44 protein-coding genes (2 of these 44 running past the window's edge) are annotated in these 57,671 nt (G+C 46.4%); 41 read left to right on the forward strand and 3 right to left on the reverse strand.

Features of this window, described 5'->3' with window-relative positions; genetic code table 11:
- On the forward strand, positions 1 to 1,278 hold the end of the coding sequence (locus MEALZ_RS09365; protein WP_014148387.1) for an ATP-binding protein. The gene continues 1,305 nt to the left of window position 1, outside the view; the window shows 1,278 of its 2,583 coding nt (coding positions 1,306–2,583); its start codon lies off the left edge, out of view; the stop codon is at positions 1,276 to 1,278.
- The gene (locus MEALZ_RS09370) at positions 1,271 to 2,065 is read left to right on the forward strand and encodes a c-type cytochrome (protein WP_014148388.1); all 795 of its coding nucleotides are present in this window, start codon (positions 1,271 to 1,273) and stop codon (positions 2,063 to 2,065) included. Before MEALZ_RS09365 ends, MEALZ_RS09370 begins: the two co-directional genes overlap by 8 nt.
- A gap of 520 nt (positions 2,066 to 2,585) precedes the next feature.
- Here MEALZ_RS09370 and MEALZ_RS20980 read toward each other — a convergent pair.
- On the reverse strand, positions 2,586 to 5,780 hold the full coding sequence (locus MEALZ_RS20980; protein ID WP_014148389.1) for a bifunctional diguanylate cyclase/phosphodiesterase: 3,195 nt from the start codon (positions 5,778 to 5,780) through the stop codon (positions 2,586 to 2,588).
- 146 nt (positions 5,781 to 5,926) lie between these two features.
- Between MEALZ_RS20980 and MEALZ_RS09380 the strand changes: the two genes are divergently transcribed.
- The 13 genes from MEALZ_RS09380 (at position 5,927) to MEALZ_RS09445 (ending at position 21,126) form a co-directional block, all read left to right on the forward strand.
- Positions 5,927 to 7,636, forward strand: a complete 1,710-nt coding sequence (locus MEALZ_RS09380; protein ID WP_014148390.1) for a proline--tRNA ligase — start codon at positions 5,927 to 5,929, stop codon at positions 7,634 to 7,636.
- Positions 7,637 to 7,908: 272 nt separating this feature from the next.
- Positions 7,909 to 8,097, forward strand: a complete 189-nt coding sequence (locus MEALZ_RS09385; protein WP_017839390.1) for a hypothetical protein — start codon at positions 7,909 to 7,911, stop codon at positions 8,095 to 8,097.
- Positions 8,098 to 8,348: 251 nt separating this feature from the next.
- A complete protein-coding gene (hxlAB, locus tag MEALZ_RS09395; RefSeq protein ID WP_014148391.1) occupies positions 8,349 to 9,524 on the forward strand; it encodes a bifunctional 3-hexulose-6-phosphate synthase/6-phospho-3-hexuloisomerase in 1,176 nt (391 codons plus the stop codon).
- 899 nt (positions 9,525 to 10,423) lie between these two features.
- Positions 10,424 to 11,803 (forward strand): MFS transporter, encoded by a 1,380-nt coding sequence (locus MEALZ_RS09400; protein ID WP_046061080.1) that lies wholly within the window; start codon positions 10,424 to 10,426, stop codon positions 11,801 to 11,803.
- A 254-nt stretch (positions 11,804 to 12,057) separates the two neighbouring features.
- On the forward strand, positions 12,058 to 12,540 hold the full coding sequence (gene ssb, locus MEALZ_RS09405; protein ID WP_014148393.1) for a single-stranded DNA-binding protein: 483 nt from the start codon (positions 12,058 to 12,060) through the stop codon (positions 12,538 to 12,540).
- Between the two features lie 150 nt (positions 12,541 to 12,690).
- The gene (locus tag MEALZ_RS09410) at positions 12,691 to 13,449 is read left to right on the forward strand and encodes a MotA/TolQ/ExbB proton channel family protein (RefSeq protein ID WP_014148394.1); all 759 of its coding nucleotides are present in this window, start codon (positions 12,691 to 12,693) and stop codon (positions 13,447 to 13,449) included.
- A gap of 7 nt (positions 13,450 to 13,456) precedes the next feature.
- Complete coding sequence (locus MEALZ_RS09415; RefSeq protein WP_014148395.1) at positions 13,457 to 14,287, forward strand: flagellar motor protein MotB; 831 nt, start codon at positions 13,457 to 13,459, stop codon at positions 14,285 to 14,287.
- A gap of 59 nt (positions 14,288 to 14,346) precedes the next feature.
- The gene (locus MEALZ_RS09420; RefSeq protein ID WP_014148396.1) at positions 14,347 to 14,928 is read left to right on the forward strand and encodes a PilZ domain-containing protein; all 582 of its coding nucleotides are present in this window, start codon (positions 14,347 to 14,349) and stop codon (positions 14,926 to 14,928) included.
- A gap of 75 nt (positions 14,929 to 15,003) precedes the next feature.
- Positions 15,004 to 15,993, forward strand: a complete 990-nt coding sequence (gene birA / locus MEALZ_RS09425; RefSeq protein WP_014148397.1) for a bifunctional biotin--[acetyl-CoA-carboxylase] ligase/biotin operon repressor BirA — start codon at positions 15,004 to 15,006, stop codon at positions 15,991 to 15,993.
- 4 nt (positions 15,994 to 15,997) lie between these two features.
- Positions 15,998 to 16,909 carry a type III pantothenate kinase gene (locus MEALZ_RS09430; RefSeq protein WP_014148398.1) on the forward strand — a complete coding sequence of 304 codons (912 nt, stop codon included), beginning with the start codon at positions 15,998 to 16,000 and terminating at the stop codon, positions 16,907 to 16,909.
- 3 nt (positions 16,910 to 16,912) lie between these two features.
- Positions 16,913 to 17,935 (forward strand): hypothetical protein, encoded by a 1,023-nt coding sequence (locus tag MEALZ_RS09435; protein ID WP_014148399.1) that lies wholly within the window; start codon positions 16,913 to 16,915, stop codon positions 17,933 to 17,935.
- A 292-nt stretch (positions 17,936 to 18,227) separates the two neighbouring features.
- On the forward strand, positions 18,228 to 19,067 hold the full coding sequence (locus MEALZ_RS09440) for a serine hydrolase (protein WP_223842383.1): 840 nt from the start codon (positions 18,228 to 18,230) through the stop codon (positions 19,065 to 19,067).
- A gap of 778 nt (positions 19,068 to 19,845) precedes the next feature.
- The gene (locus MEALZ_RS09445; protein WP_046061492.1) at positions 19,846 to 21,126 is read left to right on the forward strand and encodes a L,D-transpeptidase family protein; all 1,281 of its coding nucleotides are present in this window, start codon (positions 19,846 to 19,848) and stop codon (positions 21,124 to 21,126) included.
- A 271-nt stretch (positions 21,127 to 21,397) separates the two neighbouring features.
- On the opposite strand, the gene MEALZ_RS09450 is transcribed toward MEALZ_RS09445, so the two are convergent.
- Together MEALZ_RS09450 and MEALZ_RS09455 are read right to left on the reverse strand one after the other, a co-directional pair.
- Positions 21,398 to 22,111, reverse strand: coding sequence for a DUF2490 domain-containing protein (locus MEALZ_RS09450; protein WP_014148402.1), 714 nt, complete (start codon positions 22,109 to 22,111; stop codon positions 21,398 to 21,400).
- Between the two features lie 461 nt (positions 22,112 to 22,572).
- A complete protein-coding gene (locus MEALZ_RS09455) occupies positions 22,573 to 23,292 on the reverse strand; it encodes an SIMPL domain-containing protein (RefSeq protein WP_014148403.1) in 720 nt (239 codons plus the stop codon).
- A 542-nt stretch (positions 23,293 to 23,834) separates the two neighbouring features.
- On the opposite strand from MEALZ_RS09455, the gene tagH reads away from it, so the two are divergent.
- The 26 genes from tagH to MEALZ_RS09590 all read left to right on the forward strand — a co-directional run.
- Positions 23,835 to 25,304, forward strand: coding sequence for a type VI secretion system-associated FHA domain protein TagH (gene tagH, locus MEALZ_RS09460; protein WP_014148404.1), 1,470 nt, complete (start codon positions 23,835 to 23,837; stop codon positions 25,302 to 25,304).
- A gap of 382 nt (positions 25,305 to 25,686) precedes the next feature.
- The gene (tssK, locus tag MEALZ_RS09465; RefSeq protein ID WP_014148405.1) at positions 25,687 to 27,024 is read left to right on the forward strand and encodes a type VI secretion system baseplate subunit TssK; all 1,338 of its coding nucleotides are present in this window, start codon (positions 25,687 to 25,689) and stop codon (positions 27,022 to 27,024) included.
- Between the two features lie 5 nt (positions 27,025 to 27,029).
- Positions 27,030 to 28,391, forward strand: a complete 1,362-nt coding sequence (icmH, locus tag MEALZ_RS09470) for a type IVB secretion system protein IcmH/DotU (protein WP_014148406.1) — start codon at positions 27,030 to 27,032, stop codon at positions 28,389 to 28,391.
- The gene (gene tssM / locus MEALZ_RS09475; protein WP_014148407.1) at positions 28,388 to 31,951 is read left to right on the forward strand and encodes a type VI secretion system membrane subunit TssM; all 3,564 of its coding nucleotides are present in this window, start codon (positions 28,388 to 28,390) and stop codon (positions 31,949 to 31,951) included. The genes icmH and tssM overlap by 4 nt, the downstream gene beginning before the upstream one ends.
- Positions 31,951 to 33,549, forward strand: a complete 1,599-nt coding sequence (tagF, locus tag MEALZ_RS21825; protein WP_014148408.1) for a type VI secretion system-associated protein TagF — start codon at positions 31,951 to 31,953, stop codon at positions 33,547 to 33,549. The genes tssM and tagF overlap by 1 nt, the downstream gene beginning before the upstream one ends.
- A gap of 27 nt (positions 33,550 to 33,576) precedes the next feature.
- A complete protein-coding gene (gene tssA, locus MEALZ_RS09490) occupies positions 33,577 to 34,629 on the forward strand; it encodes a type VI secretion system protein TssA (RefSeq protein WP_014148409.1) in 1,053 nt (350 codons plus the stop codon).
- A 47-nt stretch (positions 34,630 to 34,676) separates the two neighbouring features.
- Positions 34,677 to 35,207 carry a type VI secretion system contractile sheath small subunit gene (tssB, locus tag MEALZ_RS09495; protein WP_014148410.1) on the forward strand — a complete coding sequence of 177 codons (531 nt, stop codon included), beginning with the start codon at positions 34,677 to 34,679 and terminating at the stop codon, positions 35,205 to 35,207.
- A 3-nt stretch (positions 35,208 to 35,210) separates the two neighbouring features.
- Positions 35,211 to 36,710, forward strand: a complete 1,500-nt coding sequence (gene tssC, locus MEALZ_RS09500; protein ID WP_014148411.1) for a type VI secretion system contractile sheath large subunit — start codon at positions 35,211 to 35,213, stop codon at positions 36,708 to 36,710.
- Positions 36,711 to 36,830: 120 nt separating this feature from the next.
- Complete coding sequence (locus MEALZ_RS09505; protein WP_014148412.1) at positions 36,831 to 37,322, forward strand: Hcp family type VI secretion system effector; 492 nt, start codon at positions 36,831 to 36,833, stop codon at positions 37,320 to 37,322.
- Between the two features lie 369 nt (positions 37,323 to 37,691).
- A complete protein-coding gene (locus tag MEALZ_RS09510; protein ID WP_026130017.1) occupies positions 37,692 to 38,495 on the forward strand; it encodes a type VI secretion system accessory protein TagJ in 804 nt (267 codons plus the stop codon).
- A gap of 3 nt (positions 38,496 to 38,498) precedes the next feature.
- Entirely contained in the window at positions 38,499 to 38,999 is a 501-nt protein-coding gene (gene tssE / locus MEALZ_RS09515) for a type VI secretion system baseplate subunit TssE (RefSeq protein ID WP_014148414.1), read from the forward strand.
- Between the two features lie 3 nt (positions 39,000 to 39,002).
- Positions 39,003 to 40,883 carry a type VI secretion system baseplate subunit TssF gene (tssF, locus tag MEALZ_RS09520; protein WP_014148415.1) on the forward strand — a complete coding sequence of 627 codons (1,881 nt, stop codon included), beginning with the start codon at positions 39,003 to 39,005 and terminating at the stop codon, positions 40,881 to 40,883.
- Positions 40,847 to 41,863 (forward strand): type VI secretion system baseplate subunit TssG, encoded by a 1,017-nt coding sequence (gene tssG, locus MEALZ_RS09525; RefSeq protein WP_046061495.1) that lies wholly within the window; start codon positions 40,847 to 40,849, stop codon positions 41,861 to 41,863. The genes tssF and tssG overlap by 37 nt, the downstream gene beginning before the upstream one ends.
- Before the next feature lie 334 nt (positions 41,864 to 42,197).
- Positions 42,198 to 44,915 carry a type VI secretion system ATPase TssH gene (gene tssH / locus MEALZ_RS09530; protein ID WP_014148417.1) on the forward strand — a complete coding sequence of 906 codons (2,718 nt, stop codon included), beginning with the start codon at positions 42,198 to 42,200 and terminating at the stop codon, positions 44,913 to 44,915.
- A 69-nt stretch (positions 44,916 to 44,984) separates the two neighbouring features.
- Positions 44,985 to 45,515 carry a papain-like cysteine protease family protein gene (locus MEALZ_RS09535; RefSeq protein WP_014148418.1) on the forward strand — a complete coding sequence of 177 codons (531 nt, stop codon included), beginning with the start codon at positions 44,985 to 44,987 and terminating at the stop codon, positions 45,513 to 45,515.
- A gap of 113 nt (positions 45,516 to 45,628) precedes the next feature.
- Positions 45,629 to 46,243: a hypothetical protein gene (locus tag MEALZ_RS09540; RefSeq protein WP_014148419.1), complete on the forward strand. Its 615-nt coding sequence runs from the start codon at positions 45,629 to 45,631 to the stop codon at positions 46,241 to 46,243.
- Positions 46,244 to 46,527: 284 nt separating this feature from the next.
- Positions 46,528 to 48,471 carry a type VI secretion system Vgr family protein gene (locus tag MEALZ_RS09545; RefSeq protein ID WP_014148420.1) on the forward strand — a complete coding sequence of 648 codons (1,944 nt, stop codon included), beginning with the start codon at positions 46,528 to 46,530 and terminating at the stop codon, positions 48,469 to 48,471.
- A gap of 10 nt (positions 48,472 to 48,481) precedes the next feature.
- Positions 48,482 to 49,069 carry a DUF6931 family protein gene (locus MEALZ_RS09550; protein WP_014148421.1) on the forward strand — a complete coding sequence of 196 codons (588 nt, stop codon included), beginning with the start codon at positions 48,482 to 48,484 and terminating at the stop codon, positions 49,067 to 49,069.
- A gap of 332 nt (positions 49,070 to 49,401) precedes the next feature.
- Entirely contained in the window at positions 49,402 to 49,695 is a 294-nt protein-coding gene (locus MEALZ_RS09555; RefSeq protein ID WP_014148422.1) for a PAAR domain-containing protein, read from the forward strand.
- Positions 49,696 to 50,477: 782 nt separating this feature from the next.
- Positions 50,478 to 52,610 (forward strand): type VI secretion system Vgr family protein, encoded by a 2,133-nt coding sequence (locus MEALZ_RS09560; RefSeq protein WP_014148423.1) that lies wholly within the window; start codon positions 50,478 to 50,480, stop codon positions 52,608 to 52,610.
- 232 nt (positions 52,611 to 52,842) lie between these two features.
- Complete coding sequence (locus MEALZ_RS09565; RefSeq protein WP_014148424.1) at positions 52,843 to 53,328, forward strand: DUF6484 domain-containing protein; 486 nt, start codon at positions 52,843 to 52,845, stop codon at positions 53,326 to 53,328.
- Between the two features lies 1 nt (position 53,329).
- The gene (locus MEALZ_RS09570; protein ID WP_014148425.1) at positions 53,330 to 54,445 is read left to right on the forward strand and encodes a DUF2169 family type VI secretion system accessory protein; all 1,116 of its coding nucleotides are present in this window, start codon (positions 53,330 to 53,332) and stop codon (positions 54,443 to 54,445) included.
- 39 nt (positions 54,446 to 54,484) lie between these two features.
- The gene (locus MEALZ_RS09575; protein ID WP_014148426.1) at positions 54,485 to 54,697 is read left to right on the forward strand and encodes a hypothetical protein; all 213 of its coding nucleotides are present in this window, start codon (positions 54,485 to 54,487) and stop codon (positions 54,695 to 54,697) included.
- A 41-nt stretch (positions 54,698 to 54,738) separates the two neighbouring features.
- Positions 54,739 to 55,776, forward strand: a complete 1,038-nt coding sequence (locus tag MEALZ_RS09580; protein WP_014148427.1) for a 3-oxoacyl-ACP synthase — start codon at positions 54,739 to 54,741, stop codon at positions 55,774 to 55,776.
- Positions 55,776 to 56,906, forward strand: a complete 1,131-nt coding sequence (locus MEALZ_RS09585; RefSeq protein ID WP_014148428.1) for an HNH/endonuclease VII fold toxin-2 domain-containing protein — start codon at positions 55,776 to 55,778, stop codon at positions 56,904 to 56,906. Before MEALZ_RS09580 ends, MEALZ_RS09585 begins: the two co-directional genes overlap by 1 nt.
- Positions 56,907 to 56,924: 18 nt before the next feature.
- Positions 56,925 to 57,671: the 5' portion of a hypothetical protein gene (locus MEALZ_RS09590; protein ID WP_014148429.1), read on the forward strand. It continues 93 nt past the right edge of the window; 747 of the gene's 840 nt are visible here — the first part of the coding sequence; the start codon lies at positions 56,925 to 56,927; the stop codon falls past the right edge of the window.

A 57,671-nucleotide genomic window follows, 5' to 3' on the forward strand; every position in this document is an offset into this window, starting at 1 on the left:
CATAGCTCGATTTACGCCCATTTTCATTGGCCGATGTGGTGGTTTTTGATAAGCGGTCTGTTATTTACCAGTTTGCTTGGTGCCGGGTTGTTAATGCTAACCGGTCGGCATGTCAAAACAGAATTGGTCGTCAGTGAAAGGACTGCGGAATTGTTGAGTGCCAAACAGGCGGCTGAAACCGCTAATGAAGCGAAGAATCAGTTTTTGGCAAAAATTAGTCATGAGCTGCGCACGCCGTTGAACGGTATCATGGGTTTCGCACAATTATTGCAAAAATCGCCGGAAATTCCTGAAGCACAAAAACAGCAAGTCAATATCATTAGTCATTGTAGCGAAGATTTATTAACGCTGATTAACGACATTCTCGATATTGCCGCAATTGAAAGTAATAAAACTAAGTTTGTAATAGAGCGTTTCGATTTTGTAAGTCTTATTAATGACATTGTCGAGTTGTTTAGGTTAAAGGCCGCTGAAAAACAATTAGCGTTTGTTCATAATCAACATAATTTGCCGCAATTTCTTCATGGCGATCAAAAACGCTTGCGTCAAATAATTGCTAATTTATTGGATAACGCAATTAAATACACCGATCGCGGACGCGTTACATTAACGACGGATTATCAAAACGACCAGTTGATTATTACGGTAGCGGATACCGGATGCGGCATAGCTAACGAGCATCTCAACTTGATTTTTTCCCCTTTTATTCAATTAAGAGGAAAGGGGCTTTACAAGGAAGGTATTGGCATTGGTTTGGCTATATGCAAGGAGTTGATTAAGCTCATGCAAGGCAGTATTTCGGTGCAAAGCGAGCAGGGGAGCGGCAGTGTTTTTACAGTGAATTTACCGCTGAAAACCGATTCTACAAAAGCCTCTAAAACTTCCGGTTTAGTTATTCCTTACAATAAGCATTTCGGTAAATTACAGATTTTAATTGCGGATGATAATGAAATTAATTTAATACTGCTGAAACAGTTACTGTTGAAGCAAGATTGTGCAGTCGACTGCGTTGACAACGGAGTCGACGCCTTGAATATGATTCACAAATATCATTACAAAGTTGCTTTTATTGATCTGAATATGCCTGTTATGAACGGAATCGAACTGGTAAGATTGCTCAGACAAGAAAACAATGATATTCAACTGATCGCAATTAGTGCCTATGCCGATCGACGGACAATCAGAGAAGCACTCGATGCCGGTTTCGATCATTATCTAACGAAGCCTATCGATACCAAACAATTAAACCAACTAATCCACTTTTTCGATTATGACTAGATTAAAGTTTTTTTTATTTTTACTGATCGCAATTTTTAAGTCGCATTCCGTATCTGCGGAGGGGTGGCCGACAATTGAGCTCTCCGGTATCGATCTGACTACGGTAAAACGCATTCAAATCAAGGAAGATCCGGTTTATAAAACTTCTAAAGAATACGAAGCGATTCCATTAGCGCAAGTTTTGAGTCGTTTTCCTGAAGCCGATCGAGCAGCTAAGGATAGGGTAGTCGTGTTTACTGCCAAAGATGGATACAGCGTTTCTATGGCGTTGGCGGACGCAATGTCGGAGCATGGCTATATTGCGTTTCGCGATACCGAAGCGCCTTCGGGGCAAAAATGGCTGACTTTCAAATTCGGCAAAGAAACCATAACGCCGGCGCCGTTTTATTTAGTTTGGCCTAAGCAAGGGCTAGACAAATGGCGCTATCCATGGCCATTCCAATTGGCATCGATTTCGCTGCAACCGGCATCAACTTATTTCGGTGCAGCGGCCCCGGCCAAAATAACAGATGATATTCGTACCGGGTTCAATTTGTTTTCGACTTATTGCATTCGTTGCCATTCGGTTAATTTGTCCGGCGGTCAAGTCGGGCCGGAGCTCAATGTTCCGAAAAACATTACCGAATATTTTATCGAGGCGGAGTTGGCCGGTTTTATTCTTAATGCGCCTGCTTACCGGTCGGGTACTAAAATGCCGTCTTTTGAAAAGATTCTTGATCGGCAACAAGCAAAGGCGATCGTTACTTATCTAAAACAAATGAAAAATGAAAAAGCCGGTACAAAATGAGTCACAACCAAGTCTATTCACCATGAGATTCATGGTAAAAAATCGTAATTATTCAGCATAAGTCATGTATGAGAAGGTGTCAGGCATTGATTTATAAGGCTGTCTGCAACAGGACGTTGCAGTCAGAGCTTACAGGGATGTATTCACGCGTCCTTAGAAATCAATGCCTGACACCAACCTACCGCATGCGCTGAATAGTTACAAAAAATCATTGATTATGGTTTATACCTTTCGCACTTCAAAATTCGGCAGTGCCTGAGGAGGCGCCTGGGTGTCCGGTCGATTAGTGCTCCTCGGCAATTGCTCCTGCATTGCCCTAATACACGCCATCCATGGCGTAATGCAAAATCGACATTCACGCCATCCATGGCGCTCCGCAAAGGCTTTGCCAGCATGGAGCTGGCATAGAGCCTACATGGACGTATTCACGGCGTCCTTTGACGGGCATCCCGGCGCCGAATGTATGCCCTATTTATCAAAGCATCTAGTAAAAAACGCGTATTTCTTGCCGAATTTTTTATCATATTACTTGCGGAGATTGTTCCGACAAGAGTTCGGCAAATTGGTCTGCCGTTACCGGATGACTAAAATAGTAGCCTTGGAACCCGGTACAGCCTTTACTCTTCAGAAATGCCAATTGCTCGGCCGTTTCCACACCTTCGGCAATCATCGTCAAGCCTAAATGTTTAGCCATGTCGATCATTGTTTCGACGATGATCGCATCGTTCGGGTCGGTTGAAATGTCGCGAACAAAACTTTTGTCTATCTTCAATTGATTCAACGGAAGTTGTTTTAAGTATGCAAGCGAGGAATAACCGGTGCCGAAGTCGTCGATCGAAATCGATAGGCCCAGCGCTTTCAAGGCTTTCATTTTTTCAATGGTATCTTCGATATTATCGATAACAACGTGTTCTGTTAATTCTATCTCTAAACAATCGGGCGTAATGCCGCTAACCTTCAGAGAATGTTCTATTTGATCGACAAAGTTGCTTTGTCTGAATTGATTCGAACTTACATTGATTGCAATACGCGGCACAATTAAACCATTTTGTTGCCATGATTGGATTTGCAGGCACGCCTCCATGATTACCCAGCGCCCTAACTGTAAAATCAAGCGAGATTCTTCGGCAATTTTGATGAACTCAACGGGTGGGATCAGGCCTTTTTGGGGATGTTGCCATCTAATTAAAGCTTCGGCTCCTATAATCTCGTTTTTGGCGCCAAACTGCGCTTGGTAATTTAAAACGAAATGACCTTGATCGATCGCTTCTCGAAGCTCGTTTTCCATTTTAATGCGCAGATCGGCAGCTTCTTGCATGCTCGGATGAAAAAAGCTGATGCTATTACGGCCGGAAGCTTTAGATCGATACATCGCCGTATCGGCTTGTTGCAGAATCCGGTCGGGATTATCGTCATTATCCGGAAATAAGGTAATACCCATACTGGGCGAGAGTTGATGTTGGAATGCATTAAGTAGAAACGGTTCGTTGATTTTAGCATTAATTTTTTCTGCGACCGTTAGTGCGTGATCGGCGGCTTCCGATAGGTTTTTGGCATTACAATTAATAAGTACGATAAACTCGTCGCCGCCTAATCGGGCAGCAGTATCTTCATCTCGTACGACCGATTGCAAGCGATTGGCTACTTGAATGAGTAATTCGTCGCCGACATGGTGGCCTAGCGAGTCATTCAGAAATTTAAAATGATCCAGATCCATGAATATCACGGCGCCGAAATGGCCATGTCGTTTGGCGATAGCAATTTCTTTTTCGAGACGATTGATTAACAAGCGTCGATTGGGCAAGTTGGTTAAGGGATCGTAGAAAGCCAGATTGTGTATGCGTGATTCATTTTCTTTTTTTTCTGTGATATCTGAAAAAATTGACACAAAATGGGTGATTTCGCCGGCTTCGTTTTTAACGGCGGTAACGGTCTGCCATTCCGGATAGACTTCTCCATTCTTTCGCCGATTCCAGATCTCGCCTTCATACTGTCCTTGACTAGCTAATTGCTTCCAAAATTCATCGAAACAATCACGATTATGATGTATGGAGCTTAAAACCGAGGGAATTTTACCAATCACTTCCTCGCTGGAATAACCGGTGATTTCAGTGTGAGCGTTATTGACCCTTAAAATCCTGCCTTTTTTATCGGTAATCATAATCCCTTCTTGGGTTTCGAAGGCTGTTGCTGCCAAGCGTAATTGCTCTTCGCTAAGTCGTAGTTTTCGATTGCTTTGATTAAGATCATGCGTGCGCTTTTCTACTTCGACTAGGATTAACTCGGTTTGTCCGGTGACAATCAAAAAACCGATACCCATTAAACTGGTCAGCAACATACCGCCGGCCAAAATACCCCAAACCGGCCAGGAATAATAATTTCCAAGAAAACCTAAATCTGGCGAAACTTGAATGAACCAGGATTGCCCGCCGATATTGAGCGGTTTTAACGTGGTGATGGCAAACGGATCCGGTATGGCGCGCTTAGGCTCTAACGGAAACAACCATTGTTGTTCTCCATCGGATGTTTTTTGGAAAAGCCTAATGTCGATATATTCAATACTTTTTCGAACTAAGGCATCGTCAATAAACCGCTCAATATCGAAAGCCTCGATAATATAGCCCTTCAAGGTCTGTTCGGTCTCGAAAAAAGGCGTATAGATAAAAAACTGCCTGGAACTGTTTCCAAATGCCAATATTTTAGAGCTTCGATCGGTTGTTGCTTGAGGCTCCAGTGCAAACACGATCTCTTGGTGGCGTTTTTCCGAGATAGGATGGAAGTCATCGAAATATTTTTTAGCCGAATACTTGATCGTCCATGCCGTTTTATCTTGACTTGCTTTCGAAGCCTCTAACCATTCAATATAAGGAACGCCTGGGTAGGTGTTGAAAACCCAGTCCGAAAAAATTTGTAACGATTGATAGTCAATCGTATCGTTCGAACCGATTAATGAGTGGTAAAGCGACAAGGTATTTGCATGTGCCTTGTAATTGTCTTCTAAAGCGTATTGTATCGTTTCCGCCTTGTTTTCGATGATTTCCTGTAGGCGTAAGCCTTCTCGTTGATGAGCCAATAAGTAAGAAATTGCGACTAAGGCTAAACCTACTATCAAGGCGGTGCATAACGGTAACCAGCGTTTCGTGCGGCTTTGTAAGGAAGGTTCAAAAATAGTCAAGAACAAAGGTGTGAAAACCACGATACCTATGCAATCTCCGAGCCACCAGGTCAAGAATCCGAATCCGAAATCCGATTCGACGATGACACCGGTTTCAACCAATGCATAAACGCTTAATAAGGCCGGTATCAATGTGGCGACCGGACCGGATAAGAGAAAAAACAGCATGATTTCTTTGGCTGAAATCAAAGGGTTCGGGTAGCCTACGATTTTTTTTACCAAGACGGCTCCGGTCCAAGCCCTGAGTACACTGTTGACCGGTGAGCTGAGAAAAATTAAGAGTTGGCGGGGTGATTGCCATAAGGTCATGAAATCGTAGACTTCATAATGGATGGCTAATTCAGCCAAAAAAATAGCCGGTAATACTTTGTTTCCCCAGAGCAACGTTGCCGCGAAGCCGATACCGGCCGGCGGCCAGATTGCTGTTGCGTAACTGGGCGGCAAGGATAGCGGTAATGCTAATTGTCCCGCAAAATAAAACAGTAAAGCCGTTAATGCAATCCGACTTAAAGTCGAGTTAACGGAGGTTCTATAATTCAAGGTGAGTTGTCCTTCGCTTTAGTGTTATTCGATCACCGGTAAACAATCCATGCGGAATGATATCAGAAAACCGGATGTCGATGATGTGATGACTTTGGCGGTGTTTAATCGGTAGAATAAGCATTTTAACATTTTAACCATAGACAATGCGCACCTCTCAATTTCCTCTCAATACTGTCAAAGAAACGCCTTCGGATGCCGAAATCGCCAGTCATAAACTCATGATTCGTGCGGGCTTAATTCGCAAATTAGCCGCCGGTCTTTATACCTGGTTACCGCTAGGGCTTAGGGTCATGCGGAAAGTCGAAAAGATTACCCGCGAGGAGATGGAAAAAGCCGGTGCACTAGAAGTTTTGATGCCGGCCCTGCAACCCGCCGAGTTGTGGCAGGAGACGGGGCGCTGGGAACAGTATGGACCCGAACTGGCTCGCTTACAAGACCGTCACCAACGCGACTTTTGTTTGGGACCCACGCATGAGGAAATCATTACCGATTTAGCCAGGCATGAGATTAAAAGTTATAAGCAGTTGCCGATCATCTATTATCAAATCCAAACCAAATTCCGCGACGAAATTCGTCCTCGATTCGGCGTGATGCGTTCTCGGGAATTCGTTATGAAGGACGCTTATTCTTTTCATCTCGATCAAGAATCCCTTCAAGAAACCTATCAAGTCATGTATCAGGCCTACAGCAATATCTTCAACCGCTTCGGTTTGCAATATAGGGCTGTGATCGCCGATTCAGGATCGATCGGCGGCGCGGTATCGCACGAATTTCATGTATTGGCCGAATCCGGAGAGGATGCGATTGCCTTTTCGACGAAAAGCGATTATGCCGCAAACATCGAAAAAGCCGAGGCGTTAATGCCCGAAGGCGACAGGGGGTCGGCTACCGAATCGCTCAATCTAGTGGACACTCCGGATCAACATTCGATCGACGAAGTCAGTGCTTTTTTCGGGATTGCCAAATCTAGTTGCCTAAAAACCTTGATCGTCAAAGGCGAAGAAGACGAGTTAGTCGCTTTGTTATTACGAGGCGATCATGAATTGAATGCGATCAAGGCCGAAAAAATTTCCGGTATCGCAGCTCCGTTGCAATTAGCCGACGAAGAGCAAGTGCTGTCCGCTTGCAATGCAAAACCCGGCTCGGTCGGTCCTTTCGGTCTGAAAATTAAAATCATTGCGGATCGTAGTGTCGTATTGATGTCCGATTTTGTATGCGGAGCCAATCAAGACGACAAGCATTACCGTGGCGTAAATTGGCAGCGGGATATTCCTTTGCCCGATCAAATCGAGGACTTACGCCTCGTGGTCGAAGGCGATCCGAGTCCGGACGGGGAGGGCACGATTACTATTGCTCGAGGTATCGAGGTAGGTCATATTTTTCAACTGGGTACGAAATACAGTTCAGCGATGAAAGCCGACATCATTAATGAAGGCGGTAAGAATCAGACAATGATCATGGGTTGTTACGGCATCGGCATTTCGCGCATTGTTGCGGCGGCGATCGAGCAGAACCACGATGACAACGGCATTATCTGGCCGGCTCAATTGGCGCCTTTCCAAGTGGCTTTGTGCCCGATGAATATGCATAAGTCGGAACGTTTGCGCGTTGCTGCCGAAAAACTGTATCGAGAACTACTTGATGCCGGAATCGAGGTGTTATTCGATGATCGAAAAGTCCGAGCCGGATTCATGTTTTCCGATATGGAATTGATCGGTATTCCGCATCGTGTCGTAATCGGCGATCGCAGTCTCGATTCCGGCATGATCGAATACCGGGCTCGAACCGCTAATGAAAGCCTAGAATTGCCGATGGCGGAATTAATACCTTTTTTGTTGCAACAATTGAGTTGATCATCGCTACGAATAGCGGTGATTCTAAAATTGAGCATTTTCGCTGTATTTTGAGAATGCGGTGTGCTTGCTGCCGAAATTTTCGTCCAGTACTCCCCAATTAGGAATTGCAGCTACGATAGTCGCTTGTAAGCAACAATGATCGAAATGTGAATTGATTAACATAAATTAAACGTTTTGGTAAATATCGCATCCAAAGTGTGAATTCGTCACAAAAAAACAGCATGGACTCAGGTTAGTCTGTGCTCAACATTTTTTAAGGATGAGTTCAAATGAAATTTTTACCAAGACCGATCATTTGCGAACGCTGTGGCGATGAGATTTTACCATCGGAACAAAGCCGGCCCGACGATAGAATTTGTCCTTGGTGCCGGCATATGATGATGGAGGCAAGCGAAATTTATCAAAAAACCAAAAGAAAGCGTTCTCCCCATTTAATCTTGCTTAATCATCGCAACTGAGTCTGTTATAAAGTTGTCTTGTGGACTCTTATTGGTCCAGTACCTTCCTTAGAAGGATTCATTTACGAGTAGCATTGGAATATTAATGCAGGCCTCAATCCGCTGTATCAATGCTATATCTCCTTCATTCTTGGCTTTTTCGATGCCGGAGTCTTTCGAAAATTGACAGATATCCTTTTTCTGCTTTAGAGTGCCGCTCTGACCGAATGCTATTGTGTGATAAATAATATAACTAATCAGGAGCGCATAAAATGGCAAAACCATTGATTCAATTGGCACTAGATTCTTTGGATTTCGACAAAACCCTGGAACTTGCTTCGCAAGCGGCGCCTTATGTCGATATCATTGAAATCGGTACACCCTGTATCAAGTTTAACGGGCTTGAATTGGTCAAGGAAATTAAACGCAGATTTCCTGATAAATTGCTGCTGGTCGATCTTAAAACGATGGATGCCGGTGAATACGAAGCCAGCCCATTCTACGAAGCCGGTGCCGATATCTGCACGGTACTTGGAACATCCGGAATTTCAACTATCAAAGGCGTTATCAATGCGGCTAAAAAATATAATGCCGAAGTTCAAGTCGATTTGATTAACGTCGAGGATAAAGCGAGTTGCGCTGAGGAAGCTGTGGCGGCCGGCGCACAAATTATCGGCATTCATACCGGCATCGACGCCCAGGCGGCCGGACAGACCCCCTTTGCGGATTTACAAGATTTATTGCGCTTGGGGTTAAACACTCGAGTATCAGTTGCCGGCGGTATCAAGCCCGAAACTGTACGCGATGTTGTTGAGGCCGGAGTTGACATAATTGTCGTAGGCGGCGCGATTACCGGCGCGCCATCTCCAGTCAATGCCGCTCGAAAAATTCAACGCTTGGTCAATAGCAAGGGCACGCATCGTGAATTTGTCGTCGATAAGATTTCGGATGTCTTATATGCGACCGATGACTCTTATGATAGAAAACTGACGAACATGCTCGATCAAGCTCGCCGAATTTTTGTCTCAGGCGCGGGACGGTCGGGCTTGATTGGCCGCTTTTTCGCGATGCGATTGATGCATAGCGGTTACGATACCAGTGTAGTAGGTGAAATTGTTACACCCAGCATCAAACAAGGCGATTTGCTCATTATAATTTCCGGCTCCGGCGAAACCGAGCAGTTGGTCGCATTCACTAAACGTGCTCGCGAGATTGGCGCAAAAATCGTGCTGATTTCAGCGAAAAGCGAGTCGACAATCGGCGACATGGCCGATGCCGTGTTTAGAGTCGGCAGCCCCGAACAGTATGGCAAGGTTGTCGGTATGCCGATGGGTACGGTTTTCGAGCTTTCCACATTGGCATTTTTGGAAGCGACCATCTCTCATGTCATCCACGAAAAAGGCATTCCGGAGGAAGAAATGAGATCGAGACATGCGAACCTGGAATAAATCTCGCGACAGTAACGACTGCCGAGATCGCGGCACACGGAAGTGCCTGTCATGCAATATCCGAATCCGGGCTCTCGATTAGGCAATTAACCGTGTTTGTCAATTCCGGTGCTTTCTCTACAGCAATTGCCAATTTGGAGATCAAAAAGGGTGTGGGGTATGCTTGGCGAGGATGTCGGCAGCAGGGCAGATTTTTGCTCCTGCAAAATCTGCATTCACACCATCCTTGGCGCTTAGCTGCCGCCAAGCCCCCATGGATGGGTTTACGGCGTTCCTCGACAGGCATACCCCACACCCTAAAATCGGCGAAACTGCTCAAGCTGGGAATTGCTGCTTTCTCTATGAAGCACATTAATTTCATGACGCCTTAATAGTGATCGCTCGATCTAAAAACGGCGGTAAGCTCACGAAAGGCACGAAATTAGGAATATGCACAAAATAACTTTTACAAGTATACGCTTTGCGGCGGTTCGGTGACTCGCTTGACAGGACGCCGTGAATACGTCCATGTAGGCTCTGTGACAGCATCCCTGCTGTCAAAGCCTTTGCCGAACACCCCAGCGCCTCCATGCGTCAATGCCGAAATTTGAAGTGCGATGGGTATACTGCCGAAAGACGCCCCAAACTCTCCTTACTTTTCGATTTCCTAGGAATCGTTTATTTCTTTTATCCCCTGTTATGAGAGTCGCTTTAACGCGCCCCTTCCTTACCTTTGATTTCTCAAGTCTAATTTCAAACAGACTGCTCAAGCAACCGTTGTTATAATAGCCGGCATTCTGTGTCGGTCAACGATGTTAATTGGTACTTCGCAGTGTAAGGCTGTTGAATTTCGATTGGCCATTCATATTTTATAGTGTTCGATAGCGTACTTTATTCAGGAGATAAGTGTTTTGGCACAAATGCAGGATATTACCAGCCCAATGACATTGCTGGAAAAACGGGCAACCGGTTCATTGGCGAGCATTTACGCATTAAGGATGTTGGGTTTGTTTATGATTATGCCGGTGTTGCCGTTATTTGCCGAGCATTTGGAAGGTTCCACGCCGCTTTTAATCGGGTTATCGGTCAGTATTTATGGATTAAGTCAGGCGTTATTACAAATCCCTTTCGGGCTAATGTCCGACCGCTTTGGACGAAAAAAATTAATTATCCTGGGCTTATTATTGTTTGCAGCCGGCAGCGTGGTTTCGGCGATGTCAACGACGATTTACGGTGTGTTATTCGGTCGGGCTTTGCAAGGGTCTGGAGCCATCGCCGCAGTCATTATGGCCTTGGTCGCCGATTTGACCCAGGAGGTCCATAGGACGAAAGCGATGGCCTTGATCGGTATCAGTATCGGCGTTTCGTTCGGCATCGCGATATCTATAGGGCCTGTCCTTGCCGGTTATGTCGGTGTTGAAGGTATTTTCTGGTTGACGGCGCTACTCTCATTAGCGGCAATAGTCGTCATCGTTTATGTCGTTCCGGATCCGATACAATCAAAAGTACACCGCGATGCCGAACTGATTCCGAGCCAGATAAAGCATGTGTTAAAAAATACCGAGCTGCTAAGATTTAATTACGGTATCTTTATTCTGCATTTGATATTAACAGCCAGTTTTATTGCCATTCCACTATTGATGAGGGATGCCGGATTAGGCGGCAGTCAACACGGACAAGTTTATTTGCCTGTGTTTATCGTATCTTTATTAGCCGCAATACCTTTTATTATTCTGGCTGAAAAAAAGCGTAAAATGAAACCCGTTTTTATCGGTGCGATTGCTGTTATCGTTGTATCTGAATTAGGTTTACAGTACTTTCATCAAAGTTTGACCGGGATTATTGTTTTTCTTTGGTTGTTTTTTTGCGGTTTCAATTTGCTCGAAGCCACGTTACCTTCATTGGTTTCTAAAACCGCACCGGGCGACATGAAAGGAACGGCCATGGGTTTTTACTCAACATCTCAATTTTTAGGGGCTTTTTTAGGCGGTGCGCTTGGAGGCTGGAGTTATGGCGAATTCGGAGGTAGCGCTGTTTTTATCATGAGTGCTGTGGCGGGAGCGAGTTGGTTGGTAGTATCTTTTACAATGAAACCACCCCGTTATCTTGCCAATATGTTGATTTCCATTAATAATCTTACCAGAATTCAAGCCGAGCAACTCACCGAAGAGATCCTCAAGGTTACTGGAGTCGAGGAAGTGAAGTTGCATTTCGGCGAAGGGGTGGTTTATCTAAAAGTCGATAATCGGTTATTGGATAAGGAACGTTTACAGTATTCGATAACTCAGTTCGATTCCTGATAATTCAACTGATTTTTGCTATTTATTTTAAGATTTAATCTAAATTTTTACCATCGTAGATCAAAATTCGGCACAAGGGGCACCCTGTAAAGGGAGTTACCGAACCCGCTACAAAAACTCATAGCTCCAGGAAGTTATTTTCCACGAAACCCTTAAGAATTTAGTGGAAAATACTCAGGCTGGTATCGGTGTTCCAAATGTAAAGTTTCCCTTGAGAATCTATATTTTTTGCTCAATCGTTTTTCGGAGAAAACATGCTAAACAAAGTAACATTAATCGGCAACCTCGGGGCCGACCCCGAAGTTCGCTATATGCCTAGTGGCGAAGCGGTAACAAATATCAGTCTAGCCACGACGATGCGCTGGAAAGATAGACAAACCGGCGAGCGTAAAGAGTCTACCGAATGGCATCGTGTGGTTTTTTTTAGAAGACTCGCCGAAGTTGCCGGCGAATATTTAAAAAAAGGCAGTCAGGTCTATGTTGAAGGCCGCTTGCAAACGCGAAAATGGCAAGGACAAGACGGACAAGACCGTTACACGACAGAAATTGTTGCTAACGAAATGCACATGCTGGGAAGCCGAAGCGGCGGCACCGCCAATTATTCCGATAATCAAGGTGCTTATTCGTCACAGAACTCAGCACAGAACTCAGCTCCAGCTCAATCTAGACCTCAATCAACACCCTCAAACTCAACGCCCCCGCCTTACGACGATTTTGACGACGATATCCCGTTTTGAATCATTTAGGACAAACTTTTGTATTCAATCTCGTGACTTTCGCGGACACCCCTGTGTCGAATTTTGATCTGCGATGGTATAAAAGCGGGCGACTCGAATGAGTTTGCTCAATGTTCTGATTGATTATCCATTATCACGAAGAGGTTAAATGTGGATATAGCGTCGTTAATCGGCTTTTTATTGGGCATAGGGATTATTACCGCCGCCATTGCTACCGGCGGCGATGTTATGTTGTTTGTAAATTTGCCTTCCATATTAATCGTCATAGGCGGTACCTTCGGCGTATCGTTGATGCGTATCCCGATTTCCGATTTTTTACGGTCCTTCGGTGTTTTAGGGAAAGCTTTTTTAAACAAAAGGGAAGACCCGGCTGTGTTGATCGAAGAAGCCGTAAGACTCTCCGATGTGGCTCGAAAAAACGGTCTACTAGCCTTAGAAAATGAGACCATTGAAAACGAATTTATGAGAAAGGGGATCAATCTATGTGTCGATGGGCATGATCCTGCTTTTGTAAAAAAAATGCTGTCTCAAGAAATTAACCAAATGATATCGCGCAACGAAGTAGGGCAAGATATGTGGAAAGGGGTTGGCGATTTAGCGCCGGCAATGGGTATGATCGGAACGTTGGTCGGTTTGGTGCAAATGCTTGCAAATATGTCCGATCCGTCGAGTATCGGTCCTGCGATGGCCGTTGCCTTGCTGACGACACTTTATGGTGCATTAATAGCAAACTGTTTTGCACTTCCGATCGTCGACAAATTATCTAAAGTTATGCTTTATGAAAAAACCAACAAAGAACTTATTTTAGAAACGATATCCGGTATTCAAGAGGGCATGAACCCTAAGGTTCTAGAGTCTTTATTGAATTCCTATATTTCTGATAAAAAGCGAAAAACCGACAATGAATAGGTGAAAAATGGCTGATGAATGCCCTAAATGCCCCCCGGTCGGAGCCCCCGCATGGTTGGCGACCTTTGCCGACTTAATGTCGCTGCTGATGTGTTTCTTTGTGTTGTTGTTATCATTTGCGACCATGGATACCATCAAGTTTAAAAAAATGGCCGATTCGATGATCAATGCTTTTGGCGTACAGAAGGATGTTCCGGCATACGATATTCCAATGGGGACCAGTATTATCGCCCAGCATTTTTCGCCGGCACCCACCGAGCCCACTCCGCTAGAGGAAGTCAAGCAGACGACTATGCAAGACTCGCCGAACTTGGAAGCGGCAAAAAAACAGTTAATGGAATTGACTCAGGCTGAAATTGAGGAACAGGCAGAAAAAATCAGAGAGGATTTAAAAGAGGAAATCAAGATGGGTTTGGTTTCGGTGGAAACGGAAAATCTGAAAATCATTATTCGCATTAGCGAAAAAGGATCGTTTCCATCCGGTAGTGCGGTGCTCAATACCGGATTTGAACCCGTATTGACGAAAATTACCGCATCGGTTAACGAATCGCCCGGAAAAGTCCTGGTGTCGGGACATTCGGATGATAGACCGATTAGAACGCAGATGTTCCGATCGAATTGGGAGTTGTCTGCTTCTCGTGCCGTAACCGTTTCTCATTTCATGCTAGACCAACCGGGAGCCGATCCTTCGCGATTCGTCATTCAAGGTTATGCCGATACCCGACCATTAGTTCCTAACGATTCTCCTGTAAACCGGGCGCTTAATCGAAGAGTCGAGATCGTTATCGTGCAAGTAGAACCAGGCGCCGACGAAGCAGGCCAAGAGTTTGTCGAGTAATATTGGGGGTGGCGAAAGCGATGCATCCAAAAAATATATTTCATTTCCAGGAAATTTAAATGAATCGGGATAAAGATAGACGGCGTTTTTTTCGCATTGATGATCAAGTGAATCTTTACTATAAAAAAGTAGATGAAGCGACTGTCACGCCAGCTAGTCATATGAGCGATAACGTACTGGGTAACTGTTCGTTGTCCGCCGCTTTGGAATTGATTTCACAAGAATCTCGTATCATGATGCATCGGCTCGATCGGACTATGCCGGATGTGGCCGATTATTTGAAATTAATTGAAAGTAAAATTGATTTGATTGCGCAGGCGATCATGATGCAAGGCACAGATTTTAAAGAGAAGGATACTCGCAATGCTAATCTAAGCGCATCCGGATTAGCTTTCGAAAGCGCGGAGGCCTTAGCGGTCGGTGATTATCTGGAAATTAAAATGTTATTGGTTTCGTGTATGGCTGTCATTGTGACATATGGAAGAGTTATTTATTGCAAGCCCAAAAAGAATCCTGAAGGCATTTATTCTCATATTATCGGTGTCGACTACGTTAATATGAAGGAACAAGATCGGGAATTGTTGATTAGGCATGTCGTGAAAAGACAAATGCAAAAACTCCGCGAGAATAAAGAGCCTTAGTGTTGACTTTAGGAGCTTTCACGAAGTCCTTAATTATTTTGGCAGATAAAACAATAATTCTATTTTTACTGTGCAGTGACAATTACCGATCAACAAAAAAAAATTCTGGGACTCCTTGCCGACGGCGAATTTCATTCGGGTTCTGTTTTAGCCGATACTCTCGGTGTGAGCAGATCGGCTGTTTGGAAACAGTTACACAGTTTAACCGAACTAGGTTTGGAACCCATCGCAGTGAGCGGCAAGGGCTACCGCCTGGAACGGCCGATCGAATTTTTAAGCGGCGAAAAAATCGAATCCGTGTTAATGGAGAATGTTCGTTTAAATATTTCGGATTTAAACATCCATGACCGGCTTGACTCAACGAATAACCATTTGATCAATCTTGCTAAAAGCGCCGCCCGGTCCGGAACGGTTTGTTTGGCTGAGTTTCAAACTGCAGGTAAAGGCCGGCGAGGTAGGTCCTGGGTATCGCCGTTCGGTTCAAATATTTACCTATCGCTCTTGTGGCACTTTCACAACGGCCCCTCCGCTATTTCAGGCTTGAGTCTTGCTGTCGGCGTTTCCGTGATTAGGGCCTTGGCATCCTTAGGTTTATCCGGTATCGGTTTAAAATGGCCGAACGATATTTATTGGCAGGGACATAAATTAGGCGGGATACTCATCGAAGTGACCGGTGAGACTCACGGGCCTTGCGCGGCTGTGATCGGTATCGGGTTGAATGTGTATATACCTGATCGGGAAGCGGCAATGATCGATCAAGCTTGGATCGATTTAACTCGGATTATGGGAGGGGTATCCATTTCGAGAAATCGTTTAATCGGAATGCTGTTGAATGAATTATTACCTATACTTGCCGATTACGAAAACCATGGCTTAGCACCTTATTTAGATGAATGGCGATCTTATGATTGCCTGGAAGGGCATCCTGTCGTTATCTATCATGGCGATTCCGCAATAACAGGCAATGCTGGAGGAATCGACGATAATGGCTTGTTTCGTTTAATGACTACCGATGGCAGAGCCTGTTGTTTTGCATCCGGCGAAGTTAGTTTTAGCAAGAAGTGACCGAATGGATTTATTGGTCGATATCGGTAACTCTCGTATAAAGTGGGGTTATAACGATAATCGTTTAGAACCGGGAGTGCCGGTTATTCATCAAGATAGTAATTTTGAAGCCCGGTTGTTTTCCACTTGGCGAGCCTTGCCGAAATCGCCGCAGCGTATGGCTATTTCCTGTGTGGCTTCGAATGCCGTATTAGATCAAGTCAAGACAATTGCTGTGGACTTGTGGCCCTCGTTGTCCATAATCCAAGCTCATTCCGTAGCCGAAGCGTATGGTGTTCGGAATGCTTATGAATATCCGGAAAAACTGGGCGTGGATCGTTGGTTGTGCCTGATAGCGGCTAGGCATTATTGGTCGGAACCGGTATGTATTGTCGATTGCGGGACCGCTATTACTATTGATGCGATGGACCGAAACGGTTGTCATTTGGGAGGGCTCATTTGTCCTGGTTTAACCCTAATGAAGCATTCGCTGTCAAATGGCACGGCCAATTTACAGTTTTCCGCACAAAGCGGTTTGCCGAACTTGGCTCGAAATACGAGCGATGCTATTGATAATGGCGCTCTTTATGCCGTTATCGGTTTGATCAAGAGTGTGATAGCAGATTTAAACAAGCCTGTTAAGGATTTAGCCGTAAATAAATTCCCCATTTTACAGAGGGATCGGTTGCTCGATTGGCAGGTGTCGGCGGCAAAGAAAGCCGCCGCCAAGCCTACACGGACGTATTCACGGCGTCCTGTCAAGCGAGTTCCTGAATCCTTAAAAAAGCTCATAGTTCCAGGACGTTATTTATCACGAAATCCTAAGTTAGTTTTAACCGGTGGAGACGCGGGCGATATTGCCCCTCATCTTGATAATGTATCTTGTGTTGTACCGGACTTGGTCTTAAAAGGCTTGTCATTGATTTCCGCGGAATAAGCTATGAAACTATTGGCCTTATTGCTAATAATACTCAATATCACGTTTTTTTTATGGCAATATCATTCCGGCGCTATTTCATTGGAGCGTGATGTTCTCATCGATACAACGGACACTGGACAGCAAATTACCTTAATTTCGGAACTAAACGACTCATCGAGCCTTAAGCAAGCGCAATCCGGTTTATTATGGTGTGCCGCCGGCACGGCGATTGAACAATCGATTCGCGGTGCTATATTCGTTTCGGATTTCAGTTTAGCGCCTTCTTCGGGGGCAAGGTCCGGTTTGCTACTGGCCGAATGGCTCGATATGCATTTCGTTTCACATCAGACGTCTTTAACGCGGCCAAAAGAATCACCCTCCATTCTCGCTTTTAACGATGACTCGACGGCTTTGACTAAGGCAACCCCAACACCTGCTAAAACCAGTATTCCGGACGAAATCCACCGCCATGCCAGCCAAGAACTTGAACGGGCTGAATTTGACACCGTAAACGAACTGCTTATTAAAAAACAAGCAATGGTGCCGAAAAAAAACAGGGTCGAGTCAAGTATGTGTTATGAAGCCGGGCCGTTTGATACGATGCAACAATTTTACAGTTGGCGAAAACAGACGGGCATCAATTCCGCTTCGATCAAATCGGTGAGCCGGGAAGAGCAAAAGATTAGCGACTACATGGTGTACTTGCCGGCCGGCGAAACTTATGAGCAATCATTGGCAAATGTTGAATTATTGAAACAAAAAGGAATTACCGATTATTGGTTGTTCCGGAAAGGCGAAGCCAAAGGGGATATTTCATTAGGTGTTTTTTCTAGCGAAATTAGAGCGGAGACTTTTAAAAAACAATTGGCAATCAAAAAGCTGGACGCTTTAATCAGGCCTCGTTATAAAAAAGCTCAACGAATTTACGCTCATATTCATATCAAACAGGAATACGAAGACAATTTGATTATCAGCCGCGACCGATGGCAGAAAACGCACCCTGACTTTGCCATCAAGGTTAATAATAGCTGTGTCTTTAATTGAAAAACGCGCTTTAGATTCTGCTTTTACCTTGGGCAATTGTAAAAGATTCAATATTCCTTCTAGCAATAAGCGCAGGATCATAGGGCCGTAAAAGGTAAGAGATTAAGGCTTCTTTAAAAACCAAGCTTTAACTGAGCTTGATACAGCGTTAGAATGCCCCTTCTAAAATTATTGTGATAGTTAAGGTAAAGTTAAGAAATTAATTTATTGACTTTAATCATTACGAATAATACCTATAATTAAATCGTACCGATTTATTCTCCTGATTAATCATCGCTTGCACATGAAAAAAATGTTTAAAAATTTGTTCGCTGTAATCGCCATTGTTACGTTAATATTCACGGTATTTTCCGTAAACGCGTCAGGAAAAAACTTATCCCTAAAGTCATCGGCAGCGATTGTCATGGATCAAGAAACGGGAATGATTCTTTACGAAAAAAAATCGCAAAATGTCATGCCTATCGCTTCTATTACCAAATTGATGACGGCAATGGTGTTGCTTGATTCTAAGCCTAACTTAAATAAATCCATTACGATTTCGAAACAGGATATCGACACATTGCGTCACAGTCGTTCGCGTTTACCTGTCGGAACAAAATTAACACTAAAGGAAATGATGAGGTTGGCGCTAATGTCGTCCGACAACCGTGCGGCTTCCGCTTTATCCCGCTCCTATCCCGGCGGCAAACCCGCTTTCGTCAAGGCCATGAACCGTAAGGCGCGGGCTCTCGGATTAAAAAACACTCGTTTTCGCGATCCTACCGGTTTGTATACTGAGAATAAGTCAACAGCGAGGGATTTAGCCAAGCTTGTCGCCTACGCGACTAAATACCCATTGATCAGAACGATGACGACCACCGAAAGTCATACCCAAAAAGTCGGTAAGCAAATGCTTAAATATAACAATACCAACATTTTGACTAAAAATCCTAATTGGAAAATCGGTCTATCGAAAACCGGTTTTATTAATGAGTCCGGCAAGTGCCTCGTCATGCAAACCTGGATAAATAACAGGCCAACGATCGTTGTATTACTCAACTCATGGGGGCAATTGACACCGGTTGGCGATTCTAATCGAATCAAAGAATGGATGAGCGGTATTTCGGTGGCCGAGTTACAAAAAAGAGGATGATTTATCCCCTTTGCTATACGTCTTGCCGTCCAAGATTCAGCACTAAGGATATACGCAATAACTTCTACAAGCATTAAGCTTTGCGGCGGCTTGGTAAGGAACGAACATGAAATAACTTCGACAACTTCTGGGAGGGGATTCGGTGGCTCGATTGACAGGTGTCGGCGGCAGGGCAGATTTATGCTCCTGCAAAATCTGCATTCATGCCATCCTTGGCAATCAGTCGCCGCCGTCAAGCCTACATGGAAGTATTCACGGCATCCTGTCAAGCGAGTCACCGAACCTCCGCAAAGCCTACTACTTGTAGCAGTTATTTTGTGCATATTCCTAACTCGCTTGAACGAGCCCAGCACCTTAATTCCATAGCCTATTTGCCACGGTTAATTGTCTTGGATAATGAAGGTGCTGGGCCTTTGACGGGCAGTCCAGCGCCGGATTTTAGTCTAGAAAGGATATGGGGATAATCATCATGATAGCATCACGCTATCGTGATCTTTGCAAGATATAAAATCCGCCAAAACTTCGATTTCTTCTCGATATAATATCGAAATATTAAGCTTGATAAGTAACATTGAGATAAGCTTAATTTCATATTTATCATTCATACTCTCGCGAATTCAACAATACTATCAAGCCCTGCGCATTCACTTAGGAACAAATAATCAAGGTGGCTGGCTTATCCACTGTGATTTTTAAAATGCCTAATTCGAGAGAGGCTTAATTCCAATAATTGTATCTATCGATGAACTTTATCCTATTCAAGCGCCTTTTTATAGGCATGTCATTCTGTTTATTGTGTTCTTGTCAGCTTTTGCGCGGGCCGGATACGGTATCCTCAGTCGAATTTTCACCGATCAGGGAATTTCCTTTATTCGATAGTCAAGAAATTATTGGTGTTGCTGCGCAAATAGAAACTGATGAACAAGACTCGTTGCTGGTAATCGGTCGTCATTTCGGTTTGGGTTATGACGAAATAACCCGAGCCAATTCTAACGTAGACCCATGGTTGCCGGAGCCGGGCAGTACAGTTCGTTTGCCATTGCGATTCATTATCCCCGAAGCGCCTCGAAAAGGCGTTGTGTTGAATTTGGCAGCTAAGCGGCTTTTTTTATACGACCAAAAAAACACTAATAAAGTATTTACTTATCCGGTTGGTATCGGCCGGGAAGGATGGGAAACGCCGCAAGGCTTGACCCGAATTACTGCGAAAACTGCAAATCCTAGTTGGACGGTTCCCGAGTCGATCAGGCGCGAGCATGCTAAAAAAGGCGATCCTTTGCCGAGAGTCGTCCCCGCCGGCCCGAACAATCCGCTTGGAGACTATGCTTTAAGATTAGGTTTTCCCGGTTATCTGATCCATGGCACCAATAAACCCTATGGCGTCGGCATGGAAGTAAGTCATGGTTGTGTGCGGCTTTATCCTGAAGATATTGCAAAGCTATTTCGGCATGTCGCTGTCGGCTCACAGGTTAGGATTGTTAATCAGCCTTTTTTAACCGCATGGGATGGCGACACGCTTTTTTTGCAAGCTTATCCGCCTACCCATAAAGACCCGAAACAAGTCAATCGACTTGTTCAGGACTTGATTGCGCGCTTGCAAAAAATTGAACAAGAATCCGGTCGATTGATCGATTGGGATAAAGTTCACGTGGCAATCGAGCGCTCCGATGGTGTTTTAACACCTATTTTAAAAGGCCATATAGATGATTTTTACTTGACCATATCGCGTCCCTCAATCAAGTTTAAACGGCCTATTCCCAAGGCAATCGATGTCGATGCATGGAAACTGAACGTGGCAACATTGCCAAATGTGAAACAAGCTCGTCAATTCGCAGCCATGCTCAATCATCAAGGTCCTCCAATTCCTGCGCATGCCTTTGCTACAAAAGTGATAGCGGGACCTTTCTCTAGCTCTCAAGATGCGTTTTCGGCAAAAAAACGCTTGCTATCGGAATTTTCGATTACTGCACAAATCATGGAGCCCGGTAAAATAGTCGAAACTCCGCAGGCACTTCAAGAAAGCACTATTTTTACTAATCTACTGACTTTTTTCGATTGATACTGTTTTTTGTAAACACCAGTTTGTAGGCAATTTCCACAAATTGGGAATCGATCAAGAAATATTCCAATAACATGAAGATAGTGAAGGTTTTCCAAGAACCTAGAAAAAGCATTTCGCCATGAAGAATAACAAGTTAATTCAATGACTTGCTGTGCGTTTGTATAAAATTTCGCTTACCAAAGAGGAGAGTTTAGCGAGAATGTTTAGGTATTTTCTTGAAATCCATCATGATCTTCATTTGCTTCATGGTTAAACTGCCGAATTCAAGCTAGAAATTAAGATACCAATTAATTGAAATGATGTGACTCATAAAATCTTGAGCAGTGGTTTTATAGAGGTATTGATTCATATAGCCGATTTCGGTTCTTATGTGCTCATCAAAATTATATCCAATGCCGGCGAAGGCTCGGTTTTGATCGAAACCGTTCACAGATTTCCAATCAGTTTTATTAATGTCGATAAAAACTTCGTTAGTCCCGACCAAGCTAAAGTTTGGTGCAAAAGTCAAAGGCAGTGATATTTTAAATAATTGACGATAACGCCAACCGACATCGTTACCGATTTGCATGAACCGTTGCTCCAATCGGCTACGACTGCTGAATGTCCCGAAAGAAAACGGTTGGTTCCATAACAGTTGCTGCCAAATGCGATGTTCGTCGAAGGGTTCGCTTACAAAGGGCTCTTCGGTCGGTATAAACGCATAACCAAGCCACATAGTCAGTGTTTCACTGAGCTCATAGCCTAAGCCGGTTCGCAGCATGCCTTGCGAAAATTGAGATGTGTCGTTGCCGAATCGACCCTGGCCCTCTAGCCAATATCGGTACTTTGAAAGATCGGGATCGATTACATCGAGGCTTCCAATAGCCGTAACGGTGCCCCAAGTTTGAAAATCTTCTTTAGGACCGGCAATCAGATCATTGCCATGAAAGAAACAGAATACTAATAATAAATTAGATAAACCTAAATAATATTTTTTTAACATTCCTGTATTTACCGTGAGTGATGATGACGCCATATTATGGCGATGATGAAAGTTAATACCCTTTGTTGAGTCGAATTTCGGCGCGACCCGCTAGAAAACGCCTTAATACGCATCCATATAGGCTCTGACTATATAGAGGCGCCAACTTAGAGAAATAAAGCGTCATTCCGCTAGGGATTGGAGAATCCAGTACCAGGGATGGCAGTGTGTAGCGCTAACCAAGATATTGGCAACCTCTGACGACATGTGCGCCAAAAGCTTTGACAGCATGAATGCTGTCATAAAGCCTACATGGACGTATTCGCCCGGCACCTAAATCTCAAAGCCTATAGGCCATGGTTAATTGTCTTGGATGCTGACGGCATCCTTGGACGGGCACCTCAGTGCCGAATTTTGATCTGCGATGGGTACTGTTAAGAGTCATTTTCTGATGATCGCGCGAATGTATAAAACAAAAAAAATTAGTCCGATAAATAATATTCAATCGTTGAAACGACTCGTATTTTTTTTATATGCGGATTGTTCGTATCGCGAGGTTCGATAGAAAATTGTCCTTGTGACGCTCGTTTAATTTTGCCGAGTTTGCTGCTGGAGTCTTCGGCAAATTTTTCTGCGACTTCACGGGCTTTGGTGGTCGCCTCTTCAATCATCTCAGGTTTTATTTGATTGAGCTGCGTAAATAAGAATTCGGTTCGATTTTGGTAATCCTGCGCCGTAAAGACAATGCCTTTTTTACCCAATTCCAATAAGCCGTTCATAGCGGAACGAACCTGATCCACATTGGCGGAGTAAACTGTGACGGTTTGTATTGCGCTGTATCTGAATTCGACATTTCCGCTATTTTGATAACTTTGCGCAGATTTATCGGTGATGGAGGGAGTTGAGACAGAGACTTCACCTTCAGCAACACCGGTTTTTTTCAGAAAAGCTTTGATCGTTTCCGTGTTTTTTTCAAGAGCCTCGTAAAGTAAGCTAAGCTCGTTATCCGCAACCATAAATTGAATCGGCCATATCACGATATCAGCAGAAAACTCTCGTTCCGACAATCCTTTAACAGTGACGCTACGTTCATATTCTTTGAATTTAATCGCGGCATGGCTCAGCAAGTAACCCAGCGAGAACAGTCCTAAAAATAAAAAAAGGCCTACGATAAAAGCACTGACCGGTTTCTTTTCGTCCATTATTTGTTCCTCGCTGTTCGCTTGATTGGTAAAGTATGCCTAAGGCATTGCATTTTGCCAAGTCGAGTCAAGTTTCAATAGAATCACGACATCATGCAAAGTAAACTGCTTACCCCTGAAAAGATTACATTACGAGCTAAAGCTAGTGCAAAGAATTATTCCCAACGGTTCAAGACAACTTTTAGGATTCGTTTATAAGCTTTTCAATAGTAACTATTCAGTCCCCCGTCAATTATCGTTCCCACGCTCTGCGTGGGAACACCTGAGTACCGCTCCAGCGGTACGAGACGCTAGAGCGTCTCGGTCTTCATTCCCACGCCAGAGCGTGGGAACGATAGGGGTGTGAATAATTACTTTCAATAAGTTATATAAAATTCGGTAAATCCGAAGTTAATGTGTATTTGAAGAACCGTCGAACAGATACTAGAATTTGTTCAAAGTAAGATTGAACGTTACTTTATTAAGAAGTGAATGAAACTAAATTTTCCTGTTTAAATTTGGTTTGAAAATAACGATTTTGTATTTCTCATCGAGTAGTTGAAATGGCTTTATCTCTCAAGATCGCAACGTACAAAGGCAAGCCTTTATCCGAACCTAAACTAGTGGCTTTTCCAAACGGCGAAGGCACGATAGGACGTTCCGATGATAATACGCTGGTTTTACCTGATCCTGATAAATTTGTATCTCGGCATCATGCATCGATCAAGTACGAAAACGGTATATATTATTTGACCGACTCTAGTCTGGCTGGCGTATTTATCGATAACGAAGCTAACCCGCTACGTAACGATTCGACACCTCTCCATAACGGCACCCTTTTAAAAGTCGGCGAATATGAAATAGAGACCATTATCACAGAAGACACTAGGCAGGATGATTTTCCTTTTCCGGATATTTTTGCCGATTCGCCGTCAAAACCGACAGAACCCGAAGAGTTGTTTTCAACGCCGATCGATACGGAAGCCAATCGACTGATGGGCGATAGCGGTTCACCCTTTCCACGGCATGAAGAATTGATCGACGCCAAAGAAAGCGAAACGCCCGAATTTGAAAGTCACTTGCAAGATCATGCTTCACCGCTTTTCGACAGCTTTATCGCTCCTCAGGTAGAAGCGGCAACGAAACCTTTTGAGGAAATTCCTGAAAACTTGAGTTTCGAGGATCTTTTCGCCGACTCCGATACACCCTCCAGCGATAGACAGGTAGAGGATGATTCGAGAGCATCGAGCATGGACTTGCTTAACGAGAGCTTCGCTCCGAAACCGTTTCAAGCCGATCCTGAGCCATCGGCTTCAGAGCCTTTTACACCCCCGCTCGCCCCTCCTGATAGTCCGCAAACTTCAAATTTAAACAGCATTCTAGCCGACCCGTCCGATTCTTCCCCTGAAACACCAATCGCACAACCCGTACAGAATATTTCCGATACGAGGCTATTCGATGCTTTTTTGCAAGGTGCTGGACTTGATCAAAACGAATGCGCAACTAAAAATCAATTGGAGGCGATGCAACGAGTTGGCAGAATGTTTCGGCAATTAGTTGCCGGTACCGTGTCGGTCTTACGAAGCCGAGCCGAATTCAAGAGTTTATTTCGCGTCAATGTGACCGTAATAAGAGCGGTCGACAATAATCCGTTGAAGTTCGCCGTTTCGACCGATGATGTTTTGAAGCAATTGATTCAAAATAAAGAAGGCGGATTTCTCGAATCGGTCGAATCGATCGAGCAAGGCTTCAATGACATCATGAATCATCAGCTCGCCATGCAAGCAGGGATTCAAGCCTCATTGACCGACTTATTGAAACGATTCGACCCGAAAACGATCGAAAAACAATTCGAGCAAGGCATCGTGTTACAAAAAAAATCCAAGTGTTGGGACAGTTATCAGGAAACTTATCGCATTGAGTCCGAAGAAGCCGTTGAGAATTTTTTCGGCGATGCCTTCGTAGAGGCTTATGAAGAACAAATGAAAGCCTTAACGACAGCGCGGAACAAAAATGAAAAATTTGGACTATGATGATTGGAGGTTTGAGAAAGCCGTTTTTCAACAGCAACTCCCAATTTGAGGGTAAAAAGGGTGTGGAGCATGCTTGGCGAGGATGTCGGCGGCAGGGCAGATTTTTGCTCATGCAAAATCTGCATTCACGCCATCCCTGGCAATCAGATTCTGTCGTCAAGCCTAGAAGGACACTTCACCCAGCACCTAAATTCCATAGTTCATAGACTATGATTAACTATCTTGGATAATTTAGGTGCTGGGTTCACGGCGTCCTGCCAAGCGAACCGTACCCTCGACAAAGCGCATAGTTCCAGGACGTTATTTATCACGAAATCCTTAATGGTATTAAACCTAAGGTTAGCTCGAAAATTCATATCACAGGGTAAAGGTTACAAGAACAATGGCGGAAAATAACAGGACGGTTTGGTCGGAAGGCATGTTTTTGCGGCCCCAGCATTTTCAACAACACGACCGGTATATCGAAACCTTCGTCAAGGAACGATGCGGCAACCTTACGCCATATGATTGGGGCGTCAAAAAAATTGCCATAGACCAGCGGCAGCTTGCCATGGGCAAATTCGCCTTGGCTGAATGCAGCGGGATTTTTCCGGACGGAACGCCGTTTAATTTGCCTGAAGACGACGACTTGCCTTTACCCGTCGATATTCCTACCGACGTACAAAACAATATCGTTTACCTGTCGCTACCGGTTCGCCAACCGGGTACGATTGAAATCGATACCGACGAGAACCGCCATAATCTGGCGCGCTATCATGCCTTCGAAAGCGAAGTTCGCGACCATAATACCGGATCGAATGCAACCTCTGCGATCTTGGTCGGCAAGCTGCATACTAGGTTGTTATTGGAGCGGCAAGAGCGCTCCGGTCATGTTTGTATCGGGGTGGCCAGAGTCATCGAGTCGAGGGTCGATAAAAACGTGATTCTCGATCAGGGTTTTATTCCGCCTTCGCTCGATTGCAATGCCGTGCCGATCTTGAACGGGTTTATCAAAGAGCTGTTCGGCTTATTGCACACCCGCGGAGAAGCGCTCGGCGGCCGGGCTTCCGAAGCGGGCCGGGGGGGAGTTGCCGAAATTTCCGATTACATGCTGCTGCAAATGGTCAATCGTGTTGAGCCATTGTTTGAACATTTGCAATCCATTCCCGCATTGCATCCGGAAAGTTTTTACCGAATTGCGGTGCAATTGGCCGGCGAGTTATCGACATTTTGCAGGCCCAATAAAAGACCGGTGAGTTTTCCGGTTTATCGGCACGACGATTTACAAACGACCTTTATGCATGTTATGGAGGAGTTGCGGCAATTATTGAGCGCGGTATTGGAGCAAAACGCGATTCCGATTCCGTTGACAGCACCGAAGTACGGTATTCGCGGCGCGAAGGTGCCGGACCCGAATTTGCTCAAGGATGCCGTATTCGTGCTGGCCGCGAATGCGCAAGTATCGAAGGAACAATTGCGCAGCGGTTTTCCGACGCAAGTCAAAATCGGTCCGGTCGAACAGATTCAGCAATTGGTGCGTTCGGCCTTGCCCGGTATTTCGATTCATGCGCTGCCGGTCGCGCCCCGGCAGATTCCTTATCATGCGGGTTTCGCTTATTTCGAGCTTAACAAACAAAGCGAGCTATGGAAGCAAATGGCTCAATCGGGCGGTTTTGCTATCCATATCGCCGGTGAGTTTCCTGGGCTTGAACTTGAATTTTGGGCAATCAAAAACGGTTAACGACAGTGAATCACGACGACCCATTCGGTAATTACATCGATGACGACAAAACCATCCTCAGGCCTACGCCGGGCGGAAGAAAGCCCAAACCTCAGGAGCCGATGCCGACGCATGCACCCGATAAAGCGCCAATGCCTCCTGAAGGCCTACACGAACGAATCGTCTATTCGAAAGATAATCCGTTGACCGCCTGCGCGTTGTCATTGTTGTCTTTAGTCGCGCAATTACGCAATACCGCGTCGCATCCCGACATTGCCGGTCTGAGAGATAGCGTGATCAACGAAGTCAAGCGTTTCGAAGCAAAAGCGCTAGGTCGCGGCGTATCGCCCGATCAAGTGCAGGCGGCGCGTTATTGTCTTTGTACCTTACTCGACGAGACCGTATTAAATACGCCTTGGGGCTGCAACAGTATATGGAGCACGCACAGCCTGTTGATTACTTTTCATAAGGAAGCTTGGGGCGGAGAAAAGTTTTTCCAAATTTTGAAGAATATTATGCAACAGCCCGGCACCCATCTACATTTGCTGGAATTGTTGTATTTTTGCCTTTGCCTCGGGTTCGAAGGGAAATACCGCATTCAGGAACACGGCATGACCCGGCTTGAAGAAGTTCGGGAAAATCTATATCAAATCATACAGCGGCAGCGCGGCGATATCGAAAAAGAGTTGTCTATACAATGGCAGGGCATCAAAGACAAACGTAACGTGTTGACCCGCTTGGTGCCGCTATGGGTAATCGGCGCGGTGGTCGGTATGGTCCTGATGCTGGCCTATCTCGGCTATCTCTATTTCATCAATGCCGCGTCCAATCCATTGTTGGCAAAACTTTATGCGATCAAGGACGGCCTTGAGCCGCTACAAGTCGCAGTCGCTGAACCGTTGCCAGAAACGCCTAAATCTCCCGATACTCCTACAGCTTATTCATTGTATGACGATATCAGCAGTTTTCTTGCGCCGGAAATTGCGCGCGGCGAAGTCGTGTTGGATCGCAAGAACGACAAAATCGCGTTACGCATCATGGGCAAGGGGTTTTTTGCTTCCGGTAGGGACTCGATAACCGCGAAATATTATCCGTTAATGAATAGAATCGGCGAAGCGCTCACCAAAGTCATCGGCAGTATTCTAGTTGTCGGTCATACCGACAGCGATCCGATTTTTTCGGCGAGATTTCCATCCAATTGGGATTTATCGAGAGCACGCGCGCAGTCGGTTGCCGATATGCTCAAAAGCAAGCCGGGAATCGCTGCGACCATTACATCCGAAGGGCGTGCGGAAACACAGCCGCTAGTGCCGAATGACAGCGCCGAACATAAAGCGATGAACCGTCGTGTCGAAATCATTTTTTCAGGATTAAAAGGACAAACGTGAAAAAAATCATCGGTTTCTTCAAAAATAAATGGGTCATTCAACTGATCGGTATTATTGCCGTCGGCCTGTTAATTTGGTTTTTCGGGCCGCTCATTGCGATAGCAGGAAGTGTCCCCCTTGAGTCCGAAGTTTCCAGGCTAATTACGATTCTAGTGATCGTCTTGCTCTGGGGATTGAATAATCTACGCATTCAGGTCAAAGCCAATCGTGCCAATACGCAAATGGTCAATGAGCTGGTCGGAGGCGCCCAAGGAACGACCGGGCCCAGTCAAGTCGAGCAAGATAGCGAGGAGGAAATCGGCGAACTCGGCAAGCATTTCGACGATGCGCTACGCACGCTAAAACAAATCAAAACTCAGTCGGGCCAGGGTCGTCAATATCTCTATGAATTACCCTGGTATATCATCATCGGGCCGCCGGGCTCCGGAAAAACCACCGCATTGATCAATTCGGGACTGGAGTTTCCGCTGGCCGACAAATTCGGCAAAAACGCGGTCAAAGGCGTCGGCGGGACCCGCAATTGCGATTGGTGGTTTACCGATCAAGCGGTGCTGTTGGATACCGCTGGACGCTATACGACGCAAGACAGTCACGAGGCAGTCGATAAGGCGGCATGGCTCGGTTTTTTAAATTTGCTGAAAAAACATCGGCCGCGCAGACCGGTCAACGGCGTGCTGATCACGATGAGCCTGTCCGATTTGATCAAGCAGACCGAGGAGGAGCGAATTCAACATGCGCAAGCGATTCGGCAGCGTATTCAGGAGTTGCACGAACATTTCGGCATTCGCTTTCCGATCTATATGCTGTTTACCAAATGCGATCTGATTGCAGGTTTCAACGACTTCTTTGCCGATCTAGGCAAAGAAGAAAGAGCCCAAGTTTGGGGTGTTACTTTTCCTGAAGAAGATCAAGATCACCCTATCGATGCTGTTGGTCGGGTCGGCGATGATTTTGATGGCCTGCTGGATCGTTTGAATGCGCGTTTGCCGAAAAGACTTCAAGAAGAGCGCGACTTGCAGCGCCGTCATTCGATTTTCGGCTTTCCGCAACGCATGGCTTTGCTGAAAGAGAGTTTGTTGGAGTTTCTCAAAGAGTGTTACGGCGCGAACCGATATCAACAAGCCCCTTATCTCAGAGGCGTTTATTTTACCAGCGGGACGCAAGAAGGCACGCCGATCGACCGTCTGATGGGGATTTTGGCGAGTACTTTCAAACTCGATCGTTTTTTGGTGCCGATGTTCAGTGGCAAGGGAAAGAGTTTTTTCATTACCCGTTTGCTGAAAGATGTCATTTTCGACGAAGCGCTGATCGTCGGTTTGAACAAACGCGTAGAGCGTCGTTATGCCTTGCTTCGTCAGGTTGCATACGGTTCGGCACTGGCTGTGACATTATTAATGGCGGCCTTATGGACTTTTAGTTTTACTCGAAATCAGTCGGCATTGAACGAGCTGAGTCAAAAGATTGAACAATACGAACAAACCGCGGCGAATTATCCGAATCGATCGGACTTTGCCGACTTATTGAAACGCATGAATGCGATGCAAGACATTCAACGAGTTTATGGCGACGAAAAGCCCTTGTCGATGCGTTTCGGCTTGTTTCAAGGCAACAAAGTGCAACCGGTCATTAACGATACTTATGATCAAGTTTTATTGAAGCAATTTTTACCATTGATCAAGACAAGGCTAGAACAACGTATCCGAGGCGAAGAGGCGAATAACCCCGAAATTCTCTATGAACTCTTAAAAGTATATTTGATGTTCGGCGAGCCCAAACGGCTCGAGCCAGGCTTAGTGCGGCCTTGGATTGCTATCGATTGGAAAAAAAATTATGCCGACGATGTTCAAGTCGGCTTGCTCGGCCATCTCGATAATTTGCTCGAGCTAAAAATAGAGCCCCAGCTGCTCGACCAACGGTTAGTCGCCGCAACGCGGCAAGTGTTAAACCGCATTCCTGTTGCGCAGCAAGTCTATATGCGCATCAAGAGCGAGGCGATGCAGGATGGCAGCCGCGATCTCCGTTTGTCGGATGCGCTAGGGCCTAATGCGTCTCGGGTTTTTACGGTCGCGTCCGGAAAATTCGAACAGCAAACCATTCCTTATTTGTTCACACACGACGGTTTTTATCAAGTATTTCTAAAACAAAACCAAGCTTTGGCGAAAGAGACGGTCGAGGATAATTGGGTGTTGGGCGATGTCGGTAGAGCCCGCGCGCCCGATCCCGAACGCTTGCAGCAAGACGTTCAGACCTATTACGACAAGGATTTCATTCAGTATTGGAGCGATATGCTTGGCAATCTAAAAATCAGAAGCGTCGGTAATATTCAACAATCGATCGAATTACTCGAATTCGCTTCGGCGCCCAACTCGCCGATTCGACTATTATTGGAGACTATCGACAAGGAAACTTCCCTAACACGCAAACCGCCAAGTCCTTTGGATGCTTTGGCGGCGGTCAAGGAAGGCGCGGAAAAAACAGTAGATTCGCGCACGCAAAAACTGTTGCAAGCCGCACAAGCCGAAGGTGTCGTGCAAGCACCGACCGATCCGCCGGGCACAGTCGTCGAGCGCCATTTTCAACCGCTAGCTTCATTGGTAAGGAGCGTCGGCGGCGCAGGCGCGCCATTCGATCAGACCATCAATCTGCTCGGTCAATTGTACGGTTTTATGATCGATTTGGGCAGTACTTCAGATAGCGGCGGCGCGGCAATAAGGATCGCCGCTCAGCGCAGCGAAGGGGGCGGCGGAGGCGATGTCATGTCGCGCATGAAAATGGAATCGGCGCGTTTGCCAGAACCGTTAAAAAGCATGACCGAAAAACTGTCCAGCGGCAATTTGAATCTGATCATGGGGTCGAGCAAGGCGCAGCTCAATAAGCTTTGGCAGAGCGAGGTCATGCCGCTTTATAAATCGGGACTCGAAGGCCGTTATCCGCTGTCCAGACGCGCCACTCGAGAAATTACTTTGCAAGATTTTAGCCGGTTTTTTGCACCGAACGGTATCCTGGATCAGTTTTTCAATGCCAATCTCAAACCTTTTGTCGATACCAGCGGCCGAACCTGGCGATTGATCACTCAAAATAATCAATCGATCGGTATTTCGCGATCAGTGCTGATGCAGTTTCAATATGCGGCAAAAATCCGTGAAGTATTTTTTCAAGGCGGTAGTCAATTACCCTCGGTTCGATTCAATCTTAGACCGGTATCGCTTGATGCCAAAGCTTCACGGTTTTGGCTGAATTTGGAAGGTCAGCAATTGGATTACCGGCATGGTCCGGCGCGAAGTACGCAACTGCAGTGGCCTGGAACGGACGGAAGCGGTTCTGTGCGTTACGGTTTCGATACCTTAGACGGCCGTCAAGTCAGCCGTTCCGAGGAGGGCGCTTGGGCATGGTTTAAGCTGCTTGATAAAGCCCGAATTCAAATTACCGCGCAAGACAGGTTCATGCTGACATTCGCAATCGACAACTTGGAAGCGCGTTATGAATTGAGCGCGACCAGCGTCGATAATCCTTTTGCGCTCAAAGAACTGCAAAATTTTCAATTTCCAACGAGCTTGTAATGACTTTGCCTCATTCGGAACCCGGGTTTTACGGCAAACTGCCGATATTGGGCGACTTTGTTACCCGACGTTTGCCGCGCGACTTTCTGAATCCTTGGGATGGTTGGCTGCAAAGCTCGATTGCCGCCAGCAAGGAAGAATTGGGGGATGCATGGTTGAACAGCTATTTAAGTAGCCCGATTTGGCGTTTTGCGTTAAGTCCCGGGGTCTGTGGAAATTCTGCCTGGGCCGGAATATTAATGCCCAGCGTCGATAAGGTCGGACGATATTTTCCGTTGACGGTTGCGGCGAGCATCGACAGCGGCAATTGCTTGGCTTATTTGATGTCTTCGGCCGAACAGTGGTTTGAGCATCTCGAAGAAGCCGCATTGAGCGGTCTGGAAGACGGGCTCGATCCTGAAGTATTCGATCGATTGATCAAAAATATTCCCGCCGCACCGTTAGGGGCTTCCGAGGTTTCAAGCAATGTTCGGGATATGCGCAAAAATGCCGGAAAAAATGCATTTTATCTGTCGATGACTCGTCCTAAATCGATTGGCGATGCCTTTGTCGGATTGAGTGCATCGTTAATGAACCGGTTTGTTCCCGGCTTTACACTATGGTCTACCGGCGGCTCCGAGGATCAGACTCCGGCATTGTTGGCTTGCGAAGGTTTACCGCCGATCGCTGCATTCTCTGGATTTCTAAATGGGCTTATTACGGAAAGAGGATGGGATATTGAAAAAGGTACAGTTCCGGAAAACCTCGATAAATTACGCCAACCCGCCAATACGCCTGAGATTTTCGTCGCGAAGACTCAGAATATTGAAAATGAGCATGACACCGTACCGCTGTATATGACAACTGAAACCTTGCCGGATCAGCGTGAAGTGCGCTGGCAATCTTGGGCTCTCACCGATACCGGCAAACGCCGTAAATTCAATGAAGATTCGATACTCGACAGGCCTGAAGCCGGTCTTTGGGCGGTTGCCGACGGAATGGGCGGACATCAAGCGGGAGATGTGGCTAGCCAATTGATTGTCGATAGATTGAATAAAGTATCGTCGCGTTCTGATTTAGAAGCATATTGTAAAGATGTTTCCGCCTGTATCGTTAATGTCAACAAGGAATTACGGGAGCTTTCCAGTAACAGCTATAACGATTCGATTGTTGGCAGCACCGTCCTGGTATTGATCGGTAATTCAAATCGTTGCGCTTTTTTATGGGCGGGAGACAGTCGCTTATATCGGCTAAGGGACAACAAATTGGAGCAACTGACCCGTGATCATTGTGCTGAAAATGAGATTGCGCCGGAACAATCGGTTTCTTCGGCAGGTTGGACGGTCAAACAATCGAATGTTATCACTCGTGCCGTCGGAGCCGATGACGAATTGGAGCTAGATTGCGGCTACTCCGACGTGCGTCTCGGGGATTTGTTTTTGTTAAGTAGCGACGGTTTGGACAAAGAGCTAAGCTTTAATGAAATTGAGTCTATACTACTAAATCAAAGTTTGAAGACGAGTGCTAAGGCATTGCTCGACCTCGCTCTTGATAGAGGCGCTAGAGACAATGTCAGTGTAATTGTCGTCAGTACCAACGGCAATTCGGTTGAAAAATAAAATTTTAATACAATTGTCGTTTAAGGAGTGAGTGCATTGAGTATCGATATCGAAAAATATTTACAGGACATCGATCCTGATAATGTTTGCGGCGACGATCTGGAATACGACCCCGCTTTTATCGCGTTGGAGCAAGCCATAATCGGCAAGCCGGAACAGGAAATCGGCGACACTATTCAAGAAGCCGAACCGCCGGACTGGAAGGAAATTAAAAAATCCGCTGAAGCCTTGCTAGACCGGACGCGCGATTTAAGAGTTCTGGTTTATTACTTGCGCTCCTTGATTGCACTCGAAGGACTTACCGGTCTTAGCGAAGGATTAAAGTTAATCGACACATTGATCGCAAAGCACTGGGACGCTGTGTATCCTCGGCTCGACCCCGATGACGACAATGACCCTACTGAGCGCGTTAATATTTTGATGGCTTTATGCGATCATGAAACGATGTTGCGTCCTTTGCAGCTTGTTTCTTTAGTCGAGTCGAAAGCATTAGGCCGTTTTTGTTTTCGCGATTTCATGATTGCCGCCGAGAAAATGACGGTTTCCGAAGATGATAATGCCCCGAAATTAGGGACTATCGAAGCCGCTGTTCAGGATAGCGATATTGCTGCATTACAAAGTAATTTGGCATCGATCGTGGCAAGCGCCGAAAGCCTGAATAGTTTGGAAGACTTCGTTACTCAGCAAGTAGGCATCAACAATGCTCCTAACTTTGAGGCGCTTAGGCACTTATTGAAGGAGTTCGAGCATTTGTTATCGGGCTGGCTGGAGTCGCGCGGGGTCGACGACATCGACGCCCCACAAGTCGATCCGGAAAGCCAGGACGAGATGGCAAGTAGACCGCAAGCCACAAAAAAATCGATCTCAGGTGCCATCAATAACAGTCAAGATGTCCTCAATGCGCTCAAGTTGATTTGCGACTATTATAAAAAAAACGAGCCGTCGAGTCCTGTGCCGTTGCTTCTTGAGCGGGCGCAGCGGCTAGTCGGAAAAAGTTTCATGGATGCACTCATGGATATTGCGCCGGACGGCGTTAGCCAAGCCAGTATCATCATGGGGGCTAAAAGTGAAGATGAATAAATTAGGCTCGCAATTTCTCTTACAAATTTCTATCGAGGAGGTGTTAAATGGCTGAAAGCAGTCAAAAGTTTATCGCGCGTAATCGTGCGCCGCGAGTACAAATCGAATACGATGTCGAACTCTATGGTGCGGAGAAAAAAGTTCAACTGCCTTTCGTGATGGGAGTACTCGCTGATTTGTCGGGAAAACCCGCCGATCCATTGGCGCCTGTCGCAGATCGTAAAATGCTCGAAATCGATGTGGACAACTTCAATGATCGACTCAAGGCAATGAAACCTCGTGTCGCATTTACGGTGCCCAACACCTTGACGGGTGAAGGCAATTTGAATGTCGATCTTACTTTCGAAAGCATGGATGATTTTTCGCCGGCGGCTGTGGCAAGAAAAGTAGACGGACTGAATAAATTGTTGGAAGCGAGAACGCAATTGGCAAATTTGGTCACTTATATGGACGGAAAAGGCGGCGCCGAAGAATTGATAGCGAAGGTAATCAATGATCCGGCTTTATTGCAGTCGCTGACCGCTGCGCCGAAGCCGGCCGATCCAGCCGAAGCAAAAACCGAGGAAGGAGGAGAGTAAACCATGGCTGAAGCAGAACAGGCAACAGAAGCAGAAGTAACGACCGGAGAGGTCGCTGAAGGCAGCGATTTTTCGGCATTATTGACCAAGGAATTCAAACCGAAATCCGAACGAGCGAAAGAAGAAGTTGAAAGCGCGGTTCAAACGCTTGCCGAATTTGTTTTAAAGGATACTTCGTTGGTATCCGATGACGCGATAGCTTCAATCGAGTCTATCATCGCGCAAATCGATAGTAAATTGACCGAACAAATCAACAAAATACTGCATCATGAAGACTTTAAAAAACTAGAAGGTACTTGGCGAGGACTGCATTATTTAGTCAACAATACCGAAACCGACGAGATGCTTAAAATTCGGGTCATGAACATCTCAAAGAACGAGTTAGGTAAGACGCTCAAGAAGTTTAAAGGGACGGCTTGGGATCAGAGTCCCATGTTCAAAAAATTGTATGAAGAAGAATATGGTCAATTTGGCGGCGAACCCTTCGGCTGTTTAATGGGGGATTATTATTTCGATCATTCACCGCCCGACGTCGAATTATTGAATCAAATTGCGAAAATTTCCGCCGCATCGCATGCACCGTTTATTACCGGTTTGTCGCCGACTACATTGCAAATGGACTCATGGGGTGAATTAGCTAACCCTAGAGATTTGACCAAAATCTTTTCCACCCCCGAGTATGCGGCTTGGCGATCGTTACGAGATTCCGACGATTCCAAATATTTGGGAATGGCGATGCCGAGATTTTTGTCCCGTCTGCCTTATGGAGCAAAAACCGATCCGGTTGAGGAATTCGATTTCGAAGAAAATACCGAAGCGGCCAACAGCGCCAATTACACTTGGTCTAACGCGGCCTATGCGATGGCGACCAACATTAACCGCTCATTTAAACTTTATGGCTGGTGTTCAAGAATTCGCGGCATAGAATCCGGCGGTGCAGTCGAAGGTTTGCCGGTCCATACCTTTCCGACCGATGACGGCGGCGTCGATATGAAATGTCCGACTGAGATCGCGATCAGCGACCGCCGCGAAGCGGAATTGGCTAAGTCCGGATTCATGCCATTGATTCACAAGAAAAATTCGGATTTCGCCGCATTTATAGGTGCGCAGTCGCTGCATAAACCGGCTGAATACGACGATCCCGATGCAACGGCAAATGCCAATCTAGCTGCGAGATTGCCGTATTTATTCGCAACTTGCCGGTTCGCGCATTATTTGAAATGTATCGTCAGGGATAAAATCGGGTCGTTTAAAGAGCGCGACGATATGGAAAGATGGCTCAATAGCTGGATCAGTAATTACGTTCTGACTAATCCGGCATTGGCGACGGAAGAGGATAAAGCCATTCGTCCTTTATCTGCCGCCGAGGTGGTTGTTGAAGAAGTCGAAGGTAACCCGGGTTACTATGCGTCCAAATTTTATTTGAGACCGCATTATCAGTTGGAAGGCTTGACTGTTTCCTTACGACTCACTTCCAAATTGCCTTCACAAAAAGGCGGCTGATGATTGTAAGAGGGGTTTAAGCGATAGATAAACTCTCTTGGAAAATGGTTAAATCCCCTTTGAGATTATTCATCAGCAGTTTGTAATTCTATTTATTTCTGTAAATTATGAGGATAAACAATGATCTTATTAAAATTTGAACCCGAATTGAAAGGCGATTCCAAAGTCGATAAGCATGATGGTTGGATAACCATAGACTCAGTACAATGGGGGACCGGGCGCGCCGTAAGTTCTAGCGGAACCGGCGCCGACCGTGATACCAGTAACCCATCCTTTTCCGAAGTTACATGCACTAAAAGTATGGATATTGCCTCTGCTCAGTTAATGCAGGAAGCAGCATGCGGTAAAACGCTGGATAAAGCGACTTTTCACTTTATTCAAACAGGCGGAAAAGATGTTTCCGGACAAGAATTTGTGGAAATTATTTTAGAAAAACCGCTGATCAGCAGCTATAGCATGAGCAGCGGAGGTGAAAGGCCGAATGAATCCTTTTCCATCAACTATGTTGGTATCACATTACAGTATAACCAATTCGAAGAAGGCGGAACTGTTAAAAAAGGCGAAGCTAAAGGTTATGATTTAAAAACCAATAAAGCCAAAAATAAAATCTGATAATTCCCCGTTCTGGCTGAACAGCGGTTGTCGTATTTTTTAGACAGTTCAGCTAGGCGAATGAATTAAAGGACCTACTCATCCTTCCGAATGGGCGGTTTATGCCGCCCACTTTTTATCTATACTCATCGTAGATTAAAATTCGGCACTGGGGTGCCCGTCAAAGGACGCCTTGAACCCAGCACCTAAATTATCCAAGACATTAACCATGGGCTATGGAATTTAGGTGCTGGGTAAATACGTCCACGTAGGCTCTATGCCAGCTCCATGCTGACAAAGCCTTTGCCGGACACCCTGGTACCTTCTTGGATACAACCGAAATTTGAAGTGCGAAAGGTATATGGAATGACGCTAGCCGAGGACCGATACATGTTAAGCAGTGAACAAGCATTGAAAGACGGTAATCTTGAACAAGCATTGGCCGACATTCAACAGGCCGTGAGAAAAGATCCAGCCAATGTCAAAAATAGAATTTTCCTCTTTCAATTATTATCGGTTATAGGTCAATGGGAAAGAGCGTTGACCCAACTCAATGTCTTGGCTGACATGGATGCGGCAACTCTGGCGATGGTACAAACCTATCGTGAGGCACTTCGTTGCGAAGTATTGCGTAAAGAAGTTTTCTCAGGCTTGAAAACACCGTTGATTTTTGGCGAGCCTCAACAATGGATGGCCTTGTTGTTGCAATCTCTCAACCTCGCTGCGCAAGAAAAATACCAGGAGGCTCAAAACCTGCGCAATCAAGCTTTTGATGGCGCTCCGGCCACGGCCGGTTCAATTGATGGCGAACGTTTTGACTGGTTGGCGGATGCCGATGTCCGGCTCGGCCCCATGCTCGAAGCAATCATTAATGGGCAATATTATTGGGTTCCTTTTCAACATATCAACACTATCCAAATAGAATTGCCCGAAGACCTGCGCGATTTGGTTTGGATGCCTGTGCATTTTGCTTGGCAAAATGGCGGCGAAGCGGTCGGGTTTATTCCGACACGTTATGTCAACTCCGAAACTAATCCGGATGCGGCTATTCAACTGGCGCGCAAGACCGAATGGCAAGAACCGCATGATGGGTTATTCATCGGTCTGGGACAGCGCTTATTAAGCACTAATCACAATGATTATGCCTTGATGGATGTCCGTGAAATTAGTTTTGATGGCACTGATAACATATAAGTCATGGCCGAATTAACCCAAAAAGAACGCCTCCAACCTTCGTTACTCGATCGATTGACGGATGATGAGCCGAACAATCGGGTTGAATCCAGAGATAAGCGGGTGTTATCGATGCAGAGATTGAGGCAGTCGGTCCTGCGCGACGTTTCCTGGCTATTGAATGCCGATTCCTTCGAGTCCGTTGCCGATTTAACGGATTATCCGGAAGTCGCTCAGTCGGTTATCAATTTCGGCATACAAAATCTAGCGGGTACTTCCGTGGTCGGCGCGGACTTGACCAATATAGAAAGAAAACTTAAACAAGCCATTTCCGTCTTTGAGCCGCGAATTCTTCCCAATAGTTTGTCGGTTAAAGTATTGTCGGCGGATGTCATGAGTCATCAAGCTATCAGCTTCGATATCGAGGCCAATCTTTGGGCGCAGCCCCTTCCGATACATCTTTATTTACGGACTGAGATCGATGTATTGACTGGCGATGTTAATCTACGCGACATGGGCGGCTAAGGCATGGATCCGAAATTATTGCGCTATTACAACACGGAACTACACCATTTGAGGGAAATGGGCGGCGAATTTGCCGTCGAATTCCCTAAGATTGCAGCGCGCTTGGGCATGGATAGCTTTGAATGCGCAGATCCTTATGTCGAAAGATTATTGGAAGGTTTTGCCTTTTTAGCGGCACGCGTCCAATTGAAGCTCGATGCCGAGTTTCCGCGATTTACCCAGCACTTGCTGGAAATGATCTATCCGAATTATCTCGAGCCGACACCGTCTATGGCCGTCGTGCAATTTCAACCCGATTTAACGGAAGGTTCGTTAAATGAAGGTTTTACGATAGAAAGAGCAACCGCGTTACGCAGCCAGACGACAAAAGGCGAACAAACCCCCTGCGAATATCGCACCGCGCACGAAATCAAACTTTGGCCTTTACAAATCCACGAAGCGGAATATCTGCCCAATCTTGGGGCCGTGGCAAACCTCTGCGCACATAATCTGACCGGGGTAAAAGCCGCGATTCGCATCCGGCTCAAAACCACGGCAGGTTTGAAATTCAATGAGTTAAAATTGGATTCCTTACCCGTTTTTTTAAGAGGGCATGGCGAATTGCCGATGCACTTGTATGAACAATTGATTGGCGATTCGTTAGCCGTTTGCATGCAGCCGACCGAAAAACCTTATCGCTGGCAACATTTAGTCAAAGATAATGCGGTAACCCGGATAGGCTTTTCCGATGAAGAAGCCTTGCTCAATTATTCGCCTCGTTCTTTCCAGGGGTACCGTCTTCTGCAAGAATATTTTGCCTTTCCGGAACGCTTTATGTTTGCAGAATTTAACGGTTTCGCTCAAGCGTTGAATCAGTGCGATGCCGAAGAGATGGATTTAATCGTTCTGCTAAAACGAAGTCACGCAAAACTGATTAATGCCGTCGATAGATCTCAATTTGCGTTGTTTTGTACTCCGGCGATCAATCTGTTTCCCAAGCATGCCGATCCTATTTATATCGATCGGAAGTCGTCCGAATTTCATATCATTCCGGACCGCTCCAGACCGATGGACTTTGAAATTTGCCAAGTCAAGGAGGTCATTGGCATTGGGAGCGGGGGCGTCAATGAAAAAAAGGAATTTCAGCCGTTTTATCGATACAGCGACGAACGCAGCCATGACGTCCGGCCTGCTTATTATTCGTTACATCGGCAACAACGGATAGCTTCGTCGAAACAAAAACGTCAAGGACCGCGATCGAGTTATATCGGCAATGAGACCTTTATTACGCTGGTCGACGGGCAATCGGCGCCTTACAGTAACGACCTTAAACAACTATCGATCAAGGCGCTTTGTAGTAATCGCGATTTACCGTTGCTGATGCCGTTGGGCGGAGGAAAAACCGACTTCACGATGCAGAAGGGCGCGCCGGTACAAAGCATCCGTTGCCTTTCAGGTCCCACTAAACCTCGGTCGTCGACCGCCTATGGCAATGTCAATTGGAGTTTAATCAATCATTTGTCGATGAACTATTTAAGTTTAATCGACCGTAATGACAAAGAAGGTGCCGTCGCTCTGAGAAGTTTATTGAAGTTATATAGCGAATACAATGTTGCAGCTATTACTAATCAGATCGAGGGATTGTTGTCGATTCAAGCGAAAGATATCGTCAGACGAATCAATACGGCCGGCCCTATCGTTTTTGGGCGCGGCTTAGAAATAACCTTGAACTTCGAAGAGTCTGCTTTTGAAGGCAGCGGCGTCTTCTTGATGGGAGCAGTGCTGGAAAATTTTTTAGCCCGCTATGTTTCAATTAACTCGTTTACCGAAACCGTGGTCAAGTCCCCGGATCGGGGAGAAATCATTAGATGGCCGGCGAGAATAGGTCGAAGAAAAACGATTTAATCGAAGGTTTACTCGAACAGCCGCATCAGTATGATTTTTTTCATGCCTTACGGTTGATTGAATGTAGTCATGACGATAAACCTTTGATAGGACAATCCAGTCGGCCTGTAGACGACGCGGTAAGGTTTGGTCAAGAAGTCTCCATGGCATTTGAGTCGTCGACAATGAGTCAATTTATTACGGCTCAGGAAGGGAAGCCGGCCCGATTGACACAGCGTTTTTTAGGGCTGTTCGGACCCAACGGTCCGATGCCCTTGCATCTGACTGAATATGTGCGAAGCCGGGAGCATAATTTTCATGATCATACTCTGGCCCGATTTGGCGATATTTTTCATCACCGCATGGTTGCGTTATTCTATCGCGCCAAAGCGGATGCCGAACCTGCTTTCAGTTTCGACCGACCCGACCAAAACCGATTTGGCGATTATTTAGGAGCGTTAGCCGGGATCGGCGATGAGGTGTTTCAAGATCGCGATGCGATGCCGGATCTGGCCAAGTTTCATTACATAGGCCATTTAGCGAATCAGGCTAAAAATGCCGACGGGCTGATCGCTATCCTGGCCGATTTCTATAAATTACCGGTGAGACTCAATGAGTTCATCGGCGAATGGTTACAGATCGAAACCGAGGATTTGACCCGATTGGGTGAATCGGCCCAAACCGGTAGATTGGGCGAGTCGGTCGTATTGGGCTCCAGAGTTTGGAGTTGTCAGCATAAATTCCGGATTCTGTTCGGGCCTTTGACCCTAACAGAGTATGTCAGTTTGCTGCCTTCCGGTCAGCGATTGGAAAAACTGATTGCGATCGTACGAAACTACAGCGGCTTCGAGTTCGATTGGGATGTTAATCTAATCTTGAAAAATGACGAGGTACCGATGAGTCAATTGGACGGCTGCACGCGACTGGGTTGGACTAGCTGGCTTGGCGAGCGGCACAGCACTGAAGATGCGAACGATCTGTTGCTGAATCCGATACGGTAATGAGTCGATATAAGCTGGTGAGCAGTAAACAGTGAGCAGTCAGCGGAATTTGTGTCTAGATTTTGCCTGAAAACCAAGGAACGAGCATGAAATAGCTACGACAACTTTTGGAATAGGGTTCGGTGGCTTGCTTAACAGGTGTCGGCGGCAAGAATATCCGCCGTAAAGCATACAAGGACGTATTCAAGACGTTCTGTCAAGCGAGTCACCGAACCGCTAGAAAGCTGAGTGCTGTAGAGTTTTTCATTTGCATGTTTTTAAGTGATAACAGGTGCCGTTGTTTGAGCGCAGATCTTTATACGGGTCAATTCAATGATTATTTTGGGAGTGAGTTATGGGCGATATCAGCCGTGTCGCGTTATTCGGTAAGCTGAATAAAGTGTGCTACAAATCCATAGAGGGCGCTACCGTGTTTTGTAAAATGCGCGGCAATCCTTATGTAGAATTAACGCATTGGTTGCATCAAATTCTTCAGTTGCAAGACTCGGATCTCCATAAAATCATTCGTCAATTCAATCTCGACCCCTCCAAATTGGCGCGCGACTTTACCGAATCTTTGGATCGCCTCCCAAGAGGCTCTACATCGATTTCCGATTTATCGTCGCATGTCGAAGAGGCTGTCGAGAGAGGATGGGTATACGGTACATTAATGTTCGGCGAATCGCAGGTACGTTCGGGACATTTGGTTGTCGGCATTCTTAAAACGAAGGGTTTGAATCATGCCTTGCTCGAAATTTCCAACGAATTTGGAAAAGTCAAGCCGGATACCTTAACCGAACGTTTCGCGGAGATTGTCAGCGGCTCGCCTGAAGAAGGTCTGCATTCAAGCGACGGTTTTCAAGTCGGAGGAGGGGCTGTTCCGGGCGAAGCCAGCGGCGCGATGTCGCCGGCGCAGATGGGTAAACAAGAAGCCTTGAAACAATTCACTGTCGATTTAACCGAACAGGCGCGACAAGGCAAGATGGACCCGATCGTTGGGCGCGATGAAGAAATCCGGCAGGTCATCGATATTTTGATGCGTCGACGTCAAAACAACCCGATATTGACTGGCGAGGCCGGCGTCGGCAAAACTGCCGTCGTTGAAGGCTTCGCGCAGAAGATCGTCGCCGGGGACGTGCCGCCGTCCTTGCTGGACGTCACGTTGCGTACGCTTGATGTCGGTTTGCTGCAGGCAGGCGCCAGTATGAAAGGCGAATTCGAGAACCGCTTACGTCAAGTGATCGAGGAAGTGCAATCATCCGAAAAACCTATCATTTTGTTTATCGACGAAGCGCATACCTTGGTCGGCGCTGGCGGCGCAGCCGGCACCGGCGATGCAGCGAATCTTTTAAAACCGGCTCTGGCTCGAGGTACGCTCAGAACCGTCGCGGCTACGACTTGGGCCGAATATAAGAAACATATCGAAAAAGATCCGGCATTGACGCGGCGCTTTCAAGTCGTGCAAGTACTGGAGCCGAATGAGGAAAAAGCGATACTGATGATGCGAGGTGTCGCATCTGTCATGGAAAAACACCATCAGGTTCAAATACTCGATGAGGCTCTGGAAGCTGCGGTAAAGCTGTCTCACCGATATATTCCCGCCAGGCAGTTGCCCGATAAATCGGTTAGTTTGCTAGATACTGCATCGGCACGCGTAGCAATCAGCCAGCATGCCGTTCCTGCCGCAGTCGATGATTGCCGAAAACGGATTAACGGATTGGATACGGAATTGGCGATCATCGGCAGAGAAAAGTCGGTTGGCGTCGATATCAAAGACCGCGAAACGATTGTTCTGGAAAAACTTAAAGCCGAAAAAGATCGCTTGGCGTTGTTAGAAGAGCGCTGGAACAACGAACGTGAGCTCGTAAAAAACATTTTAGATATTCGTCAAAAACTGCGAGAACAGGGCGGTAAAGTCGAGGGGACCGACAGCAAACTCGAAAAAGCGGTTGACGAAGTTGCGGGAGTCGATTCCGAATCGGCAACACGCAATGGTCTGCTTGAGAATTTAAAAAACTTGCTATCTCAATTGCATGATTTGCAAGGCGAATCGCCGTTGATTTTACCGAGCGTCGATGCTCAAGCCGTGGCTTCCGTCGTCGGCGATTGGACCGGAATTCCAGTCGGGCGTATGGTCAAGAATGAAATCGAGACCATCATTCATCTGGCCGATGCCATCGAGCAGCGCATCATCGGACAACGTCATGCGTTGGAAATGATAGCGCGGCGCATACAAACCTCGCGCGCGGGTCTCGATAATCCGAACAAACCGATCGGGGTGTTCATGCTGGCCGGTACGTCGGGAGTCGGAAAAACCGAAACAGCCCTGGCCTTGGCCGAAGCCTTGTACGGCGGCGAGCAGAATGTCATCACAATTAACATGAGCGAATACCAGGAAGCGCATACCGTGTCGACGTTAAAAGGCGCGCCTCCGGGTTATGTCGGATACGGCGAAGGCGGTGTGTTGACCGAAGCAGTTCGACGAAGACCCTATTCGGTCGTGCTGCTCGATGAAGTCGAAAAAGCGCATCCGGACGTTCATGAAATTTTCTTCCAGGTTTTCGATAAGGGCTGGATGGAAGACGGCGAAGGCCGGGTCATCGACTTCAAAAATACGCTGATTCTTTTGACTACCAATGCCGGTACCGAGCTGATCGCCAATCTCTGCAAAGATCCGGATTTGATGCCGGAGCCTGAAGGCATTGCCAAAGCCTTGAGGGAACCGTTGCTAAAAGTCTTTCCGCCGGCATTGTTGGGCCGTCTGGTCGTTATTCCATATTACCCGTTAAGCGACGAAATGATCGCCGCAATCGCGAAATTGCAGTTAAAACGTATCGAAAAACGTATTGTTGAAAATCATAAGGTACCGTTCAGTTATGATGAGGATGTTATTAAATTGATAGCCGAACGCTGTACCGAAGTCGAAAGCGGCGGCCGCATGATCGATGCGATATTGACCAATACGGTTTTGCCCAGTATCAGCTCCGAGTTTTTAACGCGGATGATGGAAGGTAAGACAGTTGAAAGGGTGCATGTCGGTGTGGCGGATGGAGAGTTTATTTATGAATTTTGAATTAAACTACACATTGAGAATGCTCGTTCTTAAAGTCGTTAATGCAAATAATACACAGAGGTCTATCTTATGTCCTTTTATCTAAATGTACCATTTGTCACACAACTTGGTATTGGCGCAGAGATTGGTAAACATCACGGACGGGATGATCCAACTGGATGCTGGTATGCCAGTTTGTGCATGGTTGGATTTTATTTTGAAGCAGGCCCTCGGTTAGGTAACCCGGAATTATTTAAACGTCCTCTAGACAAACTTAAACACGGTACAGATGTCGGACATTTTCCTATAGGTGGTGATGCTGAATTAAAAATGATGCAGAACGAAGGATTAGAAGAAGTCCCTGAACCGGCTGATAAAAAATGGAAAAATTGGCAACTTGCGAAAATGCTTAAAGAGTATGGACCTTTAATGATGTCTTGGTGGGCTCCGGGGGCTCATGTTTCAGTTGTTATTGGTATAGACTCTGAAGCAAATGAAGTGATTTATCACGACCCGGAAAACGCGCCAAATTCTCGGATGTCGTTAAATAATTTTAACAGCAAGTTAATGTGGGGGAACCGCGCATTGATGCGAAAAAAAGGAAAACCACATCAAGGTTGATAAATTTATCTCACTGGTTTTTGCGGACAAGAACCTATTCTAAAGTTCACCTTGATTGATGACCGAATTCTTAGGTAGTCGATAAAATTATTATTCATAAAATTGAGGTATTTATGCCAGCTGTAGATCGCTTTCTTTCTGACCCTGTTGAGTTTATGCAAAATAACATCGTTTCAACTCCTGAAGGAGGTGATGTTAATAAAACAGGAGGTAAAAAATTTTTTACTCTGGAAAAACTTAATGGTCTTGCAAGTAGTGTCGAACGTCCAGGGGCGCAGATTGCAACTTATATGGCTCGGCCTGCAGGTAATGGAGGGAATGCTGAGGGCATAATGGAAATATATTGGTGCCCTTATCAGGATGACTCCATTCAGTCTACGACAGTAAGCAATGCTGCAAATATCATGTTTACTGCGCCGATGAACGGTTGCAGCTTTGGCGTTGGTTCTCCAGCCGAGGATGGTTCACGCTATGTCGCTCACATTAATATGAAATCGCAAAATAATGCATGGAACAAACAGGACGCTATCTTGAAGGGCAGCAAACTGGGAAGTACGATCGTGAGCCCGCATATGTATATGGGCTCGGATAAAGATCCTGTTCATGTGATCACTTTTGGTGTCCGTAACTCAAAAACTAGGCAATGGAGTTTTTATTACCAGCTTACCAAAATGGGTGTTGGCGCAAACGGTATTATTAAGACATTGATTGGAGTGTTTCCAGTCTGAAATTAAGTTAAGTAAGCAATGAAACTGACAGCATATACCCGTCGTAGATGAAAATTCGGCGCCTGGGTGTCCGACAAAGGACGCCGTGAATACGTCCATGTAGGCTCTATGCCAGCTCCATGCTGGCAAAGCCTTTGTCGGACACCCAGGCGCCTCCTCTAGCACTGCCGAAATTTGAAGTGCGAAAGGTATATAAGCTAAAAACCTTGATATAAACGAGCCAATAAAACCAGTTTTTTCAGTCGCCTCTGTTAGACCACTTTATAACCGGAATTTTATAAATCATGGCACAAAACAATAGATCCATTACTGCCGATACTCCTTTAGGCGATGATCAGCTGGTTTTCTATCGTATGACGGGGACAGAATCCATCGGCAGATTGTTCGAGTTTGAGGTTGAGTTAGTTCGCGATCTGAAACTGGGCAGTGTTAAAGCCGATCAATTGTTGGGCAAGGGAATGACAGTCAAGCTGGATCTGCCCAACGGGGGCACGCGGTTTTTTAACGGTGAGATCGTGCAGTTCAAGCATATAGGGCTCCATAGTCGCTTTAGTTGTTACCGTGCAACACTAAGGCCTTGGTTATGGTATTTAACCCTAAATGCCGATTGTCGTATTTTTCAAGATAAATCGGTTATCGATGTTATTAAGGCAGTATTGGACAACTACGCATTTGCCGATGTTCTTTATAAATTGGACGGCGAATACAAAACCTTGGATTATTGCGTTCAATATAGAGAAAGCGATTTCGATTTCATTAGTCGCTTGATGGAACACGACGGCATCTTTTATTACTTCGAGCATCAAGACGGTAAACATAAATTAGTAATTACCGATTCGAATAAAGCTTTCGAAACTCAAAGCGGCTATCGGTCCATTCCTTATATGCCTCAGGGAAATATCGAGAGCCGTGAGCGCGATCATATTCACGAGTGGCTTCAAGAGAATCAAGTCACGGCAGGTAAATTCGAATTGAATGATTTCGATTTCGAAACGCCAAGCTCCGATTTAACAATCAAAAAACACAACCCGGGGGGGTATTCTCAATCCGGACAGGAAGTCTACGATTTTCCAGGAAAATTCTCGTCATCAACGGTAGACAGTAAGCTGGTCGATAAGCGCTTAGAAGAGCGGCAAAATGCCTATTCCATTAAGCGCGGTCAAGGCAATGCTTTGGGCCTCATTCCCGGTATGAAATTCACACTAAGCGATTTTTATTTTGACGAAGAAAACATCGAACATGTCGTTGTGTCGGCATCCTATATTATTCAAGGCGACGATAGCGTTTCAGGTATGGGTGGAGGCGGTGAGATTTTTCAATGCAGTTTCGACGCGATCGATGCAAAGCAAGTCTTTCGATCGCTCAGATCGACACCCAAACCTTCGGTTTCAGGGTCGCAGACCGCGATTGTCGTCGGCCCGTCGGGTGAGGAGATTTGGACCGATAAATACGGTCGCGTCAAGGTCCAGTTTCATTGGGACAGGGAAGGACAAGACGATGAAAATAGCTCGTGTTGGGTCAGGGTTTCTCAGCCGATGGCCGGTAAGAAATGGGGGTGGGTTTCTTTGCCGCGGATCGGTCAAGAAGTCGTCGTCAGTTTTTTAGAGGGCGATCCGGACCGTCCGTTGATAACCGGGAGAGTTTACAACGACGATCAAATGCCGCCTTATGATTTACCTTCTAACAAAACCCAAAGCGGTATCAAGACCCGCAGTTCAAAAGAAGGTACGGCCGATAACTTCAACGAATTACGTTTCGAGGACAAAAAAGGCGAGGAAGAGGTTTACATCCACGCCGAAAAAGACCTTAATTGTGTAATCGAAAATAACGAGACTCGCAAGATCGGTTTAGATAAAAAAGACAAGGGCGATCAAACGATCGAGATCCAAAACGATAGAACAGTTACTTTGCACGACGGCAACGATAAGTTGAAAATTGAAACAGGCAATCGTAACATCGAGATCGATCAGGGGAATTATGACTTGAAGGTATCGACCGGCAATCATTCGGTCAAGATCGATTCCGGCAAAAGCACGATTGAAGCGATGCAGTCCATCGAGCTCAAAGTGGGCGGCAGCAGTATCGAAATCACCCAAGCAGGGATTACGATCAAAGGAACGATAATAAAAGTGGAGGCCAGTGGGACGTCGGAAATAAAGAGTCCAATGACCGTAGTCAAAGGAGACGGCATGTTGATTCTGCAGGGCGGCTTGACAAAAATTAACTAGCGTATGGGCAATGACTGAAATAAATTTAATAAAAATAAAACAAGAAAAGGCTTCCGAAATCTCTGGGTTGTTCGAGTTAAGCGAATTAGGTCAATCGTTATTAACTCAAGACGTCACGCCTGCTGAATTTATTGAAAAATTAATACAAGAAGAATGTTTCACTGATTGTATTAATTTTATCGCTTATGGCTTACCCAAAAGAGAAGCGACATGGTGGGCTTGCTTGTGTGCTCGTAGTTGTCAAAGTACTCAAATGAATCCAAAGGATGCGAAGGCGGTGGAGTCGGCCGAAGCTTGGGTGTATAAGCCTATTCAAGAAAATGCTAAAGCCGCTTTTATTGCTGCGGAAGCGACAGATTTTAAAACGGCTGCCGGTTGGGCGGCAACAGCGGCATTTTGGAGCGGTGATAATCTTTCACCTTTAGATGACAATATTGTTCTTCCGTCACCGGATCTTACTGCAAAAGCGGTTGCAGGCGCCATTATGCTGGCTGCTTCCCAAGATGGTGCCGCTCAGGTCAAAAACAGAAAGCAGACATTTATTCGGCAAGGCATTGATATTGCGAAGGGTGGCGACGGTCGTAAGGTTGTACAGTAATCAAATAAACTAACGGCTAGCCAAACCGTTTTATAACTTTCCCAATTCGAATTTCGGAATCGTGCTCCCTCTCTCAATCTCAAGATGTCCGATGAGATGGACTTTTCACCCTTCACGTTGTGAAAACCGAAATTTGATGATCGAACACAATTAAGGATTTGGTTGTAAATAGGAGGGCTCGGTAACTCGATTGGCGGGTGTCGGCGGCAGGGAAAGCCGCCGTCAAGCCTACAAGGACGTATTCACGGCGTCCTGTCAAGCGAGTTACCGAACCCTCAACATAGCACATAGTCCCCGGACGTTATTTATCACGAAATCCTAAAGGAGCGAGTATGTTTCCAGCAGCTAGAGTGACAGACATGCATGTTTGTCCTATGGTTACAGGGGTAGTGCCTCATGTAGGTGGGCCTATTTTACCGCCTGGAACCCCAACCGTATTGATAGGCAATTTACCGGCCGCAAAAGTCGGGGATATGGCGACTTGTGTGGGGCCTCCGGATACCATTGTCAAAGGATCATCCACGGTATTGATTTGCAACATGCCTGCAGCGCGCTTATTGGATAATACTGCGCACGGCGGAGTCATTGTCGGTCCTGGTTGTCCGACCGTTTTAATAGGCGGTTAAAGCTTTCTTTTTATGCCCTAGCGCTAAAAAGGCAAAGCCAATAGTTGGCCAATATCGAGCTTTTTGATACAGCACTAAAGTTACTGTGAAAGTTCGTAGATATAGACCCTTTATACCTTTCGCACTTGAAATTTCGGCATTGCCTAAGGAGGAGCCGGGGTGTCCGACAAAGGCTTTGCCAGCATGGAGCTGGCATAGAGCCTACATGGACGTATTCACGGCGTCCTTTGACGGACACCCCGGCGCCGAAATTTGACCAGCAAAGGATATATCTAATTTTTCGATATACGGCGCTCGACAGAGCGAATGCCGGTTCCGGAGAGGGTGCGGTTGCTCGACCGACAGGCGTCGGCGGCAGGGAAAGCCGCCGTCGAGCCTACAGGGATGTATTCACGGCGTCCTGTCGGGCGAGTGACCGTACCCTCCCCACCAGAGAACTTTCATTTGCCGGGGCGATGGCCAGGCCTTCATGAACGTTACTGTGAAAGTTCGCAAATCTAATTTTTCGATATGCAAAACAATGCTGTAAAAATGCCGGTTCCGAAGAGGTTGCGGTTACTCGATTGACAGGTGTCGGAGTTATACCTTTCGCACTTCAAATTTCGGCAGTGCCTGAGGAGGCGCCAGGGTGTGCGGCAAAGGCTTTGCCAGCATGGAGCTGGCATAGAGCCTACAGGGATGTATTCACGGCGTCCTTTGACGGACACCCTGGTGCCGAATTTTGATCTGCGATGGGTATATTTCATGCGCGTTCCTAAACAAATTTCCAGGTAAGCTGTTTTATGGCCCAAAACAATCGATCCGTGACAGCCGAGACTCCGCTCGGAGACGATCAGCTCATCTTCTACCGGTTGACAGGTAAGGAAGAAATCGGCCGATTGTTCGAATTCGACGTCGAGCTGATTCGCGATCAAAAACTGGGAGGCGTCAAGGCCGATCGATTGCTCGGCAAGGGCATGACCGTCAATCTCGATCTGCCGAACGGAACGACGCGTCATATCAACGGCGAGATCGTGCAATTCAAACATACCGGCCTGCGCGGACGTTATATTACCTATCTAGCTACGTTGAGGCCTTGGCTATGGTATTTGACGTTGAATGCCGATTGCCGAATATTCCAGGATAAATCGGTCATCGATGTCATCAAGGAAGTCTTCAGTCGCTACTCCTTCGCCGACGTTCAATACAAACTGGAAGGCGACTATCAGCCCTTGGATTATTGCGTGCAATACCGCGAAAGCGATTTCGATTTCATCAGCCGCCTGATGGAGCACGAAGGCATCTTTTATTTCTTCGAGCATGACAATGGCAAACATACTTTGGTCATCGCCGATTCGAACAAAGCATTTCAGATTCGGAGCGGTTATGAGACCATTCCTTATTTTCCGCTCGGCAACACAGACAGCCGCCAACGCGATCATATTTACGAATGGCTCCAGGAAAATCAGGTAACGACAGGAAAATACGAACTCAACGATTTCGATTTCGAATCGCCCAGTTCCGATTTGACGATCAAGAAGCACAATCCCGGCGGCTATTCGCATAGCGATCAAGAGATCTATGACTTTCCGGGAAAATTTACCGTATCATCGGTCAATACCAAGCTGGTCGATAAGCGACTGGAAGAGCGGCAAAATGCTTATTCGTTGAAACGCGGCCAAGGTAATGCTTCGGCGTTGATTCCCGGTATGAAGTTTTCGCTCGCGGATTTCTATTTCTCGGAAGAAAACAAGGAGCACATTGTCGTATCGGCTTCTTATGCGATTCAAGGCGACGATCTTGAATCGAGCATGAGTGGAGCGGGTGAGATATTCCAGTGTACTTTTGCCGCGATCGATGCTGCTCAGGCTTTTCGTCCGGAAAGACTCACTCGGAAGCCGATCGTTTCCGGCTCTCAGACTGCGATTGTCGTGGGTCCGTCAGGCGAAGAGATTTGGACCGACAAATACGGCCGCGTCAAGGTACAGTTTCATTGGGATAGGGAAGGGCAAGACGATGAAAACAGCTCGTGTTGGGTCAGGGTTTCTCATCCGATGGCCGGTAAGAAATGGGGTTGGATATCGTTGCCGCGCATCGGCCAAGAAGTGGTCGTCAGTTTCCTGGAAGGCGATCCGGATCGGCCTCTGATCACCGGACGAGTCTATAACGACGAGCAAATGCCGCCTTATGAGTTGCCAACCAATAAAACGCAAAGCGGTATCAAGACCCGCAGTAGTAAGGCAGGTACTGCTGATAATTTTAATGAAATCCGTTTCGAGGACAAGAAAGGCTCCGAACAGCTTTTCATCCATGCTGAAAAAAATCAAGACATCGAAGTCGAAAACAACGAGACACACTGGGTAGGCAACGACCGCAGTAAAAACATCGATCATGATGAAACAACCGTCGTCGGGCACGACCGAACCGAGACGGTCGGCAATAATGAGACGATCACAATCGGCGTCAATCGCACCGAAACGGTCGGTTCTAACGAGTCGATCACGGTCGGCTCGAACAGAACCCGCAATGTCGGCCAGAACGAAGTCGTCAATGTCGGATTGACCCGTACCCACAATGTCGGCGTCAACGAAATGATCAACGTCGGTGCCGCTCAGGAAGTCACGGTAGGCGGCGCGCAAGCCGTCACGATCGGATTGACTCAGGCCGTGACGGTCGGCAAAGACGTGAATGAAACGGTAGGCAACAATCGCAGAGCCAGCATTGGTAAGGACAATTCGCTCAGCGTCGGCAAGAATCTAACGATCGACGCCGGGGATCAGGTCGTGATCAAAACCGGCAAGGCCAGCATCACGATGAAAAAAGACGGCACGATCACGATTCAGGGCAAGAACATTACGATAAAAGGCAGCGGCGAAATCAATGCGAAGGCCGACAAAAATGTCGTAATCAAAGGTAAAAAAATCCTGCAAAATTAATATATACTTCGCGCGGCCACATTTGCTGGTAAGCTGACGCGCTCTTTTTTCCGATAGCGGCGTTACCTACATGGATGTAGGTAAGAGGCGTGAGCAGGAGCGGAAGCTTTGCGAAAACAGTTACATAGCTTGCTATGCGCCTGTTTTCGCGCCTTGCTCTCGAACAAAATAGCAATTGCCATAAAAGCCTCAAACATGACCGCGCGAAGTATAATTTTTCGGAGACGCAAGCATGACCGATGTTTTGACGAAACCAACGAATCAGCTTTACACAGAAAATGCCATCACAGAAAAGATCGACGGCGTGGTTGTCGGTTTATTGATCGGATTCGACGGTCAAGGCGCGCCTCTGGTCGGTTTCACTGGTAATCCTCAGGCTGAGGCAGCGCCGGCCCGTTCGACCGCGAACCTGACGCGCGAGGATATCGGCTGCGAGGTGGCATTATTGTTCGAAAATGGCGACCCGGCGAGGCCGCTGATCATCGGACGCATGCAACAGCCGGTTATTTCAACCGAAAAGCCGAATGAACAAGCTTTCAATGCAGAAATAGACGGCGAACGGGTAGTCCTGCAAGCCAATCAGGAAATCGTGCTGCGCTGCGGCAAGGCCAGCATCACGTTGACCCGCGCCGGTAAAATCATCATCCGAGGCGCTTATATTCTCAATCGCTCGTCCGGCGTCAATCGCATCAAGGGCGGCTCGGTGCAAATCAACTGATATGGATCTGATCAACGCCACCCGCATGCAGGCAGCCTATACTCAAGGCTTGCAAGTCGATGGCCGAGAATTGTTGGTGGTCGTAATCAAAGGGACTTTTCAGATACCCGAATGGGCCAATCAGGCACCCGAGCTTGCCGAAGAACAAGTTCCATTGGTTTTCGCCGATACTTTCACCGGAGAACCGGGATTTTCAGCACCCATTTATGAAAGCGACTTCGCGCCCAGAAAACCACGCTGCGACGTGTTGCTGCTCGGAACCGCCTATGCACCGGAGGGCTCGCCGGTCAATCAAATTCCGGTCGGCCTTAAAGTCGGCGATTTTAAGAAAGTATTTCGCGTCGTCGGCGATCGCGTTTGGCAAGCGGGTATCGGCGGCATCGAGGCGGGGCCGCCGGCGCCGTTTTTGCAAATTCCGATCACCTATGATCGCGCCTTCGGCGGATCGGACGATTTTCATGTCGATCCCGAAAAACACAGCGCCTATCGGCCTAATCCGGTAGGCGTTGGCTATCACGCCATGCTAAGCAGCGAACTCGTGAACGGCGCGCCGATGCCGAATACCGAGGAGAGCGAACGTTCGATCACGAATCCCGCCGGCGACTATCGACCGATGTCTTTCGGTCCGGTCGGGCGTAGTTGGGAGCCGCGTTATCGTCTAGCCGGAACCTATGATCAACACTGGACCGACCATATTTTTCCGTTTCTGCCGCCCGATTTCGACGAAGCCTATTTTCAGGCGGCGCCGCTCGATCAACAAATTCCGTATTTGCAAGGCGGAGAAGAGATCGTGTTGGCCAATCTGACGCCGTCGGGACGAAGCCGTTTTTGGCTGCCTAAAATAGACATGCCGGTCGTGTTTTTCCCGAAAAAAGGGGGCAAGGAAGAAACCCGGGCGGTAATCGATACCTTGATCATCGAGCCCGATTTGGGGCGATTCACGGTCACCTGGCGAATCGCACGACCGTTGAAGAAGAGCATGTTCGAAGTTTCACAAGTACTGGTCGGCAAAATGTCCCGGGCTTGGTGGCGTGCTCGGGAGTTAGGCAAAACCTATTATCCTTCGTTGGCGCATTTGGCTAAAGCCAATCGACCGGAAGCGGAGGAGGAAAGTTGAGTAATCCTATCCCATTGGTTTTATAAAAGAAGTGATGCAATGATTACCGATACCGAAATTAAAACAAAAGGCATGCAGATCCTTTCCGACTATCTCGGAGATGTCGAAGCGGAACGATTTATCGCTTTGATTCAGAGAGAGCCTTTCGATTACACAAAGTGGCATCAAGAACAGGATGATTCAATGACTATCGAAGAACTGAGTGAACATACAATGGCTTTGCGAAAAAAACTCGAGCAAACAACCAAATAGCATGCCGACCTTTTCTCCAAAGACCGCTAAGGGATGACCTCATGAGCTTTCCTTTGGCGATTACCGGTACCGGCCTGGTCACTGGCGTCGGCCTTGATGCGCCGGCGAGCTGTGCCGCGATACGCTGTGCGATCGACAATTTTCAGGAAACCCGCTTCATGGACCAAGGCGGCGAGTGGATCATGGGCTGCGAAGTGCCGCTCGAACAGCCGTGGCGCGGCAAAACAAAGCTGATCAAAATGGCCGCCGCTGCGATCCGAGAATGCTTGTCCGGCAACCCGTTGATCAATCCCGTCGAGACGCCATTATTGCTTTGTTTGTCGGAGCGCGACAGAAAAGGCCGGGTAATCGACGACGACAATCAGTTTTTTCATGATTTGTTGGAAGAACTGCAACTGGAATTTCATGAAAAATCACTGGTCATTGCCGGAGGGCATGTCGGCGTCGCACTCGCGCTGAGACATGCCAGGCCGCTCATTCAGGAATTGAAACTCAAACATGTGTTGATTGCAGCAACCGATAGTCTTCTTGTCGCGCAATCCTTAGCGCACTATGAAGAACACGAGCGCTTGCTGACCAGTCAAAACTCCAACGGATTCATACCCGGCGAGGCGGGGGCGGCGCTCATCATAGAACCGACTTACGCAAAGCCGGAGCCACAGCTCATTTGCCATGGCCTAGGATTTGCTGTTGAAAAAGCTCACATTGACTCGGAAGAACCATTGAGAGCAGATGGCTTAACTGCGGCTTTGAAAGAGTCGCTAATCGATGCCGGTTGCGGTGAAAGCATCCTCGAATTCAAAATCACCGACATTGCAGGCGAACAATATCATTTTAAAGAATCGAGCATCGCTTTCAGCCGCGTCGACCGTACTAAGCGAGAAGAATTCGACATCTGGCATCCTGCGGATTGTATCGGCGAAACCGGTTCGGCAATTGGCTTGGTTATGCTGGGATATTTGAAATCCGCCTGCGAAAAAAATTACAGCAAGGGGAATCACATTTGGGCCCATCTAGGCAATGACGACGGTAAGCGGGCTTCTATGATATTGGCTTGGCAAACGGTAGGAGCAAAATAATGGCGAATGAAGTGTATGCTAACGGCATGGAACTAGCCTGTAAAGCAGGCTCTGGAAAAACCATCGCTTCGTTTCCGGACGTTTGTTTTACCCCGCCGGAAAATCCGGCGACGCCGCCTGGCGTTCCTATTCCCTACCCGAATACTGGATTTGCCTCTGATACCACGAAAGGTAGCAAAAACGTGAAAATCACGGGCAAAGAAGTCATGCTGAAAAATAAGTCTTACTTCAAGAAATCGACCGGCGACGAGGCAGGGTCGGCTGCCAAAAAAGGGGTAATTTCAAGTACCAATAGAGGAAAAGTTTATTTCATCAAATGGTCGATGAATGTCAAATTTGAAGGTGAGAATGTTGATCGGCATTTGGATTTGACAACTGATAACCATGCAAGCCCTATGGCTAATGAGGCAGTTCCTTGGATATTTTCTGACCGGATGGCAATGGGTAATATTGGTGAATGTGCAGATGAAAAAAATAATGTTGAATCGAAGTGTGGCGATCTTAATAAACCGGTTAAGTGCCCCACCTCAGGATACGAATTAGTTGAAGCACGAAAGAAAAATTCCGGCAAAAGTAAGGCTGAAAAACAGGCTTTAGAGCGGAAACTAGGTGGGGAAATGCAAAGAGATCCTTGCCAGAAGGCCTTGCGCTGTTTTTTATCGCCATATGAACCTAATAAATGTTGCCCTGGACAGACACCTGATCACTTAATCGATGTCAAATCATTTGTCGAAGCTGGACAGGATCGAACAACGGGAAAACGAAAGCCAGGCTGGGATAAATATAATGACAAGGACGCACCCTCCATGTGCGTCGAAGGCGGTGCGGCTACCTGCTCAACTCATGGTGTATTGTCGACCAAGCGTAAAGCTTTTGTTAACCAGATGGGAGGAAAAGGAGCGGAGACAGATTTAGAAACACTTGCCATTGTTGGCGCAGTGACAGCCTCTGATACGTTTAAAGGGTGCAGTGTCGAGTGTTTAGAAGCCCAACTGCTTGATTATCACAGAAAGGTCCAGGATAACAACGCTAAGGTATCTATGTCACAGTTTGGACTTGGAGAGAGTGCTCCTTGGAAACAAGGTATATCAGCCAGAGCAGCAAAACTAGCCAAATCGTGGCTGGGATGAAAGTTTAGGATATCTAAAATGCAAATGAGTAATGTAAATCTTACAAATCCAGGGATTTCTTTTGTAACAGGAGCTCCCATTTCCTGTGATACTGGATTGTTGATACTTTCAATTGATGAACTTTTTCATGATAAGGAGCCACACAGCTTACTCGTAGTTAAGGATCATGACGTCACCAACGGTATTCTAGTTTCATCAAATTGCTGTGATGTTATTCTCGCAAATGAAGGTGGAAATCTTAACGGTTACTTTCTTGGCGAAGACGGTGGGATATGGTTTTACAACGGTAATACTATAGAGGCATCCGATCCCATTACTTCAAACAAAAATTTCGGAGCACTTAGGTCCCAAGCCTTTTCTTCTAATTCATATCATATAGTTGCGGGGGGAGGAAACACTGCTTTCCTAAAAAAAACCACTTCCGAATGGAAAGATCAGGAAATCAAAATGAGTCAGGATATTGAACAATTTAAATATGTAGGCTTTGAAAAAATAGTGGCACTACCTGAAGGATCATTCTATCTATTCGGTTGGCATGGGATTGGAATTTTATTAGCTGACAATCGTAGCACGAGATTAGATTTGCCAACAAATCTAGATATTTATGACGCTGTTCTAACTAACGATGGCTTTATATACACTTGTGGTGATCAAGGAACCATTCTTAGGGGGTGTGGCTTAAACGATTGGTCGATAATAAACAATGAAATTACTGGCGATAAGCTTTGGGGTATCTGTTCATTTGAGGGAAGGACTTTCGTATGC

This window comes from Methylotuvimicrobium alcaliphilum 20Z (assembly GCF_000968535.2).
Taxonomy (GTDB): Bacteria; Pseudomonadota; Gammaproteobacteria; order Methylococcales; family Methylomonadaceae; genus Methylotuvimicrobium; species Methylotuvimicrobium alcaliphilum.

What these genes read in the sequence shown, in the direction of transcription:
- MEALZ_RS09370 (WP_014148388.1), top strand. Translation starts at nt 1,271, where the DNA reads ATGACTAGATTAAAGTTTTTTTTATTTTTACTGATCGCAATTTTTAAG.
- MEALZ_RS09380 (WP_014148390.1), top strand. Translation starts at nt 5,927, where the DNA reads ATGCGCACCTCTCAATTTCCTCTCAATACTGTCAAAGAAACGCCTTCG.
- MEALZ_RS09385 (WP_017839390.1), top strand. Translation starts at nt 7,909, where the DNA reads ATGAAATTTTTACCAAGACCGATCATTTGCGAACGCTGTGGCGATGAG.
- hxlAB (WP_014148391.1), top strand. Translation starts at nt 8,349, where the DNA reads ATGGCAAAACCATTGATTCAATTGGCACTAGATTCTTTGGATTTCGAC.
- MEALZ_RS09400 (WP_046061080.1), top strand. Translation starts at nt 10,424, where the DNA reads ATGCAGGATATTACCAGCCCAATGACATTGCTGGAAAAACGGGCAACC.
- ssb (WP_014148393.1), top strand. Translation starts at nt 12,058, where the DNA reads ATGCTAAACAAAGTAACATTAATCGGCAACCTCGGGGCCGACCCCGAA.
- MEALZ_RS09415 (WP_014148395.1), top strand. Translation starts at nt 13,457, where the DNA reads ATGGCTGATGAATGCCCTAAATGCCCCCCGGTCGGAGCCCCCGCATGG.
- MEALZ_RS09420 (WP_014148396.1), top strand. Translation starts at nt 14,347, where the DNA reads ATGAATCGGGATAAAGATAGACGGCGTTTTTTTCGCATTGATGATCAA.
- MEALZ_RS09430 (WP_014148398.1), top strand. Translation starts at nt 15,998, where the DNA reads ATGGATTTATTGGTCGATATCGGTAACTCTCGTATAAAGTGGGGTTAT.
- MEALZ_RS09435 (WP_014148399.1), top strand. Translation starts at nt 16,913, where the DNA reads ATGAAACTATTGGCCTTATTGCTAATAATACTCAATATCACGTTTTTT.
- MEALZ_RS09440 (WP_223842383.1), top strand. Translation starts at nt 18,228, where the DNA reads ATGTTTAAAAATTTGTTCGCTGTAATCGCCATTGTTACGTTAATATTC.
- MEALZ_RS09445 (WP_046061492.1), top strand. Translation starts at nt 19,846, where the DNA reads ATGTCATTCTGTTTATTGTGTTCTTGTCAGCTTTTGCGCGGGCCGGAT.
- MEALZ_RS09450 (WP_014148402.1), bottom strand. Translation starts at nt 22,111, where the DNA reads ATGTTAAAAAAATATTATTTAGGTTTATCTAATTTATTATTAGTATTC.
- MEALZ_RS09455 (WP_014148403.1), bottom strand. Translation starts at nt 23,292, where the DNA reads ATGGACGAAAAGAAACCGGTCAGTGCTTTTATCGTAGGCCTTTTTTTA.
- tagH (WP_014148404.1), top strand. Translation starts at nt 23,835, where the DNA reads ATGGCTTTATCTCTCAAGATCGCAACGTACAAAGGCAAGCCTTTATCC.
- tssK (WP_014148405.1), top strand. Translation starts at nt 25,687, where the DNA reads ATGGCGGAAAATAACAGGACGGTTTGGTCGGAAGGCATGTTTTTGCGG.
- tagF (WP_014148408.1), top strand. Translation starts at nt 31,951, where the DNA reads ATGACTTTGCCTCATTCGGAACCCGGGTTTTACGGCAAACTGCCGATA.
- tssB (WP_014148410.1), top strand. Translation starts at nt 34,677, where the DNA reads ATGGCTGAAAGCAGTCAAAAGTTTATCGCGCGTAATCGTGCGCCGCGA.
- tssC (WP_014148411.1), top strand. Translation starts at nt 35,211, where the DNA reads ATGGCTGAAGCAGAACAGGCAACAGAAGCAGAAGTAACGACCGGAGAG.
- MEALZ_RS09505 (WP_014148412.1), top strand. Translation starts at nt 36,831, where the DNA reads ATGATCTTATTAAAATTTGAACCCGAATTGAAAGGCGATTCCAAAGTC.
- MEALZ_RS09510 (WP_026130017.1), top strand. Translation starts at nt 37,692, where the DNA reads ATGTTAAGCAGTGAACAAGCATTGAAAGACGGTAATCTTGAACAAGCA.
- tssE (WP_014148414.1), top strand. Translation starts at nt 38,499, where the DNA reads ATGGCCGAATTAACCCAAAAAGAACGCCTCCAACCTTCGTTACTCGAT.
- tssF (WP_014148415.1), top strand. Translation starts at nt 39,003, where the DNA reads ATGGATCCGAAATTATTGCGCTATTACAACACGGAACTACACCATTTG.
- tssG (WP_046061495.1), top strand. Translation starts at nt 40,847, where the DNA reads ATGGCCGGCGAGAATAGGTCGAAGAAAAACGATTTAATCGAAGGTTTA.
- tssH (WP_014148417.1), top strand. Translation starts at nt 42,198, where the DNA reads ATGGGCGATATCAGCCGTGTCGCGTTATTCGGTAAGCTGAATAAAGTG.
- MEALZ_RS09535 (WP_014148418.1), top strand. Translation starts at nt 44,985, where the DNA reads ATGTCCTTTTATCTAAATGTACCATTTGTCACACAACTTGGTATTGGC.
- MEALZ_RS09540 (WP_014148419.1), top strand. Translation starts at nt 45,629, where the DNA reads ATGCCAGCTGTAGATCGCTTTCTTTCTGACCCTGTTGAGTTTATGCAA.
- MEALZ_RS09545 (WP_014148420.1), top strand. Translation starts at nt 46,528, where the DNA reads ATGGCACAAAACAATAGATCCATTACTGCCGATACTCCTTTAGGCGAT.
- MEALZ_RS09550 (WP_014148421.1), top strand. Translation starts at nt 48,482, where the DNA reads ATGACTGAAATAAATTTAATAAAAATAAAACAAGAAAAGGCTTCCGAA.
- MEALZ_RS09555 (WP_014148422.1), top strand. Translation starts at nt 49,402, where the DNA reads ATGTTTCCAGCAGCTAGAGTGACAGACATGCATGTTTGTCCTATGGTT.
- MEALZ_RS09560 (WP_014148423.1), top strand. Translation starts at nt 50,478, where the DNA reads ATGGCCCAAAACAATCGATCCGTGACAGCCGAGACTCCGCTCGGAGAC.
- MEALZ_RS09565 (WP_014148424.1), top strand. Translation starts at nt 52,843, where the DNA reads ATGACCGATGTTTTGACGAAACCAACGAATCAGCTTTACACAGAAAAT.
- MEALZ_RS09570 (WP_014148425.1), top strand. Translation starts at nt 53,330, where the DNA reads ATGGATCTGATCAACGCCACCCGCATGCAGGCAGCCTATACTCAAGGC.
- MEALZ_RS09575 (WP_014148426.1), top strand. Translation starts at nt 54,485, where the DNA reads ATGATTACCGATACCGAAATTAAAACAAAAGGCATGCAGATCCTTTCC.
- MEALZ_RS09580 (WP_014148427.1), top strand. Translation starts at nt 54,739, where the DNA reads ATGAGCTTTCCTTTGGCGATTACCGGTACCGGCCTGGTCACTGGCGTC.
- MEALZ_RS09585 (WP_014148428.1), top strand. Translation starts at nt 55,776, where the DNA reads ATGGCGAATGAAGTGTATGCTAACGGCATGGAACTAGCCTGTAAAGCA.